Below are 55831 nucleotides of genomic sequence, written 5' to 3'. Positions count from 1 at the left end.
GCATGCTCAGCATCGGCGTCGACCATCAGGACGATCGCGTCTCTAGCACGACGGCGTATCCCGTGACCCAGCGCGACAATCGTGGCGTCTTTGCTTTCTACCAGGGCAAGGCTGGGGCGCACGACTACGAGATTGGCGTGCGTAGTGACGACAACGAGCAGTTCGGCACCCATAACACCGGCAACCTCGCTTGGGGCTATGCACTCTCGGACGGCCTGCGCGCGACCGCCGCATATGGCACCGCCTTCAAGGCACCTTCGTTTAATGAGTTGTACTTCCCGTTCTACGGCAATCCGGCGCTTGAGCCCGAGACTGCGCGTAGCGTGGAGTTCGGCCTTGCAGGTGTGGCCACGTGGGGGCGCTGGTCAGCGAATGTGTTCCGCACCACGGTTGACGATCTCATTGCCTACGATTCGTCGATCTTTGCGGCGAACAATGTTGATAAGGCCCGTATCCACGGCTTCGAGGCGACCCTGGCCACGCGGCTCCAGTCTTGGGACCTATCGGGCAGCCTGACGCTGCTTGACCCCGAGAACCGGTCTTCCGGCCCGAACCAGGGGAATGTGCTGCCTCGCCGTGCAGAGCAGACCTTGCGCCTGGATGCGGATCGCGACCTTGGTGCCTGGCGAGTGGGGACTACGGTGGTGGCAGAGGGGCGGCGATACGACGACCTAGCCAATCGCGATCGCTTGGCGGGGTACGTGACAGTCGATCTGCGTGCCGGGTATGCGCTGGCTCGGGATTGGCGGGTCCAGGGTACGCTGGTGAACCTTTTCGATGCAGACTACGAGACGGCGCGCTTCTACGAGCAGGCGGGTCGAGGTGTCTTCGTTACGCTGACCTATCAGCCGCAGCGCTGATGCGGAGTGTGCCGGGCTCGCTCGTGCCAGGATGCCCGGCGGCTATTCCCTCTCAAGATTGATGCGCTGAAAGACTTTTCCCATGCCCCGACGCAGGCTTGCTCCGCTGATTGCTTTGCTGATGGCTGGCGCGCTGTGCTCAATTGCGCTGGCGCTCAAAGCGGGCGACATCAGTGCGGGTTGGGGGCAGGTGTGGGTAGCGCTGCTGCCTGGCGGGGACTCGGCGCTGTCCGCCATCATCCGCGAACTCCGCCTCCCCCGCGCCCTCGCCGCCTTCGCCTGCGGCGGCCTGCTCGCCACCGCAGGCGCACTCATGCAGGTGCTGCTGCGCAATCCGCTCGCCGACCCCTACATCCTCGGCATCTCGGGCGGTGCGGCGGTGGGCGCGCTGGGGGCGATCACGCTCGGCGCGGCGACCTTCTGGATCGATGCCTCGGCCTTCGCCGGCGCGCTCGCCGCGATGCTGGTGGTGTTCGGACTGGCGCATGGCGACGGCAGCTGGACGCAGACGCGGCTGCTGCTGACCGGCGTCATCGTCGCCGCCGGCTGCGGCGCGGCGGTGTCGCTGATGCTGGCGCTGGCGCCCGACACGCGGGTGATGTCGATGCTGTTCTGGATGATGGGCGACGCCAGCGCGGCGGCGCGGCCGTGGCCGGCGCTGGTGGTGCTGGCGCTGGCGCTGGTCGCGGTGATGCCCTTCGCGCGCGACCTCAACGTGCTCGCGCGCGGCGAGTTGAGCGCACGCGCGCTCGGCGTACGCGTCGGCCATCTGCGCGTCGCGCTCTATGTGCTGGCCTCGTTGCTGACGGCGACGTCGGTGACGCTGGTCGGTTCGGTGGGCTTCGTCGGCCTGGTGGTGCCGCATCTGGTGCGCCTGGTGCTGGGCAACGACCAGCGCGTGCTGATCCCCGCCGCCGCGCTCGCCGGCGGTACGCTGCTGACCCTGGCCGACACCGCGGCGCGCACGGTGATCGCGCCGCAGCAGCTGCCGGTGGGCGTGCTCACCGCGCTGATCGGCGTGCCGGTGTTCCTGTTCCTGCTGTCGCGCGGTTCGCGCATCTCGCGATGAACGCCGCTCGCCGCGTGCCCATCGACGACGCCCCGCTGCTCGAGGCCGAACGCCTCGCGCTGCAGGTCGGCGAGCGCTGGCTGTGCTGCGAGTTCAGCCTCAGCCTGGCGGCGGGCGAATGCCTGGTGCTGCTCGGCCCCAACGGCGCGGGCAAGACCACGCTGCTGCACACGCTCGCCGGCCTGCGCGAGCCGAGCGTGGGCCAGGTGCGCATCGGCGGCCTGCCCTACGCAGCTTGGCCTGCGCTGGAGGCGGCGCGCTTTCGCGGCCTGCTCGCCCAGCAGCAGCCCGACCCCTTCGCCGCCGGTGTGCTCGAGACCGTGCTGGTCGGCCGTCACCCGCACATTGGGCGCTGGGGCTGGGAGGGCGCGGAGGACGTGGCGATCGCGCGTCGGGCGCTGGAGGCGGTGGGCCTCGCCGGCTTCGAGCAGCGCGACGTGCAGACCCTGTCCGGCGGCGAGCGCCAGCGCGTGGCGATCGCGACCCTGCTGACCCAGGCACCGCACCTGTTCCTGCTCGACGAGCCGCTCAACCACCTCGACCTGCACCACCAGATCGCCGCCCTCGAGCTCTTCCAGCGCCTGGTGCGCGAGGACGGCGCCGGCCGCGGCAGCGTGCTGGTGCTGCACGACATCAACCTCGCCGCCCGCTACGCCGACCACATCATCCTGCTCGACGGCCGCGGCGGCGTGATCGCCGGCGACCGCGACACCGTGCTGCGCGCCGACCTGCTCGGCCAGGCCTTCGGCCACCCGCTGCGCCGCTTCGAGCATGACGGGCGGGTGGTGTTCGTGCCGGATTGATGCGGCGGCCGCGGGATCCGGGAGCCGAGATTATCGGCGATTCCGATTTCTTGCATTTATCGGAAAAATCGATATCCTGGGTATATCGGGATCAGCGATACAAGACCATGCCCAGACTTTACTCGCCGGAACAGGCCGCCGTTCTGTTCGTCGGCCGCCGCAAGGCGCTCGGCCTGTCGCAGGCCGAGGTCGCGGCGCGGCTTGGCATCAGCCAGAACCGGCTCTCCGAGCTGGAGACGCGCCCCGAGCGCCTCACCTTGGACCGCCTGCTCGCGCTCGCTGGCGTGCTCGGGCTGGAGCTGACGCTTGGCGACCGAAAACCCGTCGAGGCGGAGCGCGAATGGTAGCCGCGGGGCGCCGCGCGCAGGCACGCGCGCTCGATGTCTGGATCAATGGGCAGCGGGTCGGCCAGTGGCAGGTGACGGCGCAGGGCGAGGACCGCTTCCGCTACGCGCCGAGCTGGATCGAGTCGCCCGAGGCGCGCCCTCTGTCGCTCTCCCTGCCGATGCCGCTCGATGCGGCCGCAGCGCCGCTGCGCGGCGCATGGGTGCGCAATTACTTCGACAACTTGCTGCCCGACAGCGAGCAGATCCGCGCGCGGCTGCAGGCCCGTTTTCGCATTCGCACGTCGGGAAAGGGCGCCTTCGAGCTGCTGGGGGCGATCGGGCGTGATTGCGTGGGCGCGGTCCAGTTGCTGCCCGAGGGCCAGGGGCCGGAAGACGTATTCAGGATCGATGTGGTGCCGCTTGATGAGGCCGATGTCGAGCGCCTGCTGCGCGCCGCCGTCGCGCCGGCACACGCCTTCGGCGAGACGACGACGTTGGACGATTTCCGCATCTCGATCGCCGGCGCGCAGGAGAAGACCGCGCTCACCCTTCACGAAGGGCGCTGGTGTCGACCGCTCGGGGCGACGCCGACCACGCACATCTTCAAGTTGCCGCTCGGCCTGGTGGGCAACCGGCAAGCGGACATGCGCACCTCGGTCGAGAACGAATGGCTGTGTGCCCGGCTGCTGGCCGCGTTCGGGCTGCCGGTGGCGAGCTGCCAGATCGAGCAGTTCTGTGCCCAGAAGGTGCTTGTGGTCGAGCGTTTCGACCGCCGCCTGGCCAGCACTGGCGACTATTGGCTGCGCCTGCCGCAGGAAGATTTCTGCCAGGCCACCGGAACGCCGCCCGCGCTCAAGTACGAGGCCGATGGCGGCCCGGGCTTGCTCGACCTTGCGCGCATCCTGCAGGGCTCCGAGCGCCGCGACGGCGATCTGCGCACGGTGCTGAAAGCACAGTTGCTGTTCTGGATGCTGGCCGCCACCGATGGGCATGCGAAGAATTTCTCGATCTTTCTGCTTGCAGGCGGGCGCTACCGGCTCGCGCCCTTGTATGACGTGCTGTCGGCGTGGCCGATTGCGGGGGTGGGGGAGAACCGGCTCGATCCGGCGCGTTTGCGTATGGCCATGGCGCTGCGCGGACGCAATGCCCATTACCGCCTGCGTGACATCCAGCGCAGGCACTTCAATGCGATGGCGTACAAGTGCGGCCTCGGGAGCGACATGGAGGAGCTCATCGAGGAGGTGCTCGAGCAGACCGAAGGGGTGCTCGAAAGGCTTGGCGGCGAGCTGCCGCGGGGATTTCCCGAAGAGGTTTTCACCACGATTGCCGCGGGCATGCGTGCCAGCGCGACTCGGCTACACAACGAAACCAGAAGCACAGGATCGACATGACCCAGGACACCGACCGCGACACCCGCCACGCTGAGCGCATGGCGCGCAAGAAGGACCTCATCGACGACAGGATCGCCGCGGCGCAGGCCGAGCGCGGCGTGCTGCTGGTCAACACCGGCAATGGCAAGGGCAAGTCGAGCGCCAGCTTCGGCCTGGTGGCGCGCGCGCTGGGCCACGGCATGAAGGTGGGCGTGGTGCAGTTCATCAAGGGCCGCTCCGACACCGGCGAGGAGGCCTTCTTCCGCGCCCAGCCCGGCGTCACCTGGCATGTGATGGGCGAGGGCTTCACCTGGGAGACGCAGGACCGCGCGCGCGACGTCGCCACCGCGCAAGCCGCCTGGGCGCTGGCACGCAGCCTGCTTCAGGATCCGGCCATTGGCCTGGTGGTGCTCGACGAGCTCAACATCGCCCTCAAGTACCGCTATCTTGAAGTCGACACCGTCGTCGCCGACCTGCTCGCGCGGCCGCCGATGCAGCACGTGGTGGTCACCGGCCGCGGCGCGCCGGACGCGCTGGTCGAGGCCGCCGACACCGTCACCGACATGACGCCGGTCAAGCACGCTTTCGCCACGGGGGTGAAGGCGATGCCCGGCATGGAGTGGTAAGCATGAGCGTCCCCGATCTCGCAGTGCATCGCCCCGGTCCGCTGCCGGGCTGGGTCTATCTGGTGGGCGCCGGGCCCGGCGACCCCGAACTGTTCACGCTGCGTGGCGCGCGCCTGGTGGCGGGGGCGGATGTCGTCGTGTACGACAACCTGGTCGCGCCGGCCATCCTCGACCTCGCGCCGCCACAGGCCGAGCGCATCTACGTCGGCAAGAAGGCCGCCGACCATTCGCTGCCGCAGGACGAGATCAATCGGCTGCTGCTTGAGCTGGCGCGGCAGAACAAGCGGGTGGTGCGCCTGAAGGGCGGCGACCCCTTCATCTTCGGCCGCGGCGGCGAGGAGATGGAGGTGCTGGTCGACGCCGGCATCCATGTCGAGGTGATCCCCGGTGTGACGGCGGCCGCGGGCGTGTCCGCCTACGCCGGGATCCCGCTCACCCATCGCGAGCATGCGCAGTCGGTGGTGTTCGCCACCGGCTTCCTGAAGGAGGGCAAGGTCGACCTCGACTGGCCGATGCTGGCGCGCCCGCAGCAGACGGTGGTGATCTACATGGGCATCTCGCGCCTGGCCGACATCTGCGCGCAGTTCATCGCCCACGGCCTGGCGCCGACTACCCCCGCCGGCGTCATCGAGCGCGGTACCACCCACGCCCAGCGCGTGGTGGTGGCCGACCTGGCCACCCTGGCGCAGCGCGTGCTGGAGGAGGGCGTGCGCCCGCCCTCGCTGACCGTCATCGGCAGCGTGGTCGGGCTGTACCCGAAGCTGGCCTGGTTCGAGCCGCAGGATCAGCCCCAGGCCTCGCCGCTGCCGCATGCCGGCTGTGCCGTGGTGCATGGCGCGGGCGAGCGGAGCTAGGCGCCGGGCTCACTGGCGCAGCACCTGCGCGGCAGTGTGCGCGATCGCCTGCGCCAGCCGCGCCATCACTGGCGACTGCACCAGCCAGTGGTGCCAGTACAGCACCACGTCCTCGCGCTCGGGCGCGAGATCGACGAGCTCGCCGCGGGCCAGGTGTTCGCGCGCCTGGATCTCCGGGATGAAGCCGTAACCCAGGCCGGCGGCGGCGAAGGCCATGAAGCCCTCGGACGAGGGCACGACGTGGTGCGGATACTGGCCGGCATCCAGCCCGAAGTGGCGCCGCAGAAAGGCGTCGTGCATGTCGTCGTGGCGCCCGAAGACGATGGCCGGCGCGCGGGCCAGCGCGCTGCGCGTGAGCCCGTGCGGGAACCAGCGCGCGCGAAAGGCGGGCGAGCCCGCGCACAGGTAGGGCATCACGCCGAGACGCTCGACCGCGCAGCCGCGGATCGGATCGGGCCGGGTGGAGACGCAACCCAGCACCTCGCCGTCGGCGAGCAGGGCGTGGGTGTGGTCCTGGTCGTCGACCACGCAGTCGAGCACCAGGCCCTCCTCACGCACGACTTCGGCCACCGCAGCCAGGAACCAGGTGGCGAGGGTGTCGGCATTGACGCCGATCGCCAGGCGCAGCGGGCCGTCCTGCCTGCCCGGCGACAGCGCGCGCCGCGCCTCGGCCTCCATCAGGCGCAGCTGGCTCAGGTAGGGCAGCAGGCGGCGGCCGGCGGGGGTCGGGCGCACGGGCTTGCTGCGCACCAGCAGCACCTGGCCGAGCTCGGCCTCGAGCAGCTTCACGCGCTGCGACACGGCCGACTGGGTCAGTGCCAGACGGCGCGCGGCGCGCTCGAAGCTGCCCTCCTGCAGCACGGCCTCGAAGGCGAGCAGGCGGTGATCGATCATTAGAAGTTTTGAAGAGAATTGAATTAAATCGATTCTACTTAATAAAAGGCGCCCAGGCGCCTACAGTCCGCGCCTCACGGTCAAATCAAACAACAACGGGGCGGGACATGGGCAACGGCATGGGCAACGTCTTCTTCAACGGTTTCGCGCTGACGCTCGGGCTGATCATGGCCATCGGCGCGCAGAACGCGCACGTGCTGCGCCAGGGGCTGCGGGGCGAGCATGTGCTGCTCACGGTGAGCGTGTCGGCGCTGTGCGACATGGCGCTGATCCTGGTCGGCATCGCCGGGCTTGGCGCCTTGTTTGCCGCCAACCCCGACCTGATGGCGGTGGCGCGCTATGGCGGCGCGGCCTTCCTGCTGTGGTACGGCGCCCGCTCCTTGCGCGCGGCCCTGCGCGGCGGCGTGCGCGCCGAGCTCGGCGCACGCACGCAGCTGTCGCGCGGCCAGGCCCTGCTCGCCGCCGCCGGCTTCAGCCTGCTCAATCCGCACGCCTACCTCGACACCGTCGTGCTGCTCGGCTCGATCGGCAGCCAGCAGGCCGAGGATCTGCGCCCGCTGTTCGCCGCCGGCGCGATCACCGCCTCGATCGTGTGGTTCGTGCTGCTCGGCTACGGTGCCCGCCTGCTCGTGCCGCTGTTCTCGCGACCGGCGGCCTGGCGCGTGCTCGATGCGCTGGTGGCCCTGATGCTGTGGGGGATCGCCGCCTCGCTGCTGCTGGCGTGACCAGCCTCGGGGCGCAGCGAGCGGGGCGGTCGGGCGGCGTTGTCAGGCGCGTGTTTCACGCCCGGCCAGCGCCGGGGCGCTCGGTATAATGCTGGCATCGGCGCTGCGCGCGCCCATCTCGCCCAGGATCCCCGCCGTGTCCGACCGTCTCGCCGTCGCCCTCCAGTACGCCCTGCCCAAGCGACTCCTCACCCAGCTTGCCGGCAAGCTCGCCAGTCTCGAAGGTGGCAGGGCGACGACGGCGGTGATCCGCTGGTTCGTGAAGCGTTACGGGGTGAACATGGCCGAGGCGGCCAACGCCGATCCGGCAAGCTACGCGAGCTTCAACGCGTTCTTCACCCGCCCGCTGCGTGACGGCGCGCGGTCGCTCGCCGAGGCCGACTTCCTGTGCCCGGTGGATGGCGCGATCAGCCAGTTCGGCCCGATCGAGGCCGACCAGATCTTCCAGGCCAAGGGCCACTTCTACTCGACGACCGCGCTCGTGGGCGGCGACCGCGCGCTCGCGGCACGCTTCGAGGATGGCGATTTCGCCACGCTCTACCTGAGCCCGCGCGACTACCACCGCATCCACATGCCCTGTGCCGGCCGCCTCACGCAGATGATCTACGTGCCGGGCGACCTGTTTTCGGTGAACCCGGTGACCGCGCGCGGGGTGCCGGGGCTGTTCGCGCGCAACGAGCGCGTGGTGTGCGTGTTCGAAGGCGACTGCGGCCCCTTCGTGATGGTGCTGGTGGGGGCCACCATCGTCGGCAGCATGGCGACGGTGTGGCATGGCGTGGTCAATCCGCCGCGCCGGCCCGACATCGAAAAGCGCAGCTACGGCGAGGGCGAGGTCATGCTCGGCAAGGGCGAGGAGATGGGGCGTTTCCTGCTTGGCTCCACAGTGGTGATGCTGTTCCCGAAGGACGTGCTGCGCTTCAACGGCGACTGGGTGGCGGCGCGTCCGGTGCGCATGGGCGAGGCCATGGCCGCGCGCAGGACGGCGGACGCCTGAGGCGCGCGCGGTGCCGTCAATGCACCGCGGCTGTGCGCACGCACGGCGAGATGCACGTTGGCGATGCATTTCTTGTGAGAAATGCTGCGTCGCAATATCCGCCGATGGTCATCTTTCTGTCAAAAAGATGTGCTAAAACAATAATTTGCGGCTCGTGTGCGGGCTCATTCGCGGGGCTGCAAAGCTGGCACGTTTGAAGCTTGGTAATCCGTGCCTTTCCACAAGAGCATCAGGAGACAGATCATGCCCAGCCGCCCGATCCATCAGATCCTTTCCGATCGTCCCTTCGTCTGCGCCTCGGTATACACCCCGGTACGCGAAGTCACCCGCATGATGCAGGACCTGCACTGCAGCGCTGCGCTCATCACCGAGCATGGCATCCTCACCGGCATCTTCACCGAGCGCGACGCCACCTTCCGTGTCCTTGCGGCCGGCCTCGACCCTGACACCACGCCGGTCGGCGAGGTCATGACCCACAACCCGCAGACGCTGTCCGAGGACAAGCCCTTTGGTCACGCGCTGCACCTGATGTTCGAGAACGGGGTGCGCCACGTGCCGATCATCGACAGCGACCGGCGCCCGCTCGGGGTGGTGACGGCGCGCGATGCGCTCGCGCTGGATGCGCTCGACTTCGGTGCCGAACTGCTGCGTCGCGAAGAAATCACCGTGATCCTGTAACCGGTGCGGCGCCGGCAATGCGCCGGCGCCGCCTGGCTCACGGCCGGCTCAGCGCACAGCCGGTTCATCTCTCACAGCAGGTTCATCGCCCTCGCGGCCGCGCGCAGTTCGCCGCGGAAGTCGGGGTGGGCGATGCCGATCAGTGCCTCGGCGCGCTGCTTGGCGGTCTTGCCGCGCAGTTCGGCCACGCCGTGTTCGGTGACCACGTAGCTGATGTCGTTCTTGCTGGTGGTCACGTGCGTGCCCGGCGACAGCACCGGCGCGATGCGCGACACGCTGTCGTTCTTCGCCGTCGACGGCAGCACGATGAAGGCCTTGCCGCCTTTCGAGCGGTTGGCCGCACGCACGAAGTCGACCTGGCCGCCGGTGCCCGAGTAGGGCAGGTGGCCCAGGCTCTCCGAGCCGCACTGGCCGAGCAGGTCGATCTGCAGCGTGGCGTTGATCGCGCACAGCCTGTCGTTGCGCGCCGCAATGTAGGGGTCGTTGGTGAAATCGACCGGGTGCATCTCCACCGCCGGGTTGCGGTGCAGGTGACGGTACAGGCGCTGCGAGCCGAGGGCGAAGGTGGCGACCGTCTTGCCGGGCATGAAGGTCTTCTTGCGGTTGGTGACCGCGCCCGACTCGATCAGCGACAGGATGCCGTCGCCGATCATCTCGGTGTGGATGCCGAGGTCGCGCTTGTGCTGCAACTGCATCACGACGGCGTCGGGAATGCCGCCGTAGCCGATCTGCAGCGTGGCGCCGTCGTCGATGAGGTCGGCGACGTACTTGCCGATCGCCTCCTGCACCGGGCCGATCTGCGGCAGGCCGACCTCGAACAAGGGCTCGTCGCTTTCCACCAGGCCGCTGACCTGCGAGATGTGCACGTGGCAGTCGCCATTGGCGAAGGGCACGTTCGAGTTCACCTCGAGCAGCACCACACGCGCGCGGCGGATCGCCGCCATCGTGTAGTCGGGCGCCAGGGACAGGCTGAAGTAGCCGTGCTCATCCATCGGTGAGGCCATCGACACCACGACGTCGGCCGGCGACAGGCCGCGCTCGATCAGCATCGGCAGTTCGGAAAAGTAGGCCGGGATGAAATCCACCCAGCCGGCCTGGCCGCCCGCGCGCGTGGCGCCGCCGAAGAAATAGGCATCGTGGCGGATGTTGGCGCGCGTTTCGGGGTCGAGATAGGCGAACTTGCGCAGCGGCAGTATCTGGCTCACCGACACCTTGCGCAGGCTGTGGCGGCGCTCGGACAGCGCATGCAGCAGGGCGGGTGGCTCGCCCACCCCGGTGGGGACGACGACGGCGTCGCCGTCACGGATCAGTTCCGCCGCGTCGGCGGGTGACATGCGTTTCTGTTCGTAAAGTGCCTGCACACTCATGCTTTCCCCTCGATCGGATCGTGATGCTCGTCAAGGCCGGATTATACGTGTTTCCATACTGACGCGTATGGAAGCGGCCTTGCGAAAAAAAACCGCCGCCCGGTATGCCGGGGGGCGGTGTCGCGCTTGCCGTGGCGCTGAGGGTTCAGCGGTTGCCGTTACCGGGCTTGGCGGCAAACAGGGCGGCGCGCTGCGCAGGGCGGACGCCTGGCCGGCGGTCCAGGCCCTGCGGCGCGCGATTGCCATCGGCGTCGGGCCGACGGCCGCCGTTGCCGCGGTTGGCGTCGATGCGGTTGCCGTCGACATCGGCGCGCCGGGGCGCGGTACGGTTGCCGTCTGCCACGCGACCTTCGCCATTGCGTGGTGCGCGGTTGCCATCGACCTCGCCGCGTGCCCGCGGCGCTTGCGACCGGCCTGCCGGCTTGGCCGGGGCCGCAGCGCGATCCGCCAGGGCGCGGCCACCGCCACGCGGCGCATCGGCCGAGCCGGCACTACGCGCGTGACCCTGACCCTGGCCCGGGCGGCCGCCGCCACGGCGCGGCAGCGGATCGCGCCGATGATCGGCGTCGTGTGCGGCCGCGGCGCCTGCGCTGGGAACGAAATCCTCGGCCGTGGCGCGCTCGATGCGGCGCTTGATCAGGCGCTCGATCGCGGTCAGCAGCTTGATCTCCTCGCCGTCGACCAGCGAGATGGCGTTGCCGGCGGCGCCGGCGCGGCCGGTGCGGCCGATGCGGTGGACGTAGTCTTCCGGCACGTTGGGCAGCTCGAAGTTGACCACCTGCGGCAACTGGTCGATGTCCAGACCGCGCGCGGCGATATCGGTCGCGACCAGCACCGGCAGCGAGCCATCCTTGAACTCGGCCAGCGCGCGCGTACGCGCCGCCTGGCTCTTGTTGCCGTGGATGGCAGCGGCCGGGATGTCATGTTTGCTCAGGTATTCGGCGAGCTTGTTGGCGCCGTGCTTGGTGCGGGTGAACACCAGCGCCTGGAACCACTGCTTTTCCTTCATCAGATGGGCGAGCAGTTCGCGCTTGTGCTTCTGGTCGACCTCGTAGACCGCCTGGTCGACGCGCTCGGCGGTGGTGTTGCGCGCAGCGACCTCGACCGTGCCCGGATTGTGCAGCAGACCGCTGGCGAGCTCGCGGATCTCGTCCGAGAAAGTGGCCGAGAACAGCAGGTTCTGGCGCTTCTTCGGCAGCAGGGCGAGGATCTTGCGGATGTCGCGGATGAAGCCCATGTCGAGCATGCGGTCGGCTTCGTCCAGCACCAGGATCTCGACCCCCGACAGGTCGAGCGTGCGCTGGCCGACGTGGTCCAGCAGGCGGCCTGGGGTGGCGACCAGGATATCGACGCGCTTCTTCAGCGCCGCGATCTGCGGGTTGATATTGACGCCGCCGAACATGACCAGCGAGCTGAGCGGAAGATGCTTGCCGTAGGTCTTGACCGACTCCTCGACCTGGGCGGCGAGTTCGCGCGTCGGCGTGAGGATGAGGCAGCGCGGGCGGCCGGGCGGGTGCGGGTGGGCATGGGTGGCCGCCAGCATGTGCAGCAGCGGCAGCGTGAAGCCGGCTGTCTTGCCGGTGCCGGTCTGGGCGGCGGCCAGCAGGTCGCCGCCGTTGAGCACCTGCGGAATCGCCTGGGCCTGGATCGGCGTGGGGGTGGTGTAGCCGGCTTCGCCAATGGCGCGCAGCAAAGGTTCGGCCAGCCCGAGGCTGGCGAAAGTCACTTCGGAATTCATTTGATGGTCCAGCGCACGTCCATCGCATCCATCGATGCGATACCTATCCAGACGGCGGGAAGAGATCCGGGCCGCAACACAGCATGCGCTGCGGTCGCGCGGATCGTTTCAGGAGACACTGCGACGGATTGGTACATTCGCAGCGCGTGCGCACTATAAGCGCTTGGCGCAGGAATGGCGAGGCATTTCGGGCCACGGAGGCATCTGCCACCCCTTGGTCTCGAGGCCTGAGCGCCCTTCATGCTGCAGTGCGCGCAAAACTTCGTTACACTGTTGTCGCGCTTCAATCAAGGGGCCAGGATACGCATGCACGACTTCGAACCCCGTCCCAGCGTCATCCGCCTGCGTGCGCGGCTCGCGCGCAGACTCGGCGGGTGCGCGGCCGCCGGCCTGCTCGCCCTGCTGGCGCTGGCGCTGTTGCTGGCCTCTGCCGTCGCCGCCTGCGCGTGGTCGGCCTGGGAGGCGATCGGTGCCGGGCGCCCGCTGGCCACGCTGATGTGGGTGGGCGCCGGGCTTGGCTGTGCCGCCATCGCCCTTGCCGCCCTGCATGCGCTGCTGCGCCCCGCCCCGCAGACGCAGGGCATTCTCCTGCCGCGGCCCGCGGCAGAGGAATTCTTCCATCTGCTGGACGAGCTTGCCGAGCGCGCCGGCGTGCCTCCCGTCCGCCATGTGCGCATCACCGACGAGGTCAACGCCGCGGTCGTGCAGCGGCCGCGCTTCGGCCTGTTCGGGCCGCTGCGCACTGAGCTGCTGGTCGGCCTGCCGCTGGTGCACAGCCTGTCGGCGCTGCAGTTCGCCGCCGTGCTGGCTCATGAGTTCGGCCACATCGCCGCGCAACGGCGGGGCTGGGGCGGCTGGGGGGGCTATGCGCGGGCGTGGTGGGCGCGTGTGCTCGACACCCTGCTGGGCGATGCGGCGGAGGGGGATTCGCTGCTTGGTCGCCACGCGGCGCGCTTCTTTCACGACATGCTGCGCCTGGCCCGGGTCGAGGAGCTCGAGGCCGATGCACGCGCAGCCATGCTGGTCGGGCCGGTGCTGCTCGGCGAGACCCTGATCGAGCTCAGCCGCAAGGCGCATTTCCTGGAGCACGACTACTGGCCACGGGTGCAGGCCCTGCGCTCGGCCGACGACGGCTCGCGGGTGAGACCGTTCCGCGAGATGGGGCATGGCGTGGCCGCCGGCTATGCGCAGGCGGTGATCGCCCGCTCGCGCGAGCTTGCCGACGCCCGCGGCCGCGGCGACGCTTTTCACCCTTCGCTGCAGCGCCGCCTGTGCGCGCTGCGGGTGACGGTCGACCCGCAGCCGCAGGCCGGCGCGTCGGCCGCCGAGCATTTCTTCCGCGCCCTGCTGCCGAGTCTGGCGTGGATCTTCGATCGTGCCTGGTGGGAAGTGAGCCGCATCGAGCGCCACCCGATGCTGGTCCCTGAAGAGGGCGAGGCCGCGGGCGTCTGAGCGGTGTCGGGCGTCCGGGTGGCTCCTCTCGGCGCGGGGCGGCCCTCTCAAGAAAACGTTCTGCAACCTGTTGTTTTCTTCGAGAACGCCTTCCGCCGCTCGCGGGGGCTTGGGATGCTCAGAAGGCTTCCTTCTCCGCTTCGAGATAGGCCAGGCTGACGTACTTGCCGATGTTGGTATCGAAGCCGGCGGTGTCGGCCGCCTTGCCGGCTACGCGCGGATCCGCCAGCACCCGGGCACGCGCGCTGGCCATGTCCGCGCCGTCCTCCACCGCACGCACGCAGTTCTCGTAGATGCCCTCGAACAGCTCGCGGTTCCAGGCCAGCACCTCGCCGCTCGGGCGGCCGTGACCGGGCACCCAGATGCGCGAGGGCGCGTTCTTTTCGAGTTCGTCGTAGAAGTGGAAGGTACCGACGTAGGAGCCGTCGTCCATGTTGGCGATGCGGCGGTCCATGGCCACGTCACCGACGTGGGTCAGCGCGTCCTCGACGACCTCGATGCAGATGTCGCCCGGCGTATGGGCGAGGCCGTAGTGGTGGATGCGCAGGGTCAGGTCGCCGAAGTCGAATTCGTCGCCGTGAGCGACCTCGTTGTTGGGCGCCACGATGCGCGTGCCCGCCGTGGCCTGGTTGGTCCACCGCGCCATCAGGCTGTGCCACAGGCTGCCCTGCACGCCGAGGATCTCGCGCCGGGTCACCGCATGGGCGTAGATCGGCAGGTCCTTGCCGTAGGCGTCCTCGAAGGCGTGGTTGGCCAGCCAGTGGTCGCCGTGATAGTGGGTGTTGAAGATCGCCACCACCGGCTTGTCGGTGACGCTGCGGATCATGCGCAGCGCCATTTCGCCGATCTGCACCGAGCCGCCCGGATCCAGCATCACCACGCCCTGCTGCGTCACCGCAAAGGTGATGTTGCTCATCATGCCCTTGTTCTCGGGGGTGGGAAAACCGTCCCGCGAATAGATCATCCACACGTGCGGCGACAGCTGCTGCGGCGCAATGTCGGGGACCGCGGGGCCGCGGATGAAGTCGTCCATGTCGGCCGCAAAGGCGGACAGCTGCGGCCAGTTGCCGGCCAGCCCGGCGACCGTGGCAAGGCCGAGGCCGGCCTTCAGGAAATGGCGGCGCGAAGGGCGGTGGGCGGGCGTGGTCATGGCGGTCTCCGGGCGGGGGTCGCGGTCGATGGTCAGCATATTATAGAAAACTGATTGACTGCGCGCCGGTCGTGCTGCTGCGCGGCTCAGCGTGTGCCGGCAGGCGCCGAGTGCGCTGCGCCGGACGCCGTGCGGCGGCTGCGCGCCGTCTCCAGATGCGCACACAGCGCTTCGGCGCCGTCGAGCAGGCGCGGCGTGTGGCGCTGGATCAGATCGGGCGGGACGAAGAACAGGTTGTCCGCCGCCGTCGCCGCCAGCGCGGGCCAGCGCTTCCATTGGTCCAGCCACTCCGGCCGCGCCTCGTCCATGCCGCTGGCGACGATGGCCTCCGGATTGGCCGCGAGCACGCTCTCGACGGCGATCGTCGGTGCCAGTTGCGCCAGGCTGCCGAACACGTTCTGCCCCCCGCACAGGCGGATCACGTCGGCGATCACGTGCTCGTCATTGACCGTCATCAGCGGCCGGTCCCAGATCTGGTAGAAGGTGCGCACCGCTGGCCGCTCGCTGTAGTCGGCCTTGAGGCGGGCATGGCGACGGCGGAAGGCGTCGGCATTCGCCTGCGCCACGGCCGTGCTGCCGGCGAGCGTGCCGAGGGCTTCGATGCTGCGGGCGACATCGTCCAGGTTGCGTGGCTCGTTGATCCACACGGCGATGCCGAGCGCGCGCAGGCGCTCGAGGTGCTGTTCGCGGTTGCCGCTCTTCCATCCCACGATCAGGTCGGGGCGCAGGGCGAGCACGGCCTCGAGGTCCACCTGGTTGTAGCTGCCCACCTGGGGGAGTTGCCTCGCCTCGGGCGGGAAGTCGCTGTAGGCGACGACACCGACCACGCGCTCCCCAGCGCCGGCCGCGAACAGCAGCTCGGTGACGTGGGGGGCGAGGCTGACGATGCGGGTGGCGGCCTTGTCGAGCCGAAGCGTCTGGCCAGCGTCATCGGTGAGCGTGATCTGCGCCTGCACAGGCGGGCTGGCGCCGGCGAGCACTGCCAGGCTGAGCATGAGGGGCGACAGTCGGGTCCGAGGTGGGAGAAGGGAGAAGCTCATCAGGGCGGTTCCGCGGTGGGGGCTGGTAATGGGGGTGTGGGGTGGGGGCTGGAGAGGGAAGGGGCTGGAGCAGTGTCGTGGTGCCGGTCAGCGGCGCACAGGCAGGGCGGGCGACGGGCCGATCTCGGCCAGCGCCGCGTGCAAGGCGTGCTGGAAGCGTTGCCAGTCGGCCTCTTCGCGCGGCAGGCCGAAGCGCAGCGCCGCCGGCGCATCGAACAGGCGGGTGAGGATGGCGCGGCGGGCGAGGGCGGCATGCAGGGCGGCGGCTTGGGCGCTCGGCCACCACTTGAACAGGGCCGGTCCGTGTACCGGCGCCAGGCCGGCCTCGCCGAGCACACGGGCGAGGCGCGCGCCGCCGGCTTGCAGCTTGCGGCAGGCGTGCGCCTGCCAAGCTCGGTCGAGCAAGGCGGCGCGGCTGACATGGCGCGCCGGGCCGCTCACCGTCCACGGGCCGAGCTTCGCCGCCAAGCGCTCGCGTACCGCGGCCGGCGCCAGCACGAAGCCGACGCGTGCGCCGGCCAGGCCGAAGAACTTGCCGAGCGAGCGCAGCACCACCAGGCCGTAGCCGTCGGCCAAGGGCGCCAGGCTGGCCGCGGGCGTGGGGTCGATGAAGGCCTCGTCGATGACCAGCCAGCCGCCGCGTGCGGACAATTGCCGCTGCCATTCGAGCAGGCGGGCGCGCTCGAACTGCACGCCGGTGGGGTTGTTGGGCTGCACCACGACGACGATGTCGCTGCGCGCCACCGCGCGGTCGGCGTCCTCGGCGGCAAACAAGGCGGGCCCATGCGCGCGCCAGGCCTGGGCATGTTCGGCGTAGCTGGGGGCGAGCAGACTTACCCGCAGGGCGGGTTGGCGCGCGCCCACAAGCTCGACGAGCACACCGGGCAGGGCCTGGATGGCGGCCTGCGAGCCGGCCACCGGCAGCAGGGAGGCGCTGCCGTAATAGCCGGCGGCCGCCGCTTCGAGGCCGTCGTCGTCCTCGGGCAGGCGTTGCCAGGCGGCGAGCGGGATCGGTGGCACGGGATAGGGCTCGGGGTTGATGCCGGTCGACAGGTCCAGCCAGTCCCCGAGCGCAATGCCGTAGTGGGCGGCGGCGCGGCGCAGACGACCGCCGTGCTCAAGCATGGCCGGTGGCGCCGGTAAGGAATGGCAGCGCGAGCACGACGAGTGCGACGCCGCCAGCGAGCGCCAGCCACAGCAGCACGCCATGGCGGATGAGGCCGAGCGCGGCGCGGATCGACGCGGCGTCCGCCGGCCGGCCCTCGCCCAGCGGCGGGCGCTGTTCGAGGCGGCCATGGTAGATCGCCGGCCCGCCCAGCGCCACGCCCAGTGCGCCGGCGCCGGCGGCCATCACCGGGCCGGCGTTGGGGCTGTCCCAGGCCGCGGCCTGGCTGCGCCAACAGGCGAGCGCGCGTCGGGTGCGGCCGAGCAGCGCGTAGGTGAGCGCGGTGAGCCGGGCCGGCAGCAGGTTGAGCAGGTCGTCGATGCGCGCCGCCGCCCAGCCGAAGCGCAGGTAGCGCGGCGTGCGGTAGCCCCAGCTCGCGTCGAGGGTGTTGGCGAGGCGAAACAGCAGCGCGCCGGCGCCGCCGCCGACGATGAACCAGAACAGGGCGCCGAACACCGCATCGTTGCCATTCTCGAGCACGGACTCGGTGCCCGCCGCCGCCACGCCGGTGGCATCGAGGGCGGCGGTGTCGCGGCTCACGATCCAGCCCACGCGGGTGCGCGCCCGGGCCAGGTCACCGGCTTCCAGCGGGGCCGCAATCGCCTCGGCGTGCTCGGCGAGGCTGCGCCCGCCGAGGGCGAAGTAAAGCAGCGCGATGTCGACCGGCCAGTGCGCCCAGGGCTGCAGCGTGCGCAGCCACAGCGCAAGGGCCACCCAGGGCAGCACGGCGAGCACCCAGGCGAGGGCGCCGGCGCCGCGCTGCGCACCGACGTGGTGCCGCACCGCCGCCTCGATGGCCGCCGCCCAGCGCCCGAATCCGACCAGGGGATGGAAGCGGCGCGCCTCGCCGAGCAGGCGGTCGGCGAGCACGCCAGCGGCGAGCTTGATGACGAGGATGACGGCAGCGCTGATCGGCATGGGGGGGCGAAGAAGGTCTCGGTGAGAGCGTCGACGGGACGCAAGGGTGGGGGCGCCGCGGGTCTTCGATGCGGCCTCGGCAGCAGGGCCCGGGAGAGTAAGGCCAGCCGGCGGCAGGAATCGGCGATAATCCTGCCCCTCGAAAAAGGAAGGCGATTTTACGCGATGTCTCCTCCGCTGACCCTGATGGTGCAGGGCACGACCTCGGATGCCGGCAAGAGCACGCTGGTGGCGGGCCTGGCGCGCGTGCTGCGCCGGCGCGGCCTGCGCGTGGCGCCGTTCAAGCCGCAGAACATGGCGCTCAACTCGGCGGTGACCGCCGACGGCGGCGAGATCGGTCGCGCCCAGGCCTTGCAGGCGCTGGCCGCCGGCGTCGCCCCGCATACCGACTTCAACCCGGTGCTGCTCAAGCCCTCGAGCGACATCGGCGCCCAGGTCATCATCCACGGCCGCGTCGCGGCGAACCTGTCCGCGCGTGACTACCATGCCTACAAGCCGCGCGCGATGGCGGCGGTGATGCAGAGCTGGGACCGGCTGTGCGCCGGCTTCGATGCGGTGCTGGTCGAAGGCGCGGGCAGCCCGGCCGAGATCAACCTGCGTGACCGCGACATCGCCAACATGGGCTTCGCCGAGGCGGCCGACGTGCCGGTGGTGCTGGTGGCCGACATCGACCGCGGCGGCGTGTTCGCCCATCTGGTCGGCACGCTCGATCTGCTGTCGGCGAGCGAGCAGGCCCGTGTCCGCGGTTTCGTCATCAACCGCTTTCGTGGCGACATCGGCCTGCTGCAGTCCGGCCTCGACTGGCTGGAGGCGCGCACCGGCAAGAAGGTGTTCGGCGTGCTGCCCTACCTGCACGGGCTCTTCCTCGACGCCGAGGACGCGCTCGCCGACGGCGCGGCCGACGTCGCTGCGGGCGCCGGTGCGCTGAAGGTCGTGGCGCCGGTGTATCCGCGCATCTCCAACCACACCGACTTCGACGCGCTGCGCCTGCACCCCCAGGTCGATTTCCGCTGGGTGGGACCGGGCCAGGCCATCCCGCCGGCCGATCTGATCGTGCTGCCGGGTTCGAAGAGCGTGCAGGCCGACCTCGCCTGGCTGCGCGCGCAGGGCTGGGTGGCGGCCATTCGGCGCCACCTGCGCTACGGTGGCCGCGTCGTCGGCATCTGTGGCGGCTTTCAGATGCTGGGCCGGGTGGTGGACGATCCGCTCGGGCTGGAAGGGGCGCCGGGCAGCGTCGCCGGCCTGGGCCTGCTCGACATCGAGACGGTGCTCGCGCGCGACAAGCAACTTGGCAACGTGCGCGGCTGTCTGAGTGCCGAGCTCGATCCCGGGCAGGCCGGGCTCGTGGGCTACGAGATCCACATGGGGGTCTCGAGCGGGCCGGCGCTGCAGCGTCCGGCGCTCTACCTGCAGGATGCGGCGGGACCGCGCGCCGACGGCGCGTTGTCGGCCGATGGTCAGATCCTGGGCAGCTACGTGCATGGGCTCTTCGATGCGCCCGCGGCGCTGGCCGCGCTGCTGGCCTGGGCCGGGCTGGAGCGGGCGCAGACGGTCGATCTGGCGGCGCGGCGCGAGGCCGACCTCGAGCGCCTGGCCGACGCGCTCGAGGTGCATGTCGATCTCGCCGCCCTGTTCGACGCACCGATGAACGAAATGGCGCCGTCTGCGGCGCAGGCGCAGGACCGATGATGACCAAGCCAAGCCATACCCCGCACGGTGCCGAAGCCTCGCCGCTCGGCCGTCCGGTCGCATACCGGGACACCTACGCGCCCGAGCTGCTGTTTCCCATCGAGCGCCAGCTCAAGCGCGACGAGCTGGGCCTGCGCGCCGGCGCCCTGCCTTTCGTCGGCGAGGACTTGTGGAATGCCTACGAGCTGTCGTGGCTGGACCCGCGCGGCAAGCCGGTGGTGGCGCTGGGCGAGTTCCGCGTGCCGGCCGACACGCCGCGCCTGATCGAGTCGAAGTCGCTCAAGCTCTACCTCAATGCCTTCAACCAGCAGCGTTGCGCCAGCGTTGACGAGGTGCGTGCGCTCATCGCCCGCGACCTGTCGGCGGCGGCGGGGGGGGCGGTGGCGGTGCGCATCGTGCCGCTGTCGGCGCGCCCGCAGCGCTGCTCTAGCACGCCGCAGGGCGTGTGCGTGGATGAGCTCGAGCTCGACATCACGCACTACCAGCCCGACCCCGCGTTGCTGTCGGCCGGTGGCGAGACGGTCAGCGAGACGCTGTACTCGCACCTGCTGAAGTCGAACTGCCTGGTCACCGGCCAGCCCGACTGGGGCATGCTGGTGGTGCGCTACCGCGGCCCGGCGATCGCGCGCGAGGGCCTGTTGCGCTACGTGGTGTCCTTTCGCGAGCACAACGAATTCCATGAACAGTGCGTCGAGCGCGTGTTCTGCGACATCATGGCGCGTTGCCGGCCGCTCGAACTCGCCGTGTGGGCGCGCTACACGCGGCGCGGCGGGCTCGACATCAATCCCTTCCGCGCCAGCCATGCCGGGCTGCGGCCGGACGAAGGCATGGAAGTGCGCCAGTGAGCGTCGGAACTTGATGTCGGGCATGGCAAAAATGCGCAACAGCGTATTGCCTATGAGGTGTATCAATAGGCAAGCCCGGTGGGCTGGTTTAACATCGGTGTGCTGATCACCAACACCACAAGAGGTAAGGAAGATGAAGGTTCTCGTTGCTGCTGCCGTTGCTGCAGGTCTCCTCTCCGCCGCCCCGGCCTTCGCCACGGCCGAACTCGCCAAGGCCAAGAACTGCATGGCCTGTCACGCGGTGGACAAGAAGCTCGTCGGCCCCGCTTACAAGGAGGTCGCGGCCAAGTACGCTGGCCAGGGTGACGCGGCCGACGTGCTGGCGGCCAAGATCCAGAAGGGCGGCGTGGGTAACTGGGGCCAGATCCCCATGCCCCCCAACCCGCAGGTGAACGACGCCGACGCCAAGGCGCTGGCCGAGTGGGTGCTGTCGCAGAAGTGATCCCCCGGGTCGCGGATCGCCGTTGCGATCCGCTCCGCAGAAACGACAAGGCCGGCGATTGCCGGCCTTGTCGTTGATGGACGTCCCGCGCCCTTCTAGTGTGGTGCGAACAGCAGCTCGGGGCGGCGCAGCCAGGCTTCGGCGTCGATGGCCGGTGCCGGGCGGGCGAACAGATAGCCCTGCATGACGTCGCAGCCGAGCGTGCGCAGGGCCGAAGCCTGCTCCAGGTTTTCCACGCCCTCGGCGACCAGTTCGAGCTCGAAGCCGCGGGCGATGCCGGTGATCGCCGAGATGATCGGGTTGGTCATCGGCCCCTCGAGATCCCGCACGAAGCTGCGGTCGATCTTCAGCGTGCTGACCGGGAATTTCTGCAGGTAGGCGAGCGCTGAGTAGCCGGTGCCGAAGTCGTCGATGGCGACACTGAGCCCGGCGGCACGCAGGCCGCGCACCTTGCTCGCCACGCTCGCCGTGTCGTTCATCATGATGCTCTCGGTGATCTCGATCTCGAGGTGGTGGGGATCCACCCCGTGGCGACCGAGGCAGCCCGTGATGGCATCGACGATGTCGCTGCGATGGAAGTCGTGCGCCGACAGGTTGATCGACAGGCGGGTCGCCGGCACGCCGTCGCGCTGCCAGGTGGCCAGCTGCAGGCAGGCCTGCTCCATCACCCAGGTGCTGATCTCGCCGATCAGGCCCACTTCCTCGGCGACCTGGATGAAGGTCGCCGGGGGTACTGCGCCGAGCGCCGGATGGTTCCAGCGCAGCAAGGCCTCGAGGCCGACGATGCTGCGGTGGACCATGCTCACCTGGGGCTGGTAGTGCAGCTCGAGCTCGTCGCGGGCGATGGCGCTGCGCAAGTCGTTCTCGAGGGCGATGCGGTCGCGGTGGCGCGAATTGAGGTCGGGGTCGAAGAAGCGGAACGCGTTCTTGCCCGAGCGCTTGACCTGATACATGGCGATGTCGGCATTGCGCGTCAGGTCTTCGGCCGTGCCGCCGTCGCGCGGGAAGAGCGAGATGCCGATGCTGACCGTGGCGCGGAAGTCGCCCTGGCTGAGCGCCACCGGCGTGCTCAGGGTGTCGAGGATCTTGCGCGCGATGACCTCGGCGTCTTCCGGCTGGTTGATGTCGGGCAGCAGCACGGTGAACTCGTCGCCGCCGAGGCGGGCCAGGGTGTCGCCGCGGCGCAGCGTGGCCGACAGCCGGCTGGCGATCGCACGCAGCAGCACGTCGCCCTCGGCGTGGCCGAAGGTGTCGTTCACCAGCTTGAAACGGTCGACGTCGATGAACATCACCGCCAGTGCGCCGGTGCGGCGCTGCGCCTGGGCGATGGCCAGCTCCAGCCGGTCCTTGAACAGCACCCGGTTGGGCAGGTGGGTGAGCTGGTCGTGATAGGCCTGGAAGGAAATGATCTCCTCGGCGCGCTTGCGCTCGGAGATGTCGCGCGCGACGCCGTACAGGCCGACGACACGGCGGTCGTTTTCCTGCGTCAGCATCGGGATGCCGGTCAGCGATACGGTGATGCTGTCGCCTTCGCTGGACGGGTGGTACTTGCGCAGCCGCAGCTCGACGTTGAAGCTCTCGCCCGGCAGTGAGCTGGGCTGGCTGAGCAGGCCGTGGATGCGATCCAGATCCTCGGGCATCACCAGGGTGGTGAAGGGGCGGCGCATCAGCGCGCCGCGTTCGTAGCCGAGCAGGGCCTTGGCGCGCGGATTGAGATAGCTGAAGCGGCCTTCGCCGTCGAGGGTGAAGATCAGGTCGGGGGAGCTTTCGACGAGGTAGCGGTGCAGGCGCTCGGAGGCCTTCAGGCGCTGGCTCATCAGCTTGTTGGCCTTCTCCAGCGTGCTCTTGTGCAGCGCGCCGTCCACCGCGCGCTGCAGTTGCGCGACGTGGTAGGGCTTGCGCACGTAGTCGTCGGCGCCGCGGCGCAGGGCACCGATTGCGGCGTCGATGGCGTCTTCGCCGCTGATGATGATCACCGCCTCGTCACGCTGGTTGTCGGCCAGCCAGTCGAGCAGGGCGAGGCCGTTGGCGTCGGGGAGGCGATAGTCGAGCAGGATCAGCGCGTAGTGCTGCCCGCTCAGCCTGTCGATGGCTTCGCCGATGCTGCCACACTCATCGAATACTCGCCCCGGGCGCGCGAGCACATGAGGAAAGGTGCGGCGCAGGGCCGGGTCGTCATCGACGATCAGGATGCGGAAATCGGCGGTGTCAGCGTCAGCAGCACCTTCGACCTGAGGCCGTAACGCTTGCTCAGCCGGAGTGACCATGGCTCCCAGGGCAATGTAAGCAGATGTGTTCAGTGCCCGCATGATGCAACACTCAGGCCGTTTGTTCCAGCGGCACGAAGATCTGGAAGCTCGTCCCAGCGCCCGCCTGGCTGCGGCACAGCAGGGTGGCGCCCCACTGGCCGAGGATCTCGCGCACCACCGTCAGGCCCACGCCCTGGTGGCTGCCGCCCTTGTCGCTCGGCCGTGGCGACAGCGGGTCGTCCGCGCGCGCCGGAGGCAGGCCCGGGCCGTTGTCGACGAAGCGGATCTCGAGGCAGTTGCGCCCGTCCACATTCACCTGCGGGAAGACGGAGATCACCAGGCGCTGGCCGGGCTGCAGCGCCTCGGACGCGTTGCGCAGCAGATTCAGCAGCACCTGCTTGAGGGCCGAGGCCGGCATCGCCGCCGGCGGCACGTCGCGCGCGGCGCGCAGCTCGAGCTGCAGGTCGCGACTGCCGAACAGGGGTTCGCCGTACAGCGTGCGCATGTCGAGCAGCAGCTCGGGCACGCGGCAGTAGCTGGGCTCGGTGCTCTCGGTGGGCAGCTCGGCGGCGTGGCGCAGCAGCGTGTCGATGCGGTCGAGCTCGGCGTTGAGCAGGCTCATCTCGTCCTGCAGCGGCATGTCCTCGGGACGCTGCAGCACCAGCATGCCGAGGCGGCTCTTGAGCACGGTGAGCGGATTGGTGGCCTCGTGCGCGATCTTGCGCACATGATCGCGGAAGCGCTGCTGCAGGACCGCCTCGCGCGCGGCAAGCTCGCCGCGCTGGCGGGCGAAGCTGCGCAGCGCACGCGCGGCGGCACCGAGCAGGGCCGCATAACGCCAGCGCAGCTCGCCGTCCAGCGCCTGGGCCGAGTGGGCCGCGACCAGCGCCACCACGGCGTCCTGCCCGCTCGCCAGTGGCAGGCAGTAGAAGCCGTGCTGGCCCAGCCAGCGCGCCACCTGCCAGTCGGCGAGGCTGCGCCCCGGTCCGCTGTCGCTGGGGAAGAAGGACGTCGGATGTTCGCTGCGTGCGCACAGTGCGATACAGCTCGCTTCGTCGTCGACGCGCAGGCGCAGTTCGGTGAACAACGCGCCGATGCTGCCGGCGTCGGCCTCCAGCAGCGGACGCAGCAGGCCGGCGCTGTCCGCGCCGAGCAGCACGGGCGGCGTGTGCAGCCCGAACAGCGGGCAGGCCAGGCGCAGGCGCTCCTTGATCGTCGGACCGTCGAGGTCGACGAAGGCGGCGGTGAGCAGGCCCAGCATGCCGGCACTGCGATAGGGGTCGTCGGCGAGCCGCGCGGGGGCGTGCGTCAGGCTGGAAGCGACGACGGGGGGCGGCGGATAGCTGGCGTGACCGGAGACGATGTAGCCGACGTCGGTACGCAGGCTCAGCAAGCTGTCGTAGTGCAGGCCGCACAGCCGGGCCACGCGCGCGACCTCGTCCTGCCAGCTGTCGCGCGCGAGCAGTTCGGCCGCTTCGATCAGGCGCAGCAGCGGGTGGGCGCCGGCGAGCTGTTCGTCGAGCAGGCCTTCGAGCTCGAGCGCGTCGGCCAGGCTGGCAGGCAGGCCGCAGTCGTGGATCAGGCTGGTGAACGCGGGCCGGCGGCCGTCCTTGCAGGCGGCGGCTCCGGCGAGCCCGCGCCACAGTCCGCCCAGATAGGCTTCGTCGGGGCGGGGGTAGGCGGACTCGATGGCCAGGTGGAGGGCGCATTCGGCACGCAACAGGGCGACGTCGGCCGCGGGGGCGCCGTTCTGCGCGCCCAGATGGCCCAGGCCGAGCAGCCAGGCGCGCAGCAGGTCGGTGCCGATGCGCTCCAGGCGGCGACGCAGGGCCGCGTTCAGGCCGGCGTCGAGTTCGCCCTCGGCGAGCGGTTGTGCCACCAGCAGCGCCAGACTGAGCGCCGGATCGCGCGCGGCGACGAGCGCAACTTCCGGCCAGTTGGGCGACTGGGCCGCGAGCAGGCGCAGGATGGTGGACGCCCCATCCGGCACGGGTTGGAGCTCGAAGGCGCTGAAGGTGGCAGGAAGCATGCGGCGCTCAGGGGAGGGCAGGGGGCCCGACGCCCGGATTCTAGCCCCGCCCGCGGTCTGCGGGCGTGACGCAGTCGGCAGCCGCCGGCCGCTTTTCGGCCGGGCGCCGAGCCTCCTCAGGCCTGCAGGCTGTCGGCGAAGCCCAGGCCGACGAGTTGGGCGCGGTTGATGCGTTCGTAAGGCAGATGCAGGGCCTGCGCCGCCTTGGCCAGCCCGCTGCCATCGAAGCTCTCGCAGGCCTGGGCGAGCTGCAGGAAGGGGGCGAATTCGCCCTGGCCGTAGAGCAGGGCCTCACTGACGTTGGCGGGCAGGTTCATCTCGTCGAGCAGACTCTGCATCGAGGTGCCGAGCAGCACGTGCAGCAGCGAGAAGGCGCCGGTGATGAACAGGTTGTCGCGCTCGCCGGCATCGAAGTAGCCGGCCCCCACCTCTTCCATGAAGCGGCCGCGTGCGATCGCGGTCTGCATCATCGCCGGTGCGCTGGGGTCGCGACTGGCGGTCACCAGCAGCAGCGACAGCCATTTGTTGAGGGCGTCGTAGCCGAGGATGCTGACCGCGTGGCGGAAGGACTGGATCTCGCACATCAGCCCGAAACCGGCGGAGTTGATGTAGCGCAGCAGCTTGTAGGACAGCGCCACGTCCTGCTTGAGCACCGCCTCGATGTCGCGGATCTCGCCGTTGCTGCGTACCAGATTGAGGAGCCGCACGATCTGCGCGTGGCCGGGGCTGAGCGCCTTGGCCGGCGCATTGCCGTGCAGGAAGAACCACCCCGAGGCGCCGTCGTAGCCCGCGCCCACCGCCTGGCGGAAGGCGCCGAGGTCGCTCAGGCCCCAGGCCAGGCTGAGCCCGGGCGCGCCGCCCGGCGTCGGGTTGCGGCGACCGTCCATCAGCACGAAACGCCAGTCGACGCCGGCGGGCAGGGCGGTGCCGGGGGCGAACCAGGTCAGGCACATGCCGACGCCGGCTTCCTGCAGGCGCGCCATCAGGGCCTGCGTCTGCGGGTGGGCAAGCGTCTGTGCCGGGATCTCGATGGCAGCATTGTCCGGCACGGCCCAGTTCATCAGCTCAGGGGTGGGGACCAGGCGGCCGACGCTGACGAAGACCGGGTGGTGGCTGGGCCAGACCTCGGCCTGGGCCGACAGCGCCTCGACCACCGAGGCGATGCTGGGGCCATGGGCGATGATGCGGTTGGCGGTGATCGCGCGGTTCTTGTTGACGACCGGCTCGCGGGTCAGCAGGGTGGTCTGGCTCATCGAGCGCTCCGGGGTGGGGGTCAGTTCGCCGGCTGGGCGAAGGTGAAGGCGTCGGCGAAGAAGGCGTCCGCGGCCAGGCCGCGTTCGCTGCAGAAGCTGCCGCGCGCGGCGTCGATCATGGCGGGCGCGCCGCAGGCATAGACCTCGTGGCTCGAGAGGTCGGCAAAATCGTCCAGCACCGCCTGGTGCACCAGGCCGCGGCGACCGCTCCACGCGCTGTCCGGCTTCTCGTCGGACAGCACCGGGATGTAGCGGAAGCCGGGCAGGCTCGCCTCCCAGCTGCGGGCGAGCGCGTCGAGGTACAGCCCGGCGCGCTCGCGCGCGCCCCAGTACAGGGTGATCGGGCGCTGCAGGCCGGCGTGCAGCACATGCTCGATGAGGCCCTTGATCGGTGCGAAGCCGGTACCGCCGGCGACCATGACGATCGGTCGCGACGAGTCCTCGCGCAGCCAGAAGCTGCCGAGCGGGCCTTCGAAGCGCAGGATCTCCTTCTCCTTCATGGTCTCGAACACGTGGCCGGTGAAGCGTCCGCCGTCGATGCGGCGCACGTGGAGCTCGAGGTGGCCGGCGTCGTGCGGCGCATTGGCGATCGAGAAGCTGCGCCGCGCGCCATCGGCGAGCAGGATGTCGATGTACTGGCCGGCGCGGAACTGGAAGTTCTCGCTCGCCGGCAGCTTGAGGTCGATCAGCATCACGTCCGCGGCCAGGCGCTGCAGCTTCTGCACCCGGCTGGGCAGCCTCTTCACCGGGATGTCGTCGGCGCGGCTGACGTTGCGCGCCTGCACGACGAGGTCGGTGAGCGGCCTGGCGCAGCAGAACAGCGCATAGCCTTCGGCCCGCTCGGCCGCGGTGAGCGCGCCATCGGCGTGGCGGCCGTAATCGACCTGGCCTTCCAGCACCTTGCCCTTGCACGCGCCGCAGGCGCCGTCGCGACAGCTGTGGGGCAACAGCAGCCCGGCGGCGAGCGCGGCCTCGAGGAGGGTCTGGTCATCGGCGACGTCGAACTGGTGGTCGCCGGGCTGCAGTGAAATCCGGTGGCTCATGGTGCGTGAGATAATTGCTCGATGAAAAGAATCCTGATCGTCGGCAGCGGTGACGTTGCCCAGCGCGCCCTGCCCTGGCTGACCCGCCGCTTTCGCGTCCTTGCCCTCGTGCGCAGTGCGGAAGGCTGCGCCATGCTGCGGGCAGCCGGCGCGACCCCGCTGCTGGCCGACCTCGACGACGCGCGCAGCCTGAAGCGGCTGGCTGGCATCGCCGATGCGGTGCTGCATTTTGCCCCGCCCCCGGCAATGGGCGATGGCGATCCGCGCATGAAGCGGCTGCTGGCCGCGCTCGAAGCGCGCCGGAGTCTACCACAGGGGGTGGTATACATAAGCACGACAGGGGTTTACGGCGATTGCGGCGGGGCCTGGGTGGATGAGACGCGGCCCTGCCGGGCGCAGACCGCGCGCGCGCGCCGGCGCATCGATGCCGAGCGCCAGTTGCGCGCCTTCGGCCGCCGCCGCCAGCTGCGGGTGGCCATCCTGCGCGCGCCCGGCATCTACGCCGCCGACCGCCTGCCGCTCGAGCGCCTGCGGCGCGGCGATCCGGTGCTGGCAGCCGACGAGGACGTCTACACCAACCACATCCACGCCGAGGATCTCGCCCGCCTCGCCTGTCTGGCCCTGTTCCGTGCGCCGGCCGGGCGCGTGTATAACGCCAGCGATGACTCGGACCTGAAGATGGGCGACTATTTCGACGCGGTCGCCGACGCCTTCGGCCTCGCCCGCCCGCCGCGCCTCGCGCGCGCGCAGATTGCCGAGCAGCTGTCGCCCCTGACGCTGTCCTTCATGAGCGAATCGCGCCGGCTCGACAATCGACGCCTGAAGCGGGAACTGCGCGTACCGCTGCGCTATCCGACGATCGCCGCCGGGCTCGCCGCCGCGCGCGGCGCGGCGCCGGCCGGCGCATGAGGGCCGCGATCGCGGCGCCCTGATCGCCGGCGCGGGCCGGCCTCATCCTTGACGCATCCTGGAAATCCATCGTCGACATGCTGACCCTGAAAGCCCTGCACATCATCTTCGTCGTGAGCTGGTTCGCCGGCCTGTTCTACCTGCCGCGCCTGTTCGTCAATCACGCCATGGTCGAGGACGCGGCCACCCGCGAGCGGCTCGCGCTGATGGAGGCGAAGCTGTACCGCTTCATGACGCCGCTCGCCGTCCTCGCCATCGGCCTGGGGCTGTGGCTGTGGCTCGGCTACGGCTTTGCCGGCGGCTGGCTGCATGTGAAGACGCTGCTGGTGATCGGGCTGGTCGCCTATCACCTGTATTGCGGCCGGCTGATGCGCGACTTCGCCGCGGGGCGCAACACGAAGTCGCACGTGTGGTACCGGGTGTTCAACGAGGTCCCGGTGCTGGTGCTGTTCGTCGTCGTCTTCCTCGTGGTCCTGAAGCCCTTCTGAGCACGGGGCGCGGGTGAGCGGCGGCGTGTGAGACAGGGGCGCAAGCCAAGGGAGAGAAAATGCTGCACGAGACGGCAGTGACGCTGGACAAGCCGGTCGATCTGGCCGAATACAACTGGCAGGCGCATTCGGTGCTGGTGGTCGATGACGAGGAAGGCATGCGCCACTTCCTCGAGCGCACGCTCGCCCGCCGCTGCGGCATGGTGCAGGCTGTGGCCGATGCCGAGCATGCGGCGGCGCTGATGGCGCGGCTGCACTTCGACCTGCTGATCCTGGACATCGCGCTGCCGGGCAAGTCGGGCATCGAGTGGCTGCACGAGCTGCGCGAGCATGGCTACACCGGCGACGTGATCCTGGTCACCGCCTTCGCCGACATGGAGACCGCGATCGATGCGCTGCGCGGCGGCGCCTCCGACTTCATCCTCAAGCCTTTCCGTGTCGACCAGATTCTCAACTCGATCAAGCGCTGCTTCGAGCGTGCGCGGCTGGCGCGCGAGAACTTCGTGCTCAAGCGCGAGCTGGCCGGGCTGGCGGCCGACCCGATCGGCCTGGTCGGCCATTCGCCGGCGATCGAGCAGCTGCGCGGCCTCATCCGCCGCGTCGGGCAGATGCCCAGCACGGTGCTGCTGCTGGGCGAGTCGGGCACCGGCAAGGAGGTCGTCGCGCGTGCGCTGCATCACACCAGCCCGCGCGCGCAGCGACCCTTCGTGCCGGTCAACTGCGCGGCGATCGCCTCCGAGCTGATCGAAAGCGAGCTCTTCGGCCACGTCAAGGGCGCCTTCACCGGCGCCAGCGAGAGCCGCAACGGCCTGTTCTATTACGCCCACGGCGGCACGCTGTTCCTCGACGAGATCAGCGAGCTGCCGCTGGCGATGCAGACGCGGCTGCTGCGCGTGCTCGAAGAGCGCAAGGTGCGCCCGGTGGGCTCCGAGCGCGAGCTGCCGGTCGATGTGCGGATCATTGCCGCATCCAACCGGGACCTCGCCGCCGAGGTGCAGGCCGGACGCTTCCGCCAGGACCTCTACTACCGCCTCGCCGTGGTGGACATCGCGATGCCGCCGCTGCGCGGGCGTGCCGAGGACATCCCCGACCTGATGCGGCACTTCATGCAGCACCTGGCGGTCCAGCTCGGGGTCGCGCCCTTGCCGCTGTCGCACGAGGTGGTGACCCGGCTGCAGGCCTATCCCTGGCCGGGCAACGTGCGCGAGCTGCGCAACTTCGTCGAACGCTCGATGATCCTCGGCAGCTTCGCGACCGAGGCCTTCGCCACCCCGGTCGCGAGCCTGCCCCCGCCCGCCGGCGAACTCGAGCTCACCCTCGCCGAGGTCGAGCGCCGCCATATCGAGCGTGTCACCGACGCCTGTGCGGGCAACAAGAGCGAGGCGGCCCGCCGTCTCGGCGTGTCGCGCAAGACCCTGGAGCGCAAGTTCGCCGAATGGTCCGAGGCGGTCCGCCACGAAGACGGCGAAGGGCGGCGTGCGCGGATGCAGGGCATGGAGCGGCGCGCATGAACGGCCTGCGTGAGCCAGCCGCAGATCGGGCATGAGGCGGCTTGTCGAGCGCCTGCGCGCGTCGGTGCGCGCCAAGCTGCTGGCCCTGGTGCTGGCGCCGCTGATGCTCGGTTTTCCCATCATCATGGGGCTGCTGGGCTGGTGGGGCGAGAGCTACTACCAGCGCTTGATGTCGTCGCGAGTGGGCAGCGACCTGGCGACGGCGCACGGCTATCTGGAGCGGGTGATCGACGGCGTGGGCAGCGGCGTGCGCGGCCTGGCGGGTTCGCAGGCGCTCGCGCTGGCGCGCGAGACCGCACCTGCCGCGGCGGCGGCGACCGAGAGTGAGGCCGTGGCCGCGTTGCTGGCGGCGCGCCAGGCGCAGCTGGGCCTCGATTTCCTGAACCTGCTCGATGTCGAAGGGCGTGTGCTGCAGTCGTCCACCGGCGTCGCCGCGGGCAGCGCACGCGGCGACTGGCCCATGGTCGATCGCGCGCTGCGCGCCGGCGGTGGCAGTGCGATCGAGCGCTTCGGGCCGGCCGAATTGCAGGCGCTGTCGCCGGCGCTGGTCGAACGCGCGCGCCTGCCCCTGGTCGCGACCGAGCGCGCACTGCCCGACCCCCGCCGCGAGGAGGCGCGCGGCCTGGTCATCCACGCCGCGGTGCCGGTGTTCGATGCGCGCGGCAATGTGGTCGGCGTGCTCGAGGGCGGTATGCTGCTCAACGGCAACCTCGACTTCGTCGACACCATCAACGCCATCGTCTATCGCGACGGCGCGTTGCCCGAGGGCAGTGTCGGCACCGCCACGCTCTTTCTCGACGACGCCCGCATCGCCACCAATGTGCGCCTGTTCGAAGGCGCGCGGGCGCTCGGCACGCGGGCCTCGGCCGAGGTGCGCGCGCATGTGCTCGGCGCCGGGCGGACCTGGCTGGAGACCGCCTTCGTCGTCAACGACTGGTACGTGTCGGGCTATGAGCCGGTGCTCGACAGCCGTGGCGAACGCGTCGGCATGCTCTATGTCGGCTTCCTCGAGGCGCCGTTTCGTGCCGCCAAGCGCAACGCCTTCGTCGTCGTCGGCGCCGTGTCGCTGTTGATCAGCATCGCCGGCGCCCTGCTGACCCTGCACTGGGCGCGCGGCATCTTCCGCCCCATCGAGCGCATGCATGCCACCATCGAAGCCCTCGAAGGCGGCGACGCCCAGGCCCGGGTCGGGCGGGTCGGCAGCCGTGACGAACTCGGCCGCCTGGCCGCGGAGTTCGACCACCTGCTCGACGCCCAGGCGGCGCAGCGCGCCGAGCTGCAGGCGCTCAACGCCTCGCTCGACCGCAAGGTGGCCGAGCGCACGGCCGACCTCGCGGCGGCCAACGAGGAGCTGCATGCCGCCCAGCACCGTCTGGTGATGAGCGAGAAGCTGGCCGCCATCGGCGAACTCACCGCCGGCGTGGCGCACGAGATCAGCAACCCGACTGCGGTGATCCAGGGCAACCTCGACCTGCTGCGCGACGAGCTCGGTGCCGCGGCGCAGCCGGTCGCCAACGAGATCCGGCTGATCCACGAGCAGGTCAACCGCATCCGCCTGATCGTGACCAAGCTGCTGCAGTTCGCGCGCCCGGGCGAGTTCGCCGGCTACGTCGAGACAGTGGATGCGAACGCCGCGCTGGCCGACTGCCTGGTGCTGACGCGCCAGCACCTGTCACGGCGCGAGGTGCGCCTGGTGCAGCAGCTGGGCGCGCGCGGCCGGGTGCTGATCAACCCGCAGGAGCTGCAGCAGGTGCTGATCAACCTCATCGTCAATGCGGTGCAGGCCATGCCCGAGGGCGGCACGCTGACGCTGGAGACCCGGGATCGCGACCCGCGCGCCGAGGCGGCGGGCGTCGACATCGTCGTGCGCGACAGCGGCCGCGGCATCGCCGCCGAGGACATGGCGCGCATCTTCGATCCCTTCTTCACCACCAAGAAGCGCCAGGGTACCGGGCTGGGGCTGTCGATCAGCCACACCCTGGTCGAGCGCTATGGAGGGCGAATCAAGGTCGACAGCACGCCCGGGCAGGGCAGTACGTTCACTGTCAGCCTGCTCGCCGAGCCCGAGTATCGTAATGAAGCCTCGCCGGCGCCTGCGGGCGGCCGCGCCGACGACCCTCTCAATCCACTGGAAAGCGCAGCAAGATGAAACTGATCGGGTTCGCCGGCTGGTCCGGCAGCGGCAAGACCACCCTCGTCGAGCAGGTGATCGGCGTGCTGAGCGCGCGCGGGCTGGTGGTGTCGCTGGTCAAGCATGCGCACCACAGTTTCGACATCGACCACGCCGGCAAGGACTCGTGGCGCCATCGCCAGGCCGGCTGCAGCGAGGTCCTGGTCAGCTCGGGCCAGCGCTGGTCGCTGACGCGCGAACTGCGCGGCGCTGCCGAGGCCACGCTGGACGAGTTGCTCGCGCACCTCGGGCCTTGCGACCTGGTGCTGGTCGAGGGCTTCAAGCGTGCGCCGATTCCCAAGATCGAGGTGCACCGCGCGGTAGTCGGCGAGCCGCTGCTGCATCCGGACGACCCGCATATCGTCGCCATTGCCACCGACCGCGCGCTGCCCACCCGACTGCCGCAGCTCGACATCAATGACCCGGTGCAGGTGGCCGACTTCATCGTCGCCCATCTCCATCTGTAGGCGGGGCGCGCCTTCCGGGCACTTTGTTGCATTCATGCGACCGGAAGCGTGGATGAAGCGCAGGCTCTGCTAATATTCTCGATATTTCTTAATAATCTCGCTAAGAGAGCGATCGATGAATACGCCCATGGATGCAAAGCCGCACCGGATCGTCATCGTTGGCGGCGGCGCCGGCGGCCTCGAGCTGGCCACTCGGCTCGGCCGCAAGTTCGGCCGACGCGGCAAGGCCGAAGTCACGCTCATCGACAGCAAGCGCACCCACATCTGGAAGCCCAAGCTGCACGAAATCGCCGCCGGCAGCATGGACATCGGCGATCACGAGGTCGCCTACCTGGCCCAGGCGCACTGGCATGGCTTCCGCTTCCGCATCGGGCAGATGACCGGGCTCGACCGCCGCGCGCGCGAGGTGCACGTCGCGCCCTTCGTCGATGAGGACGGCAAGGAGGTCACGCCGGCGCGCTCCTTCCCTTACGACACGCTGGTGATCGCGGTCGGCAGCCAGAGCAACGACTTCGGCACCCCGGGCGTGCGCGAGCATGCGCTCAAGCTCGAGACGGTGGCCGATGCGCGCCGCTTCCACATGCGCATGGTCAATGCCTGCGTGCGCGCCCATGCCCAGCCCACGCCGCTGCGGCCGGAGCAGCTGCACGTGGCGATCATCGGCGCCGGCGCGACCGGCGTCGAGCTCGCCGCCGAGCTGCACCACACCACGCGCGAAGTGGTGGCCTACGGGCTGGACCGCGTCGATGCCGACAAGGACATCCGGCTCGCCCTCATCGAGGCTGCGCCGCGCGTGCTGCCGGCGCTGCCCGAGCGCTTGTCGAACTCGACCGAGCGCCTGCTGCGCAAGCTCGGCGTGGAAGTGCACACCGGAGCCAAGGTCGCCGAGGTGCTCGCCGACGGCGTGCGCCTGGCCGACGGCCGCATCCTGCCCGCGGAGCTGGTGGTGTGGGCGGCCGGGGTGAAGGGGGCGGAATTCCTGACCCGGCTCGACGGGCTGGAAACCAACCGCATCAACCAGCTCGTGGTGCGGCAGACGCTGCAGACCACGGCCGACGACGACATCTTCGCGCTGGGCGACTGCGCCGCCTGCCCGTGGCCGGAAAAGAACGGCTTCGTGCCGCCGCGGGCGCAGGCCGCGCACCAGCAGGCCTCTCACCTGTACAAGCAGCTGCAGCGCCGCATCGCCGGCAAGCCGGTGCAGGACTACCGCTATCGCGATTTCGGCTCGCTGGTGTCGCTGGGCGAGTTCAGCACGGTCGGCAACATGATGGGCGGGCTCACCAAGGGCGACCTGTTCATCGAGGGCTGGTTCGCACGCATGATGTACACCTCGCTGTACAAGATGCACGAGCTCGCGCTGCACGGCTGGGTCAAGGTGACCCTCGACACCCTGGCGCGCATGATCACGCGCCGTACCGAGCCCCACGTCAAGCTGCACTGATACCGCAAGGGCCGCGCAGGCCGCGATCGCGGCCGCTCAATCCAGGCCCAGCACGCGGCCGAGGGGGGACAGGTCGTAGCCACCGAGGCGACGTGCCAGCGTCTGCGAGCGCGCATCGCCATGGGCGGCGAGCAGGTCCTGGAACAGGCGGCGGAACAGGATCTCGCGCGGCAGCGCGAGGTCGAAGGCCTCCCAGCCCAGGGGCAGGAAGCCGAGGCCGAACTCCGCCGCCGCCGCTCGGGTGCCCGGGGCGCAGTCGGCGTCCTCGCGCGCGACCAGGGCGGCCGCCTCGCGCTCGCTGTACGCCTCGGCGACGACACTGCAGTCGGTGGCGGCAAAGCCGCGGCTGGCGAGGGCCGATTCCAGGAAATGACGCGAGCCCGCCCCCGCCTGGCGCATCGCCCAGCGATAGTCGAAGGCGGCGAGCGTCTCGAGGCCGTCCACCGCCAGGCCGCGACGCAGGATCACGCCCTGTTCGCGCAGGGCCAGGCGCACCAGCGCCCACTGCCGGCTGGCGCCGAAGCGGCGCAGCAGCAAGGCGTGCTGTTGCGCGCTGTGCTCGACGCCACCCCAGTGCAGGGCGCAGGCGTTGGCGCGGCGGCGGGCGAGCAGCTCGAGGCCGGTGAGGGTGCCGGTGGGGCTGTAGGCCACCAGGCCTTCGGCGCCCAGCCCCTGGGCGAGCGCGGCGGTGGTGGCCGCCAGCAAGGGGTCGTCGCTGCCGGTAATCAGCAGGCGGTCGGTGAGGGCACCGCCATGGGCCTGCTCGAGCAGCCAGTCCTCGAGCAGGGCGCGCGGAAACAGCCACTTGCCGCCGATGCGCGCGGCGGGAATGTCGCGGCGCTTGGCGAGCTCGTAGAGCTTTTTCTCATTGAGCTGCAGGAAGGCCGCCGCCTCGCGCGCCGTCAGGCAGGCGGCGGGCGCAGTGTCCGCCGCCTGCCCGCAGGGCGCCGCCGGCGTGCCGGTGCTGCGGGCTTCAGCCATGGCGTGCGGGCAGATCCTTGGCGGCGTCGGCCAGTTCGTCGCGGGTGTTGATGTTGCGGAAGGCCGCCTCCTCGTCGTCGAAGCTCACCTCCACCACCTTCAGGCTGCCGTACCAGCGGTCGATCTTGCGCCCGCCGCCGGCGAGGAAGGCGCCGAGGTGGTCGGCGAGCTCGCGCCGGCACAGGCAGAACACCGGGTGGGGCTGGTCGAAGGTCTTCGCCACCGCGAGCTGGGCGTCGGCCGCGTGCAGCGCGGCGGCGAGGCGCGCGACCAGGTCGGTCGGCAGGAAGGGCGAATCGCAGGGGGCGGTGGCGACCAGCGGGTGCCGGGCGCGCGTCAGTGCGGCATGCAGGCCGGCGAGGGGGCCGGCGAAGCCGCCGATGTCGTCGCCGAACACCGGGTAGCCGAAGCCCTGCCAGGCCGCCAGGTTCTGGTTGGCGTTGATGATCAGCTCATCGACCTGGGGGGCGAGGCGCTCGAGCGCATGCGCGGCCATCGGCCGACCGGCGAGCTCGACCAGGCCCTTGTCGACGCCCCCCATGCGGCTGCCCTGGCCACCGGCGAGCAGCACACCGGTGATGCCTTGCCCGGCAGGGCGGAAGGAGGGGGCGGGGATGTCGTGCATGCGTATCGGCTCGGATCGGTGGCGGCTCGGTTGGGGGGCGATTGGCGGGCGGATGGGGCTCTGGCTCGGTTCAGTCGCGCTCGAAGCGCTCGGCGCCGGAAAACAGCAGGTAGTGCTTGCCCTGGGCGCGCCCGACCATGGTGAGGCCGATCCGCTGCGCGATCTGCCAGCCCATGTGGGTGAGGCCGGAGCGCGACACCAGGAAGGGGATGCCCATCTGCGCGGTCTTGATCACCATCTCCGAGGTCAGGCGGCCGGTGGTGTAGAAGATCTTGTCGGCGCCCTCCAGCCCATCGAGCCACATCTGCCCGGCGATGGCGTCCACCGCATTGTGGCGGCCGACATCCTCGACGAACATCAGGATCTCGCAGCCGCCGGGCGTGGCCTGCGCCAGCGCGCAGCCGTGCACCGCGCCGGCCTGCTTGTAGATCGATTCGTGCTGGCGCACCGCGTCCATCAATGCGTACAGCGTCGATTGCTTGAGCGAGCGCTCATGGGACAGGCGGATCTCGTCGATCTCGTCCATCAGCCCGCCGAACACGGTGCCCTGACCGCAGCCGGTGGTCACGGTGCGGCTGCCGAGCTTCTGGTCGGCGTCGCGCAGGCCGCCGCGGGTGGTGACGGACACCGCATCGACGTCCCAGTCCACCTGCACGGCGGCGATCTCGTCCAGGCTCCTGACCAGCCGCTGGTTGCGCAACCAGCCGATGGTCAGCGCCTCGGGTGCGGCGCCGAGCGTCATCAGGGTGACGATCTCGCGCTTGTCGACGTAGAGGGTGAGCGGATGCTCGCCGGCGATCGAGGTCGGCACGGTGTCGCCATGCTCGTTGAGCGCGGGAATCTCGACCGTGAGCGGACGGCTGGCCTGGCTCAGCAGGGGGCGGCGGGACGGCGGGGCGTTCATGGTGGGCTCGATGTTCGGATGCATGAGGGCGCTCGGAGCGGGGATTGTAGCGGCAAGCCGGCCGTCGGGTGGGTGGCGGCGCGCCATGCCTGTGCCACGCCTTGGCCACGAACTCGCGACACACTCACCGCGCCGGCGTGCGGCGGCACGGTTTTCGCCTTCGCCGCCGCGGGATGGGCGACGTATGCTGTAGACCGCATTCGCTTCACGACAATTCAGGGGCAAGGCAATGAACGAGTTTCCGATCGCGGTGATCATGGAGCGCCGCCGCTTGAACAACCCCTGGGTGGACGTGGCCTGGGAGGCCGTCGGCGTGGTGCCTGCCTTCGATGCCGTCGACCCGGCGCCGGTCGAGATCGTCAGCGAGCCGGACCGCCGCCAGTGGCGGGTGGGGGGCTTCGCGATCGCGCTGTTCCGCGATGAGGCCGACAACTACTTCCTCAACATGAGCTCGCCGATCCCCAAGGTGTTCGTGATGTGGCGCAAGGAAGGCGAGCTGGCGCTGCCGGCGGCGGTGTCGGCGAGCTACGGCGAGGCGGCGCGCTGGCTGGATTCGGGCGAACAGGTCGACGGGGTGCCGATGTCACGCGAGATCGCGGACTGGGTGGGCGATTTCGTCAATACCCACTACAAGCCCGCGCCACGCAAGAAGGTGCGACGCAACGATCCGCTCGCCCAGGACCGGAGGCGGCAATGAGTGGCGGCTTTCTCGCCCGCTGGTCGCGGCGCAAGCTGGCAGCCGGCCTTGCCGCCGCGTCTGCGCCGACCCCGGCGGCGGCCGGGCCCGAGCCGACGGCCGCCGCGGACTCGGCCGGCACTCTGCCCGCGGGCGAGGTCGGCGCGCATCCCGCATCGCCCGCGGCGAAGGCCGCCGCCGAGGCCGCCTTGCCGCCGGTGGAAACGCTGAGCTTGGCGTCGGACTTCAGCGCCTTCCTGAAGGAGGAGGTCAGCGAGGCCTTGCGTCGCCGGGCACTGCAGAAGCTTTTTGCCGATCCGCACTTCAACCGCATGGACGGCCTCGACGTCTACATCGACGACTACAACCTTGCCGACCCGATCCCGCCCGCGCTGATGGAAAAGCTCAAGCACGCGCGCGAGTGGCTCGACGACGCCGGCGCACATACGGATCAGGACAGGCATACGGATCAGGACAGTATTACGGAGCAGGACGCCCCCGAGCTGCGCGAGGCGGCTGCGCCGGTGCCGGCGCGCGAGGCCGGGGAGCCGGCAGCGGCGACCCCGCTGGCAGGCGGGAAGTCTGCCGATACGCCCCCGGCGCGCTCGCCCGCCGACAGGGCGGGTGAGCCGGATAGCGGTACAAAACGGGACGGCCTGGACAATTTGTCTCGATGTGCCCGTTGAGGGGGTGGTTACTCGGTTCTTTTGGTCGGATCGGCGGTGTCTGGCTCTCCATGTTCTGGTCCGATGAATGCTTTTGAACGGCAACTCCATTGGATGCATCGATGCCCGACTCGCAAAAGCAGATCCGCCTGTGCGATTGCAATCGCAGTTTCACGCTCGACGCCGAACAGCTTGCCGCTGCCGGCGCCGTCGTCGCTTGTCATCACGCCCTGTGTGCCGGCGAGTTGCCGCTGATCGGTGACGACCTCGCCGCCGGACGCGAAGTCTTCGTCGCCTGCACGCAGGAGACGGCGCTGTTCGCCGAGCTTGCCGACGCCACCGATACGCCTGCCGGTGCCCGTCCGGCGGCCGAGCGCATTCACTTCTTCAACCTGCGCGAGAACGCCGGCTGGTCGGCGGATGCCGTGCCGGCCACGGCAAACGCGCCCACGGGCAAGCGGCCAGCGGGGGTCACGCCCAAGCTCGCCGCGCTGATCGCGGCCGCGACCACGCTGCCGGAGCCCGACCCGGTGCCCGCCGTGCCGATGAAGGCCGGCCGCAGCCTGCTGATCATCGGCGAGGCGGGCGTCGCGCTGGGCTGGGCCGAGCGCCTCGCCGGCAGCTTCGACCCGGCAGTGCTGATTACCCGGCGCAGCGCGGAGGTGGAGCTGCCCGCGCGCAACGCCTACCCGGTGTGGTCCGGCCGGCCGCTGCAGCTCAGTGGCCACCTGGGTGCCTTCGAGCTGGCCTGGGCGCAGCACAACCCGATCGACCTCGAGCTGTGCGTGCGCTGCAATGCCTGCGTCAAGGCCTGTCCCGAGGGGGCGATCGGCGTCGATCTGCAGGTCGATCTCGACGCCTGTCGCAGCCACCGCGCCTGCGTCACTGCGTGTGGCGAAATTGGCGCGATCGAATTCGCGCGCCAGGAGACCACCCGCAGCGAGCGCTTTGACCTCGTGCTGGACCTGTCGGCCGACCCGCTGATGAAGCGCGTCGAGCTACCCGACGGCTATGCCGCCCCGGGGCGCGACCCCTTCGAGCAGGCGCTGGCGGTGCAGGCGCTCGGTGAGTTCGTCGGCGAATTCGAGAAGCCGCGCTATGTCGCTTTCGATGCCGGCCTGTGCGCGCACAGCCGCGCGCAAAAGACCGGCTGCAGCAACTGCATCGAGGTCTGCGCGACCGAAGCGATCCGCTCCAGCGGCGACGTGATCGCGGTCGATCCTTACCTGTGCAAGGGCTGTGGCACCTGCAGCACGGTGTGTCCGTCCGGCGCGCTCGGCTTCCAGTATCCGCGCGTGACCGACCTCGGCCAGCGCGTTAAGACCCTGCTTGCCCGCTACGCAGAGGCTGGCGGCAGGGACGCCTGCGTGCTATTCCACTCTGCCGAGGCCGGCACGGCGGCGATCGGCCGCCTCGCCCGCCGCGGCCGCGGGCTGCCGGCGCGGGTGATCCCGGTCGAGCTGTGGAGCGCGGACGCGGTCGGGCTCGAGCTGATGCTCGGCAGCCTGGCGCTGGGCGCCTGTCAGGTGGCGGTGCTTGCCGCCGGCAGCCATGATGCCGCGCCGCTCAAGGCCCAGGCCCGCCATGGCCAGACCGTCCTGTCCGCCCTCGGCTATGCCGGCGAGCATCTGCGCATCATCGAGGCCGATGCCGACGACTGGCAGGCGCTGGAGACGGCGCTGTGGTCGTGGGCACCTGGCACCGGCGTCGCGGCGCCGGCGCGCTTCCGCCTGTTGCCGAACAAGCGCGAGACGCTCGACTTCGCCCTGCGTCACCTGCTCGAGCAGGCACCGGCGGCCGCGACGGCGGCCGGCCTGCCGGCGGCGATCGCGCTCGGAGCCGGCGCGCCTTTCGGCCAGGTCAGGGCATCCGACGCCTGCACACTGTGCATGGCCTGTACCGGCGCCTGTCCTGCGGGGGCCTTGCGCGCCGCGACCGACAGCTACCGGCTCGACTTCATCGAGCGCAACTGCCTGCAGTGCGGCCTGTGCGTCGCCTCCTGTCCCGAATCCGCGCTGGCCCTCGAGCCCCGCCTGCTGCTGGGTGAGGAGGCGCGTCGCGCCCGCGCGCTGCGCGAGGCCGACCTGTTCCACTGCACAGCCTGCGGCAAGGCGATGGGCGCCGCGCCGCTGATCGAATCGATGATCGCCCGCCTGTCCGGCCATTCCATGTTCGCCACCGAGGCCGCGCGCGCGCGCCTGCGGATGTGCGCCGACTGCCGTGTGATCGACATGATGAAGGCCGAGTCGAGCTCGCATTCGGCCGTGAAAGCCTGGGACCTGTCCGAATGACTGCCGCCATCCCCATTCAGTCCCAACCCAGCTGGTCCGACGAGGATCGCGCCCGCGCCGAGCACTACGCCTTGCTCGCGCGGCTGCTGCATGCCGCGCCCGATGCCGCCCTGCTGGGGGCCCTCGCTCAGTCGGGACGCCTGCTCGGCGGCGAGGACGGTGCGCTCCCGCAGGCCTGGGCGGCGCTCGGCGCGGCGGCGGCCGGGATATCGCTGCAGGCCGCGTGCGACGAGTTCGATGCGCTCTTCATCAGCGTCGGCAAGCCGGCGGTGATCAGCAACGGCTCCTGGTACCTGACCGGCTTCCTGCAGGAGGAGCCGCTCGCCGAGCTGCGCGCCGACCTCGCCGAGCTGGGGCTGGGACGCCGCACAGGGGTGACGGAAACCGAGGACCACATCGCCGCGCTCGCCGAAGTCATGCGGCACCTGGTGCTGACCGCGCCGGATGCGGCCGGATTGCAGCGCCAGCGTGCCTTCTTCGAGCGCCACATCGCGCCCTGGTACGCGCATCTGGCGCAGGCCCTGGCGCAGGCGCCGGGGGCCGATTTCTACGCGAAGGTCGGCGCCTTGCTGCGGGCCTTCATGGACATCGAGCGCGAGGCGTTCGACATGCTCGAGGCGTCCGCCTGAGGGGCGGCGCCGATTCTTTGTTGCGGGGGAGATCGATGATGAAAGACGAGACGCAGAAACTGTCGCGGCGGAACTTCCTGCTGGCCGTTGGCGCCGGCGGCGCGGCCAGCGCCGCTGCGGTAGCGACCGCAGCCACCCAGGCCGTGCCGCAGGCCGCGCCGGTGGTCGAGGCCGCGCGCCGCGAGGCCGCGGAGCAGGGCGTGAGTGCGCACATGCGCAGCTACTACCGCACGGCGCGGGTCTGAGGAGGGCACGACGATGCTGACCAGGAAATCCGACTCTGCCGCCGGCAGTGCGCGTCGCCTGCACGGTGCGGCGGCGCGGCCGCTGGGCCAGACCATGGACCGCCGCGCCTTCCTCAAGCGCTCCGGCCTGGGCCTTGGCGCCGGCGCCATCGCCACCCAGTTGCCCTACAACCTGATCGGTGCCGCCGATGCGGCGGCACCCGGCGTGTCCCGCGGCGACGGTCCAGCCGAGGTACGCCGCACGGTGTGCACCCACTGCTCGGTGGGCTGTGCTGCCGATGCCATCGTGCGCAACGGGGTGTGGGTGCACCAGGAGCCGGTGTTCGACTCGCCGATCAACCTCGGCGCACACTGCGCCAAGGGCGCCGCGCTGCGCGAGCACGGCCACGGCGAGCACCGTCTGAAATACCCGATGAAGCTGGTCGACGGCAAGTACCAGAAGATCTCGTGGGAGCAGGCCATCCAGGAGGTCGGCGATCGCCTGCTGAAGATCCGCGAGGATTCCGGTCCCGACGCGGTGTACTGGATCGGCTCCTCCAAGCACAACAACGAGCAGGCCTACCTGCTGCGCAAGTTCGTGTCCTTCTGGGGCACGAACAACTGCGACCACCAGGCGCGCATCTGCCACTCCACCACGGTGGCGGGGGTGGCGAACACCTGGGGTTACGGTGCGATGACCAACTCCTACAACGACATGCAGTTCTCCAAGGCGGCGATGTACATCGGTTCGAACGCCGCCGAGGCGCATCCGGTGTCGATGCTGCACATGCTTCACGCCAAGGAGAACGGCTGCAAGATGATCGTCGTCGACCCGCGCTTCACGCGCACGGCGGCGAAGGCGCACCAGTTCGTGCGCATCCGCTCGGGCACCGACATTCCCTTCATCTGGGGCCTGCTCTACCACATCTTCCAGAACGGCTGGGAAGACCGGAAGTACATCGCCGATCGCGTCTTCGGCCTGGAGAAGGTCAAGGAAGAGATCATGACCTGGACGCCCGAGCGCGTGCAGGAGGTGACCGGCATCCCCGAGGGGCAGGTGTTCAAGGTCGCCGAGACGCTGGCCAAGAACCGGCCCTCGACGGTGGTCTGGTGCATGGGCCAGACCCAGCACACGGTGGGCAACGCCAACGTGCGCGCGATGTGCATCCTGCAACTGGTGCTGGGCAACGTCGGCGTGTCGGGTGGCGGCACCAACATCTTCCGCGGCCACGACAACGTGCAGGGCGCGACCGACGTCGGTCCCAACCCCGACTCGCTGCCCGGCTACTACGGCCTGGCGGCCGGGTCGTGGAAGCACTGGTGCGCGGTGTGGGGCGTCGATTACGAGTGGGTCAAGAGCCGCTACGCCTCGGAAGAGCTGATGACCAAGTCGGGCATCACGGTGTCGCGCTGGATCGACGGCGTCACCGAGAACAAGGAGCTGATCGACCAGCCCAGCAACCTGCGTGCCGTCGTCTACTGGGGCCACGCGCCCAACTCGCAGACGCGCGGCGCCGAGATGGTCGAGGCGATGAAGCAGCTCGACACCCTGGTGGTGATCGACCCCTATCCCTCGGCCACTGCGTCGATGGCGGCGATGGTGCGCAAGGACGGCGTGTATCTGCTGCCGGCCTGCACCCAGTTCGAGACCGTCGGCACGTGCACCGCGTCCAACCGCTCGATCCAGTGGCGCGAGAAGGTCATCGAGCCGCTGTTCGAGTCCAAACCCGACCACACCATCATGTACGCCTTCGCCAGGAAGTTCGGCTGGGCGGACGAGCTGGTGAAGAACATCAAGCTCGACAAGGACGCCCAGGGCTGGGACGAGCCGAGCATCGAGGACATCCTGCGCGAGATCAACCGCGGCACCTGGACCATCGGCTACAGCGGCCAGTCGCCCGAGCGCCTGAAGCTGCACATGAAGAACATGCACACCTTCGACGTGCGCACGCTGAGGGCGGCCGGCGGCCCCTGCGACGGCGAGTACTTCGGCCTGCCGTGGCCATGCTACGGCAATCCCGAGATGAAGCACCCGGGCACGCCCAACCTGTACGACACCTCCAAGCACGTCATGGACGGCGGCGGCAACTTCCGCGCCAACTTCGGCGTCGAGCGCGACGGCGTGTCGCTGCTGGCGGCCGAGGGCTCGGCCTCCAAGGGCGCCGACCTGCAGATGGGCTACCCCGAGTTCGATGACGTGCTGCTGAAGAAGCTGGGCTGGTGGGACGAGCTCACCGACGCCGAGAAGCAGGCGGCCGAGGGCAAGAACTGGAAGACCGACCTGTCGGGCGGCATCATCCGCGTGGCGATGAAGAACCACGGCTGCCACCCCTTCGGCAACGCCAGGGCGCGCGCGCTGGTGTGGAACTTCCCCGATCCGGTGCCGCTGCACCGCGAGCCGATCTACTCGCCGCGCCCCGACCTGGTCGAGAAGTACCCGACCCATGACGACAAGATGAAGTTCTGGCGCCTGCCGACGCTGTACAAGTCGATGCAGGACAAGGTCAAGAACATCTCCAGCGAGTACCCCCTGATCATGACCTCGGGCCGCCTCGTGGAGTACGAGGGCGGTGGCGAGGAAACGCGCTCCAACCCCTGGCTGGCCGAGCTGCAGCAGGAGATGTTCGCCGAGGTGAACCCCAAGGACGCCAACGACGCGGGCTTCCGCAACGGCGAGTACATCTGGGTCGAATCGCCGACCAAGGCGCGCCTCAAGGTGCGTGCCCAGGTCACCCAGCGCGTCGCGCCGGGCACCGTGTTCCTGCCCTTCCATTTCTCCGGCTGGTGGCAGGGCGAGGACATGCTCAGGTACTACCCCGAGGGCGCGGCGCCGATCGTGCGCGGCGAGGCGGTCAATACCGCCACCACGTATGGCTATGACCCGGTGACGATGATGCAGGAATCCAAGACCACCCTGTGCCGCGTGAGCAAGGCTTAAGGGCGAGGAGAGAACACGATGGGACGCATGAAATTCCTGTGTGACGCCGAGCGCTGCATCGAATGCAATGGCTGCGTCACCGCATGCAAGAACGAGCACGAGGTGCCCTGGGGCGTGAACCGCCGCCGCGTGGTGACGATGAACGACGGCGTGCCGGGCGAGCGCTCGATCTCGGTCGCCTGCATGCACTGCTCGGATGCGCCGTGCATGGCGGTGTGCCCGACCGACTGCTTCTACAAGACCGAAGACGGCGTGGTGCTCCACGACAAGGACAAGTGCATCGGCTGCGGCTACTGCTTCTTCGCCTGTCCGTTCGGGGCGCCGCAGTTCCCCAACGGCCCGGCGGCCTTCGGCGCGCGCGGCAAGATGGACAAGTGCACCTTCTGCGCCGGCGGTCCCGAGGAGACCGGCTCGCAGGCGGAATACGACAAGTACGGCTCCAACCGCCTGGCCCAGGGCAAGCTGCCGCTGTGCGCCGAGATGTGCTCGACCAAGGCGCTGCTCGCCGGCGACGCCAACGTGGTGGCCGACATCTTCCGCGAGCGGGTGCTGCGCCGCGGCACGGGGGCCGAGGTGTGGGGCTGGGATGCCGCCTACGGCGGCGGCGAGCGCAAGCAGGAACGCAAGCGGGAGGGTCGGTCATGAGCATGCCAATACTGAAGCGGCTGACGCTGCTTGCCGTGGCGAGCGGGCTGCTCGGCGGTCTGGCGGCCTGCAGCGAGGTGCCTCAGGTCACGGTGTACGAGCAGGGCCAGTACAGTGGCAAGACCGACACCCGGCCCTGGGAGGGTGGCGCGTTCAACGGCGACCGCGAGGCCTGGGAGAAGGCGCTCAGGGAGCGCGCGCGCGGCCAGTCCGAGTACAACCGCATCCAGTGAGGAGAGCGCCATGAGAATACGCATGATGCGGGCGCAGGGCGGCGGCTGGCTCGTCGCGCTGTTGCTCATGGTCCTGCTGTGGGCATTCGCCCTGCCGCTGCAGGCGGCCGAGCGGCCGCCCGGCAGCGCCGCGGCGGATCAGGCCGAGCGCCAGCTCGAGCGTCCGCTCAACAACGCACCGGTGTGGCGCGCGGTGCGTTCGGGCGAGGAGCACACCACCAATGTGCGCGGCCCGGAAGCCGGCGTGCTGATCCAGAGCGAGGGCAACACCTGGCGCCAGTTGCGCAACGGCCCGATCACCGAGTACGGCGGCTGGCTGCTGATCGTGGTCCCCGCCGCCATCCTGCTGTTCTGGCTGGTGAAGGGCACGATGAAGCTGCAGGAGCCGCGCACCGGCCGCCTGATGAAGCGCTTCTCCGGCTTCGAGCGCTTCGTGCATTGGGGCACGGCCATCACCTTCCTGCTGCTGGCGCTGACCGGGCTGGCGATCCTGTTCGGCAAGCACGTGCTGCTGCCGATCTTCGGCCATGGCGCGCTGGCGGCCCTGCTCGACGTCGGCAAGACGGTGCACAACTACGTCGGCCCGGCTTTCGGCGTGTTCGTGCTGCTGATGATCCTGACCTTCGTGCGCGACAACGTATGGCAGGCGATCGACGCGGTGTGGATCCGCCGCGCCGGCGGCATGCTCGACGGTGGCCACGTGCCCTCGGGGCGCTTCAACTTCGGCGAGAAGACCTGGTTCTGGATCGGCGTGACCTTCCTCGGGCTGACGGTGGCGATCTCCGGCCTGATCCTGGACTTTCCCAACCTCGGCGACTGGACGCGGGCCGACATGCAGACGGCGAACGTCGTCCATACGATCGGGGCGATCCTACTGCTGGCCTTGTCCTTCGGCCATATCTACATGGGCACCCTGGGCGTCGAGGGGGCCTACCAGTCGATGAAGACCGGCTACGTGGACGAGACCTGGGCGAAGGAGCACCACGAGGTCTGGTATCACGAGGCCAAGGCCGGCAAGTCGGGGCGGCCATAGGGCGACACGCGCTTCTCTCCCTGTCCGGGCCTGCTCCATACCTCCCTCGGGCCCGGCACATTCGACCTCGCACGGGCCGTGCCCGCGCGGGGTCGCGTTTTCTCGGGCGCCGGTTTCGTGCTCAGTGCGTGCTGTGCGCGCTGCGGATGGCGCGCATCGCATGCGGAGGCGACATCCGCAGCCAAGGGCAGATCTCTCCGGCGGGCAGCGGCTGCGCGAACAGGAAGCCCTGGGCGACATTGCACCGGTAGCGCGCGAGAAAGCGCAACTGCTGCTCGGTCTCGACGCCCTCGGCCACCACCTTCATGCCCAGGCCGTGGGCCAGCGCGATGGTGCCACGCACGATGGCGGCATCGTCGCTGTCGTCGGTGATGTCGCCGACGAAGCTCTTGTCGATCTTCAGCTCCGAGATCGGGAAGCGCTTGAGCAGCGACAGCGAGGAGTAACCGGTGCCGAAGTCGTCCACCGCCACGCCGACGCCCAGGCCGTGGATGCTGCGCAGCAACTCGGCGACGCGCTCGCCCTCACCCATCGCGGTCGATTCGGTGAGTTCGACCTTGAGCATCTTCGGGTCCAGGCCGCTGTCGCCGAGGGCGCTGCGAATGGTGTCGACGATGCCCATGTCCGAGCACTGGCGCGCCGACACGTTGACGGCGAGCGGCACGGCGTCCAGACCCTCGGCACTCCAGCGTGCGACCTGGCGGGTGGCCTCGTGGATCGCCCATTCGCCGAGGTTGCGGATGATGCCGCTTTCCTCGGCGGCCGGGATGAACACATCCGGGCGGACCAGGCCATTGCCCGGCCGGTGCCAGCGCAGCAGCGACTCCAGGCCGACCAGGCGACCGCTCTTGATGTCGATCTGCGGCTGGTAGAAGAGCTCGAATTCGTTGTTGACGAGGCCATGGCGGAGCGCAGCCTCCATGCTCAGCCGGTCGCGCGACCAGGTGTTCATCTCGGGCGAGTAGAAGGTGTAGCGGCTGCCGCCCTCGAGCTTGCCGCGATACATCGCCTTGTCTGCCATCGACAGCAGGGACTCGGCGTCGGCGCTGTCGGCCGGTCCGACGCTGATGCCGATGCTGCAGGACAGCACCAGACCGGTGTCGCCCTCGGTTTCGACTTCGCGCTCCAGCAGCTCGAGCAGCTTCTCCGCGACCGCCACCACGTCGCCGCGGTCGTGCAGGTTGTCCATCAGGATGATGAATTCGTCGCCGCCCCAGCGCGCCACGGTGTCGCCGCCGCGCACCGAGGCCGTCAGCCGCGCTGCCACGACCTGCAGCACCTGATCGCCGACCGCGTGGCCGAGGCTGTCATTGATGCGCTTGAAGCGATCGAGATCCACGAACAGCAGCGCCACCAGGCTGCCGCGGCGCTGGGCATGGGCCTGCGCCTGGCGCAGGCGGTCGAGCAGCAGGGCGCGGTTCGGCAAGCCCGTCAGCAGATCGTGGGTGGCCTCATGCTGCAGGCGTGCGGTGATGGCCAGGGTCTCGGTGATGTCGTTGAGCACGAGCACGGCGCCGCCGCCCGCTGCGCCCACCGGGGTGACGGTCAGGCGCAGCGCGTAGTGCCGGCCCTGCGGGCCCTGCCAGGGGATCGGTTCGGGCAGGCGGATGGTCTGGCGATGCTGGAGGCAGCCGAGCACGGTGTCCACGACCAGCGGGGTCTGGTCGGTGAAGTCGCGCAGCAGCTCGCCCACCGGACGGCCTTTGGCCGCGCGCAGGTCCAGTCCCGTGAAGGTCTCGGCGACCGGGTTGAGCAGCACGACGCGGGTGTCCTCGTCGATCGTGAGCACGGCGTCGGCGATCGAGCGCAGCGTGGCGTCGGCATCGTGGCGGGCGCGAGCGAGCGAGCCGCGCGTGCGCTCGAGGAAGTGCAGCAGCCACAGCAGTGCGCCCAGCAGCAGGGCGCCCAGCGCCCCTGCCGGGGGGATCCACAGGCGCAGCCCATGGAGGGCCGCACCGCTGGCGAGCGGCGGCAACAGGCACAGGCCGCCGAGCACGAGTGCGCCGCGCAGGCCGAAGCGGGGCTGGATCAGGCCCGTGAGCGCGACGAAGAACAGACTGAAACCGAGCACGAGGCCAGTGTCGGCGCTGCGGTACACGAGACCGCTGCGCAGCGCCTCGTAGGCGCGGGCGTGGAACTCGACCGCGGCCATCAGCTGGCCCTGAGGCGAGCTCGGCGTGGCGAGTCCGGCGTCGATGCCGCCGGCGGTGGCGCCGACGAAGACGGCGCGCCCCGCGAGTTCGTGGACGCGCTCGGGCTGGCTCAGAAGCGTGAAGTACGACCGCTGTTCGGGCTTGCTGGCGGCGTCGGGGAAGGGCAGCAGCAGCTCGTCCGCGCGTACCCAGCCAGGGTGGTACGCCACCCGGCGCAGCCATGCCGGCTGTTGCGCATTGAGGCTCGCGCCGTTGCGCAGCTCGTTTCCGGTTGCGCGCTTCAGCGTGGCGAGGGCGAGTGAATCCCAGCTCGGGCTGGGGCTGCCGGCGCGGGCGAAGGTGCGGCGGACGAGGCCGTCGGCGTCGAGTTCGACGTCGACGTGGCCGAGGCCGGCGGCGCTGGCCAGTAGCAGGGGGTTGGGCAACAGCTCTGCGATTGCTTCGGTCTTGGCCCCGCCATCGGCGGCGCGCGGCGCCAGCGCCAGGATCACCCGGCCCGAGGCCTTCATGGCCGCGGCGAGTTCGGCGTCACCGGGTGCGGGCTCGGGGAACAGGATCGACATCCCGATCGCCGACACGCCGACCGCAGTCAGACCGTCGATGAGCTCGGCATGCACGTTGCGGTTCCACGGCCAGCGCCCGAGCGCGTCGACGCTCGCCTCGTCGATCGCGACCACGGTCGACGCCGGAGCCAGCGCGGCGGCGCGGAAAACGGGCTCGATCGTGTCGTACAGCAGCAGGTCGAGGCGCTTCAGGCCGTTCCAGCCCGGCAGCACGAGCAGGCTGGCGAACAGGCCCGCGAGCAACCAGGCGCCGCGGTCACCGAGCACGCCCTGGCGCCTGCCCGGTTTCATAGCGCCAGCAGCAGGGGCAGCAGGATCAGCAACGCGCGCCAGTGCGTGTGCGGCACCTCGATCTGTTGCGCCTTGCCCCAGGGGCCGGGCGGGCTGCCCGCTTCCTGGCTGCGGATGCGCACATGCCACACGCCCGCGGGTGGCGTGGCGATGCTCAACTCGGCGGCCTGGGTGTCCAGTTCGTACTCGGGGGCAGCGAAGTCGGCCGCGCTGCTCAGTTGCACCTGATAGCGCTGCGCGCCGTCGCTCGCGCGCCAGCGCAGGTGCAGGGTGTAGCCGTCGACATCCGGTGCCTCGGGCACTGGGCCGGGCGGTGGGCGGTGGAAACGCTGCACGTCGGAGAACGGCCCGCGCCCCTCGGCGGCGGTGCTGACCGCGATGCGCCAGAAGTAGTCGCCGGCGGCCAGCGCCTCGTCCAGCACCAGCCCTGGCGCAGTGAGATCGTCGCGCTGCAGCACCCGGTCCTGGAAGTGGGCGTCGCGCGCAAGCTCGAAGTGGTAGCGCTCGGCGTCGGCGTTGGCCGCCCAGGCAAAGGCGACGCCTTCGTCGGTGGCAAAGCCGTCGGGCGCCGGCAGGCTGGGGAAGGGGGGCTCGGGACGGGCGTCGATGACGATGCTGCGCTCGGCGTCGACGCCTTCGAGGCCGCGGCCGTCGATGGCGCGCACGCGCAGGCGATAGCTGCCGTCGGCGAGCCCGGCATGGCCGAGCACGGCCGCTTCCGCCCCGCTGCGGTCGGATTCGATTGCACTGAAGCCCGTCAGCGGCGCGATCTGGGTGCGGTAGCCGCGCGCCCCTTCGACGGCCGCAATCGGCACCCGGAAGGGGACGCGCTCGAGGCGCTCGGGCAGGGTGTCGAGCTCGGGCGCCGGCAGCAGCGCCGACGCCTTCTCGGGCGCGCGTCCGCGCGCGCTGAAGGTGCCGGTGCCGGCCGGCAGGCGGGTCACGCCGCGGCTGTTGCGCAACGCCACCTCGCCTTCGAGGGTCTCGGCGCGCACGCCATCGGCCTCGGCGCTGACGCGGAAGTCGGTCCCGCGCACCGCCGCCAACGCCGCCGGAGTCTGGATCATGAACCGCCCCCCGCTGCGATTGCCAGGGGTGACGGCACTCTCGACATGGCCCTGCTGCAGCTCGATGTGCACCTGTTGCGCGCCCGAGGCCCTCAACCGGCGTATCTCATCGAGGCGCAGCTCGGTGTTGTTGCCGACCAGGCTGCGGCTGCCGTCGGCAAATTCGAGGGTGAGGCTGCCATCGGCGCCGCTGCGGAGGTGCGTGCCCGGCGCCAGCGTCATGCCCGCCGCGAGCGGCGCCATCGTCCCGTCGACCCAGCGCTCGACCGTGCCGCGCATGTCGAGCACGCGTGCCGTGTCCCTGTCGCCACGCATCCAGGCGACGGGAATGCGCAGCCGCGTTCCGGGTTGAATCGCCAGCGGGTCGAGGATGCGGTTGTAGTCCTGGATGCGCGGCCAGTAGTCGATGCTCTTCAGGTAGCGCTGGGTGATGTTCCAGGGGTTGTCGCCGGGGCGCACGACATAGATGACGTCCTGCGCCAGCGCCGCATTGCAGCACGCTGCGAGCGCAAGACCGAGCAGGGTGGCGCGGGCTCGCGCCGGTCGCGCTGATTCGGGAGGGCAGGCCTGCATGGCGGTTCCTGGATATGCAGATCGATCAGCGGTGTTCTTCTTGGGGGTCATCGCGAATTGCCCCGGAATAATACATTGCGCTTGCTTCGAACAATATGTTTGGGCGATGCCGGCGGGCGCGGCGGACGGCTTGTCGTGCGCCTGGCACGCGGCGCGGCGGTGCGCAGCGGAGCGGGCGCTACAATGCTGGCCTTACCTGCAAACGGAGCCGCTCATGGCCGAAGTGTTCTTCTCCCCCTGCCCGCGCGGACTCGAGGCCCTGCTCGCTGCCGAACTCGAGCGCCTGGGCGGGCGCGAGCTGCGCGCGCTGCACGGCGGGGTGAGCTGGCAGGGCGACTGGACGGCCTGCCAGCGCGCGAACCTCGAGAGCCGGCTTGCCACGCGCGTGATGTGGCGCGTCGCCCAGGGTCGCTACCGGGCCGAGATCGACATCTACAAGCTGGCCTACAGCGTGACCTGGGCGAAATGGTTCACCGCCGATGACAGCATCCGCATCTACGTCACCGCGCAGAAATCACCGCTGAAGAGCCTCGAGTTCATCACCCTGCGCGTGAAGGACGCGGTGTGCGATCACTTCCGCACCGTGAGCGGCAAGCGGCCGAGCGTGGACACCGCGAACCCGGCGGTGCGCATCCACGTCTTCCTGACCGCGGACACCGTCACCCTGTACCTCGACACCTCGGGCGAGCCGCTCTACAAGCGCGGCTACAAGCCGGCCGCGGTGGAGGCGCCGGTCAAGGAGAACCTCGCCGCCGGCATCCTGTGCCTGAGCGGCTGGCAGCCCGGCGAGGCGCTGCTCGACCCGATGTGCGGTAGCGGCACCTTCCTCATCGAGGCGGCGCAGATGGCGCTCGACATCGCGCCGGGGCTGGGGCGCGGCTTCGCGTTCGAGCGTTTCCGCCACCACGACCGCGCGGGCTGGGCGGCGGTGCGGGCGGCAGCCGAGCGCCGGCGCCAGCAGCCCCGGGCGCTGGCGGTGTTCGGCTCGGACGTGGTCGGCGAATGGGTGCGGCGCAGCCGCGTCAACCTCGAGGCGGCCGGGCTCGCCGACTGCGTGCAGCTCGAGCGCGCCGACCTGCTCGAGCGCCGGCCGCCGGCGGCCGAGGGGGTGATGGTCGCCAATCCGCCCTATGGCGTGCGCCTGGGCGAGACGGAAGAGCTCGCCGCCTTCTACCCGCGCCTGGGCGATGCGCTCAAGCGCAGCTGGGGCGGCTGGCGTTGCTATTTCTTCAGCGCGGACCCGCAGTTGCCCAAGCTCATCGGTCTCAAGGCGAGCCGGCGCACGCCGCTGTTCAACGGCGCGCTCGAGTGCCGGCTGTACGAATACCGCATGGTGAGCGGCAGCAACCGCAGCCGCGTGGCACCGGACAGGGCGGCAGGCTGAGCGCCGGGCGCGGGCTCAGAGCATGCCGAGATTCTGCAGGCCAGAGCCCGGGTCCTGGTCGCCGTGGCGGCTATTGAGCTTGATCTGCAGGCGCAGGTCGTTGATCGAGTCGGCATTGCGCAGCGCGTCCTCGTAGGTGATGAGCTCGTCCTCGTAGAGCTGGAACAGCGACTGGTCGAAGGTCTGCATGCCCAGCTCGCGCGAGCGCTTCATGATCTCCTTGATCGCCGGGATGTCGCCCTTGTAGATCAGGTCCGAGATGAGCGGCGAGTTGAGCAGCACCTCGACCGCCGGCACGCGGCCCTTGCGGTCCTTCATCGGCAGCAGGCGCTGCGACACCATGGCGCGCAGGTTCAGCGACAGGTCCATCAGCAGTTGCTGGCGCCGGTCCTCGGGGAAGAAGTTGATGACGCGGTCGATGGCCTGGTTGGCGCTGTTGGCGTGCAGCGTGGCGAGGCAGAGATGGCCGGTTTCGGCAAAGGCGATCGCGTAGTCCATGGTCTCGCGGTCGCGGATCTCGCCCATCAGGATCACGTCGGGCGCCTGGCGCAGGGTGTTCTTCAGCGCCGCCTCCCAGGACTCGGTATCCACGCCGATCTCGCGCTGCGAAATGATGCAGTTCTTGTGGGCGTGCACGAACTCGATCGGATCCTCGATCGTGATGATGTGGCCGTAGGTGTTCTCGTTGCGGTAATCGACCATCGAGGCCAGCGAGGTCGTCTTGCCGGTGCCGGTGCCGCCGACGAAGATCACCAGGCCGCGCTTGGTGAGGGCGATGTCGGTCAGTACCGGCGGCAGCCCGAGTTCCTCGAACTTGGGGATGCGCTGGGGGATGGTGCGCAGCACCAGGCCGACACGCCCCTGCTGCACGAAGGCGTTGGCGCGGAAGCGGCCGATGCCCGAGGGCGAGATGCCGAAGTTGCATTCCTTGTGCGCCTCGAACTCGGAGGCCTGGCGATCGTTCATGATTGCGCGCGCCAGTTCGGCCGTGTGCTGCGGCTGCAGCACCTGGTTGGACTGCGGCACGATGCGGCCGTCGATCTTGATCGCCGGCGGAAAACCGGTGGTGATGAAGAGGTCGGAGCCATTCTTCTGCAGCATCAGCCGCAGCAGATCGTTCATGAACTTGAGGGCCTGGTCGCGTTCCATCTTTCCAACTCCTGGCGCCGGCGGTCGCCCGCGGCGTGCTGCGCTGTGCGGTCGACGGGCCGGCTTGGGGCGGGCACCGTCGGGTCCTGGGGCTGTGGTCCGGGCCGGTCGCGACCGGCCGCGTGCCTTATGCGAAATTGTCCTTGTTCTGGGCCCGGATGCGGGCCTCGGCGGCCGACACCACATTGCGGCGGACGAGGTCGGCGAGGCACTGGTCGAGCGTCTGCATGCCGACGTTCTGGCCGGTCTGGATCGACGAGTACATCTGCGCGATCTTGTTCTCGCGGATCAGGTTGCGGATCGCGGGGGTGCCGATCATGATCTCGTGCGCCGCCACGCGGCCGGCGCCGTCCTTGGTCTTGAGCAGGGTCTGCGAGATCACCGCGCGCAGCGACTCGGACAGCATCGAGCGCACCATGTCCTTCTCGGCCGCGGGGAAGACGTCGACGATACGGTCGATCGTCTTGGCCGCCGACGAGGTGTGCAGGGTGCCGAACACGAGGTGGCCGGTCTCGGCCGCGGTGAGCGCGAGGCGGATCGTCTCGAGGTCGCGCAACTCGCCTACCAGGATCACGTCGGGGTCTTCGCGCAGCGCGGCGCGCAGCGCGTTGTTGAAGGACATCGTGTCGCGATGCACCTCGCGCTGGTTGATCAGGCAGCGCTTGGATTCGTGCACGAATTCGATCGGGTCCTCGACGGTGAGGATGTGGCCGTATTCGTTCTCGTTGACGTAGTCGAGCATCGCCGCGAGCGTGGTCGACTTGCCCGAGCCGGTGGGGCCGGTGACCAGTACGATGCCGCGCGGCTGGTTGGCGATGTCCTTGAAGATCTTCGGGCAGTTGAGCTCTTCGAGGGTGAGCACCTTGGTCGGAATGGTCCGGAACACCGCGCCCGCGCCGCGATTCTGGTTGAAGGCGTTGACCCGGAAACGCGCCAGATTGGGCACGGCGAAGGAGAAGTCGCACTCCCAGGACTCCTCGTACTGCTTGCGCTGCGCGTCGTTCATGATGTCGTACACCATGGCATGCACTTCCTTGTGCTCGAGCGGCGGCAGGTTGATCCTGCGCACGTCGCCGTGCACCCGGATCATCGGCGGCAGGCCGGCAGACAGGTGCAGGTCGGACGCCTTGTTCTTGACGGCAAAGGCGAGCAGTTCGGTGATGTCCATGGTGTCGGCGGCGCGCGGCGGCGCAAAAAGGAGGCAACGCGGCAATGCTATACTTTTTGCGCTTTGCCCTTGAGGAAATAGGCCACGGAATATGACGACAATTGCCGAGCGACTGCACGCGGTGCAGGCCCGCATCGCTGCCGCCGCGCGGGCCTCGGGTCGTGAGCCGGCGTCGGTCGATCTGCTGGCCGTGAGCAAGACCTGGCCGGCCGAGGCGGTGCGCGAAGCAGCCCTTGCCGGTCAGCGCCGTTTTGGCGAGAACTACGTGCAGGAAGGCGTCGACAAGATCGATGCCCTGCGCACGCTCGGTCTCGAGTGGCATTTCATCGGTCCGCTGCAGAGCAACAAGACACGGCCGGTGGCCAATGCCTTCGACTGGGTGCACAGCATCGACCGCCTCCGGATCGCCGAGCGCCTGTCGGCGCAGCGCGACGTGCATCTGCCGCCGCTCAATGTGTGCATCCAGGTCAACGTCAGCGGCGAGGACAGCAAGAGCGGCATCGCGCCGGGCGAGACGCTCGCGCTGGCCAGGGCGGTGGCCGCCTTGCCCCGGCTGCGCCTGCGCGGCCTGATGTGCATCCCCGAGCCGAGCGAGGATGCGGCGCTGCTGCAGGCGCGCTTTGCCCTGCTGCGTGGCCTGCGGGATGAACTCGTGGCCGCGGGCCTGGCCGTCGACACCTTGTCGATGGGCATGTCGCACGACCTCGAGGCGGCGGTCGCCGCGGGGGCGACCGTGGTGCGTGTGGGCACGGCCATTTTCGGCGAGCGCCGCGCGCCGGCTTCAACCCGGGCTTCAAGCCTTTCCGCCTGACGCCGGCATGCGGCGTCGGCTCATCCATCCAGGTCAGCTCATGAAGATCACTTTTCTTGGCGGCGGCAACATGGCCACCGCTCTCATCGGCGGCATGATCGAACGCGGCTTCGAGGCCGCCGCCATCCAGGTCGTCGAACTGGGTGCCGCGGCGCGCGAAGCCCTGGTGCAGCGCTTCGGCGTGCGCGCGATCGAGGCGGCAGATGACGCGGCGATCGCCTGCGAGGTGCTGGTGCTCGCGGTCAAGCCGCAGCAGATGA

Annotated in this window: 50 protein-coding genes (1 of these 50 only partly in view); 32 read left to right on the top strand and 18 right to left on the bottom strand. The window is 69.8% G+C overall.

From position 1 onward, the window contains the following. From btuB to cobA, 7 genes are all read left to right on the top strand, one after another. Positions 1-860, top strand: the 3' end of a protein-coding gene (gene btuB, locus PLC66_RS07530; protein ID WP_324538967.1) for a TonB-dependent vitamin B12 receptor. The gene continues 982 nt to the left of window position 1, outside the view; the window shows 860 of its 1842 coding nt (coding positions 983-1842); its start codon lies off the left edge, out of view; it ends in the stop codon at positions 858-860. An 82-nt stretch (positions 861-942) separates the two neighbouring features. Beyond that, a complete protein-coding gene (locus PLC66_RS07525; RefSeq protein WP_324538965.1) occupies positions 943-1929 on the top strand; it encodes a FecCD family ABC transporter permease in 987 nt (328 codons plus the stop codon). After that, positions 1926-2732: an ABC transporter ATP-binding protein gene (locus tag PLC66_RS07520; protein WP_324538963.1), complete on the top strand. Its 807-nt coding sequence runs from the start codon at positions 1926-1928 to the stop codon at positions 2730-2732. The genes PLC66_RS07525 and PLC66_RS07520 overlap by 4 nt, the downstream gene beginning before the upstream one ends. 107 nt (positions 2733-2839) lie before the next feature. Further along, the gene (locus PLC66_RS07515; protein ID WP_324538961.1) at positions 2840-3079 is read left to right on the top strand and encodes a helix-turn-helix domain-containing protein; all 240 of its coding nucleotides are present in this window, start codon (positions 2840-2842) and stop codon (positions 3077-3079) included. After that, the gene (locus tag PLC66_RS07510) at positions 3073-4449 is read left to right on the top strand and encodes a type II toxin-antitoxin system HipA family toxin (RefSeq protein ID WP_324538959.1); all 1377 of its coding nucleotides are present in this window, start codon (positions 3073-3075) and stop codon (positions 4447-4449) included. The genes PLC66_RS07515 and PLC66_RS07510 overlap by 7 nt, the downstream gene beginning before the upstream one ends. Then, positions 4446-5054, top strand: coding sequence for a cob(I)yrinic acid a,c-diamide adenosyltransferase (gene cobO / locus PLC66_RS07505; RefSeq protein ID WP_324538957.1), 609 nt, complete (start codon positions 4446-4448; stop codon positions 5052-5054). The genes PLC66_RS07510 and cobO overlap by 4 nt, the downstream gene beginning before the upstream one ends. A gap of 2 nt (positions 5055-5056) precedes the next feature. After that, entirely contained in the window at positions 5057-5908 is an 852-nt protein-coding gene (gene cobA, locus PLC66_RS07500; protein WP_324538955.1) for a uroporphyrinogen-III C-methyltransferase, read from the top strand. Between the two features lie 9 nt (positions 5909-5917). Here the strand turns inward: cobA and PLC66_RS07495 are convergent, their stop codons facing one another. After that, positions 5918-6802, bottom strand: a complete 885-nt coding sequence (locus tag PLC66_RS07495) for a LysR family transcriptional regulator ArgP (RefSeq protein WP_324538953.1) — start codon at positions 6800-6802, stop codon at positions 5918-5920. 119 nt (positions 6803-6921) lie between these two features. Between PLC66_RS07495 and PLC66_RS07490 the strand changes: the two genes are divergently transcribed. From PLC66_RS07490 to PLC66_RS07480, 3 genes are all read left to right on the top strand, one after another. Beyond that, positions 6922-7527 (top strand): LysE/ArgO family amino acid transporter, encoded by a 606-nt coding sequence (locus PLC66_RS07490; protein ID WP_324538991.1) that lies wholly within the window; start codon positions 6922-6924, stop codon positions 7525-7527. Positions 7528-7663: 136 nt separating this feature from the next. Further along, positions 7664-8521 (top strand): archaetidylserine decarboxylase, encoded by an 858-nt coding sequence (gene asd, locus PLC66_RS07485; protein ID WP_324538951.1) that lies wholly within the window; start codon positions 7664-7666, stop codon positions 8519-8521. Between the two features lie 243 nt (positions 8522-8764). Then, complete coding sequence (locus PLC66_RS07480; protein WP_324538949.1) at positions 8765-9199, top strand: CBS domain-containing protein; 435 nt, start codon at positions 8765-8767, stop codon at positions 9197-9199. Positions 9200-9270: 71 nt separating this feature from the next. On the opposite strand, the gene PLC66_RS07475 is transcribed toward PLC66_RS07480, so the two are convergent. Together PLC66_RS07475 and PLC66_RS07470 are read right to left on the bottom strand one after the other, a co-directional pair. Continuing rightward, positions 9271-10566, bottom strand: coding sequence for an acetyl-CoA hydrolase/transferase family protein (locus PLC66_RS07475; protein WP_324538947.1), 1296 nt, complete (start codon positions 10564-10566; stop codon positions 9271-9273). Positions 10567-10711: 145 nt separating this feature from the next. Further along, on the bottom strand, positions 10712-12304 hold the full coding sequence (locus PLC66_RS07470) for a DEAD/DEAH box helicase (protein WP_324538945.1): 1593 nt from the start codon (positions 12302-12304) through the stop codon (positions 10712-10714). A 306-nt stretch (positions 12305-12610) separates the two neighbouring features. Between PLC66_RS07470 and PLC66_RS07465 the strand changes: the two genes are divergently transcribed. Next, positions 12611-13756 (top strand): M48 family metallopeptidase, encoded by a 1146-nt coding sequence (locus PLC66_RS07465; protein ID WP_324538943.1) that lies wholly within the window; start codon positions 12611-12613, stop codon positions 13754-13756. 118 nt (positions 13757-13874) lie between these two features. Here PLC66_RS07465 and PLC66_RS07460 read toward each other — a convergent pair whose 3' ends face one another. The 4 genes from PLC66_RS07460 to cbiB all read right to left on the bottom strand — a co-directional run bounded on the left by PLC66_RS07460 (position 13875) and on the right by cbiB (position 18029). Continuing rightward, positions 13875-14906, bottom strand: coding sequence for an MBL fold metallo-hydrolase (locus PLC66_RS07460; RefSeq protein WP_324538941.1), 1032 nt, complete (start codon positions 14904-14906; stop codon positions 13875-13877). Positions 14907-14992: 86 nt separating this feature from the next. Continuing rightward, on the bottom strand, positions 14993-15901 hold the full coding sequence (locus PLC66_RS07455; RefSeq protein ID WP_324538939.1) for a cobalamin-binding protein: 909 nt from the start codon (positions 15899-15901) through the stop codon (positions 14993-14995). 132 nt (positions 15902-16033) lie between these two features. Beyond that, positions 16034-17071: a threonine-phosphate decarboxylase CobD gene (gene cobD, locus PLC66_RS07450; RefSeq protein WP_324538937.1), complete on the bottom strand. Its 1038-nt coding sequence runs from the start codon at positions 17069-17071 to the stop codon at positions 16034-16036. Continuing rightward, a complete protein-coding gene (cbiB, locus tag PLC66_RS07445; protein WP_324538935.1) occupies positions 17064-18029 on the bottom strand; it encodes an adenosylcobinamide-phosphate synthase CbiB in 966 nt (321 codons plus the stop codon). The genes cobD and cbiB overlap by 8 nt, the downstream gene beginning before the upstream one ends. Positions 18030-18194: 165 nt before the next feature. On the opposite strand from cbiB, the gene PLC66_RS07440 reads away from it, so the two are divergent. The 3 genes from PLC66_RS07440 to PLC66_RS07430 all read left to right on the top strand — a co-directional run bounded on the left by PLC66_RS07440 (position 18195) and on the right by PLC66_RS07430 (position 21005). After that, a complete protein-coding gene (locus tag PLC66_RS07440; RefSeq protein ID WP_324538933.1) occupies positions 18195-19718 on the top strand; it encodes a cobyric acid synthase in 1524 nt (507 codons plus the stop codon). After that, positions 19718-20563 carry an NADPH-dependent 7-cyano-7-deazaguanine reductase QueF gene (queF, locus tag PLC66_RS07435; protein ID WP_324538989.1) on the top strand — a complete coding sequence of 282 codons (846 nt, stop codon included), beginning with the start codon at positions 19718-19720 and terminating at the stop codon, positions 20561-20563. The genes PLC66_RS07440 and queF overlap by 1 nt, the downstream gene beginning before the upstream one ends. A gap of 133 nt (positions 20564-20696) precedes the next feature. After that, positions 20697-21005, top strand: coding sequence for a c-type cytochrome (locus PLC66_RS07430; RefSeq protein WP_324538931.1), 309 nt, complete (start codon positions 20697-20699; stop codon positions 21003-21005). Positions 21006-21100: 95 nt separating this feature from the next. On the opposite strand, the gene PLC66_RS07425 is transcribed toward PLC66_RS07430, so the two are convergent. The 4 genes from PLC66_RS07425 to PLC66_RS07410 all read right to left on the bottom strand — a co-directional run bounded on the left by PLC66_RS07425 (position 21101) and on the right by PLC66_RS07410 (position 27579). Continuing rightward, positions 21101-23272 carry an EAL domain-containing response regulator gene (locus PLC66_RS07425; RefSeq protein ID WP_324538929.1) on the bottom strand — a complete coding sequence of 724 codons (2172 nt, stop codon included), beginning with the start codon at positions 23270-23272 and terminating at the stop codon, positions 21101-21103. A 52-nt stretch (positions 23273-23324) separates the two neighbouring features. Then, positions 23325-25283, bottom strand: coding sequence for an ATP-binding protein (locus PLC66_RS07420; RefSeq protein WP_324538927.1), 1959 nt, complete (start codon positions 25281-25283; stop codon positions 23325-23327). Positions 25284-25399: 116 nt separating this feature from the next. Further along, on the bottom strand, positions 25400-26536 hold the full coding sequence (locus tag PLC66_RS07415; RefSeq protein WP_324538925.1) for an EAL and HDOD domain-containing protein: 1137 nt from the start codon (positions 26534-26536) through the stop codon (positions 25400-25402). A 20-nt stretch (positions 26537-26556) separates the two neighbouring features. After that, positions 26557-27579, bottom strand: a complete 1023-nt coding sequence (locus PLC66_RS07410) for a CDP-6-deoxy-delta-3,4-glucoseen reductase (protein ID WP_324538923.1) — start codon at positions 27577-27579, stop codon at positions 26557-26559. Positions 27580-27600: 21 nt separating this feature from the next. On the opposite strand from PLC66_RS07410, the gene PLC66_RS07405 reads away from it, so the two are divergent. From PLC66_RS07405 to PLC66_RS07380, 6 genes are all read left to right on the top strand, one after another. Then, positions 27601-28488, top strand: coding sequence for an SDR family oxidoreductase (locus PLC66_RS07405; protein ID WP_324538921.1), 888 nt, complete (start codon positions 27601-27603; stop codon positions 28486-28488). Positions 28489-28565: 77 nt separating this feature from the next. Beyond that, positions 28566-28976, top strand: a complete 411-nt coding sequence (locus tag PLC66_RS07400) for a CopD family protein (RefSeq protein ID WP_324538919.1) — start codon at positions 28566-28568, stop codon at positions 28974-28976. Positions 28977-29035: 59 nt separating this feature from the next. Continuing rightward, positions 29036-30487: a sigma-54-dependent transcriptional regulator gene (locus PLC66_RS07395; RefSeq protein WP_324538917.1), complete on the top strand. Its 1452-nt coding sequence runs from the start codon at positions 29036-29038 to the stop codon at positions 30485-30487. A 31-nt stretch (positions 30488-30518) separates the two neighbouring features. Further along, positions 30519-32636 (top strand): sensor histidine kinase, encoded by a 2118-nt coding sequence (locus PLC66_RS07390; protein ID WP_324538915.1) that lies wholly within the window; start codon positions 30519-30521, stop codon positions 32634-32636. Further along, positions 32633-33124 (top strand): molybdopterin-guanine dinucleotide biosynthesis protein B, encoded by a 492-nt coding sequence (gene mobB / locus PLC66_RS07385; RefSeq protein WP_324538913.1) that lies wholly within the window; start codon positions 32633-32635, stop codon positions 33122-33124. Before PLC66_RS07390 ends, mobB begins: the two co-directional genes overlap by 4 nt. A 115-nt stretch (positions 33125-33239) precedes the next feature. Next, positions 33240-34568, top strand: coding sequence for an NAD(P)/FAD-dependent oxidoreductase (locus PLC66_RS07380; protein ID WP_324538911.1), 1329 nt, complete (start codon positions 33240-33242; stop codon positions 34566-34568). Positions 34569-34604: 36 nt separating this feature from the next. Here PLC66_RS07380 and PLC66_RS07375 read toward each other — a convergent pair whose 3' ends face one another. The 3 genes from PLC66_RS07375 to PLC66_RS07365 all read right to left on the bottom strand — a co-directional run bounded on the left by PLC66_RS07375 (position 34605) and on the right by PLC66_RS07365 (position 37078). Then, on the bottom strand, positions 34605-35549 hold the full coding sequence (locus PLC66_RS07375) for a substrate-binding domain-containing protein (RefSeq protein ID WP_324538909.1): 945 nt from the start codon (positions 35547-35549) through the stop codon (positions 34605-34607). After that, positions 35542-36174: a molybdenum cofactor guanylyltransferase MobA gene (gene mobA / locus PLC66_RS07370; protein WP_324538907.1), complete on the bottom strand. Its 633-nt coding sequence runs from the start codon at positions 36172-36174 to the stop codon at positions 35542-35544. Before mobA ends, PLC66_RS07375 begins: the two co-directional genes overlap by 8 nt. 70 nt (positions 36175-36244) lie before the next feature. Continuing rightward, a complete protein-coding gene (locus PLC66_RS07365; protein WP_324538987.1) occupies positions 36245-37078 on the bottom strand; it encodes a formate dehydrogenase accessory sulfurtransferase FdhD in 834 nt (277 codons plus the stop codon). Between the two features lie 229 nt (positions 37079-37307). Between PLC66_RS07365 and PLC66_RS07360 the strand changes: the two genes are divergently transcribed. From PLC66_RS07360 to PLC66_RS07320, 9 genes are all read left to right on the top strand, one after another. Further along, on the top strand, positions 37308-37775 hold the full coding sequence (locus PLC66_RS07360; protein WP_324538905.1) for a DUF3305 domain-containing protein: 468 nt from the start codon (positions 37308-37310) through the stop codon (positions 37773-37775). Next, on the top strand, positions 37772-38440 hold the full coding sequence (locus PLC66_RS07355) for a DUF3306 domain-containing protein (protein WP_324538904.1): 669 nt from the start codon (positions 37772-37774) through the stop codon (positions 38438-38440). The genes PLC66_RS07360 and PLC66_RS07355 overlap by 4 nt, the downstream gene beginning before the upstream one ends. 101 nt (positions 38441-38541) lie before the next feature. Beyond that, positions 38542-40710: a 4Fe-4S binding protein gene (locus tag PLC66_RS07350; protein ID WP_324538902.1), complete on the top strand. Its 2169-nt coding sequence runs from the start codon at positions 38542-38544 to the stop codon at positions 40708-40710. Then, positions 40707-41339 (top strand): TorD/DmsD family molecular chaperone, encoded by a 633-nt coding sequence (locus PLC66_RS07345; RefSeq protein ID WP_324538900.1) that lies wholly within the window; start codon positions 40707-40709, stop codon positions 41337-41339. Before PLC66_RS07350 ends, PLC66_RS07345 begins: the two co-directional genes overlap by 4 nt. Positions 41340-41377: 38 nt before the next feature. Next, positions 41378-41584 (top strand): hypothetical protein, encoded by a 207-nt coding sequence (locus tag PLC66_RS07340; protein ID WP_324538898.1) that lies wholly within the window; start codon positions 41378-41380, stop codon positions 41582-41584. Positions 41585-41597: 13 nt separating this feature from the next. Then, positions 41598-44501 carry a formate dehydrogenase subunit alpha gene (locus PLC66_RS07335; RefSeq protein ID WP_324538896.1) on the top strand — a complete coding sequence of 968 codons (2904 nt, stop codon included), beginning with the start codon at positions 41598-41600 and terminating at the stop codon, positions 44499-44501. 18 nt (positions 44502-44519) lie between these two features. Further along, entirely contained in the window at positions 44520-45146 is a 627-nt protein-coding gene (gene fdh3B, locus PLC66_RS07330) for a formate dehydrogenase FDH3 subunit beta (RefSeq protein ID WP_324538894.1), read from the top strand. Next, entirely contained in the window at positions 45143-45379 is a 237-nt protein-coding gene (locus PLC66_RS07325; RefSeq protein WP_324538892.1) for a hypothetical protein, read from the top strand. The genes fdh3B and PLC66_RS07325 overlap by 4 nt, the downstream gene beginning before the upstream one ends. 10 nt (positions 45380-45389) lie before the next feature. Further along, positions 45390-46412: a formate dehydrogenase subunit gamma gene (locus PLC66_RS07320; protein ID WP_324538890.1), complete on the top strand. Its 1023-nt coding sequence runs from the start codon at positions 45390-45392 to the stop codon at positions 46410-46412. 121 nt (positions 46413-46533) lie between these two features. Here PLC66_RS07320 and PLC66_RS07315 read toward each other — a convergent pair whose 3' ends face one another. Next, a complete protein-coding gene (locus PLC66_RS07315) occupies positions 46534-49395 on the bottom strand; it encodes an EAL domain-containing protein (protein ID WP_324538887.1) in 2862 nt (953 codons plus the stop codon). 20 nt (positions 49396-49415) lie between these two features. Further along, the gene (locus PLC66_RS07310) at positions 49416-51059 is read right to left on the bottom strand and encodes a FecR family protein (protein ID WP_324538885.1); all 1644 of its coding nucleotides are present in this window, start codon (positions 51057-51059) and stop codon (positions 49416-49418) included. A 214-nt stretch (positions 51060-51273) separates the two neighbouring features. Here PLC66_RS07310 and PLC66_RS07305 point away from each other — a divergent pair, with 214 nt between their 5' ends. After that, positions 51274-52443, top strand: coding sequence for a THUMP domain-containing class I SAM-dependent RNA methyltransferase (locus PLC66_RS07305; protein WP_324538883.1), 1170 nt, complete (start codon positions 51274-51276; stop codon positions 52441-52443). A gap of 15 nt (positions 52444-52458) precedes the next feature. On the opposite strand, the gene PLC66_RS07300 is transcribed toward PLC66_RS07305, so the two are convergent. Together PLC66_RS07300 and PLC66_RS07295 are read right to left on the bottom strand one after the other, a co-directional pair. Then, the gene (locus PLC66_RS07300; RefSeq protein ID WP_324538881.1) at positions 52459-53592 is read right to left on the bottom strand and encodes a PilT/PilU family type 4a pilus ATPase; all 1134 of its coding nucleotides are present in this window, start codon (positions 53590-53592) and stop codon (positions 52459-52461) included. A 127-nt stretch (positions 53593-53719) separates the two neighbouring features. Continuing rightward, complete coding sequence (locus PLC66_RS07295) at positions 53720-54760, bottom strand: type IV pilus twitching motility protein PilT (protein WP_324538879.1); 1041 nt, start codon at positions 54758-54760, stop codon at positions 53720-53722. Positions 54761-54851: 91 nt separating this feature from the next. On the opposite strand from PLC66_RS07295, the gene PLC66_RS07290 reads away from it, so the two are divergent. After that, positions 54852-55571, top strand: coding sequence for a YggS family pyridoxal phosphate-dependent enzyme (locus tag PLC66_RS07290; protein WP_324538877.1), 720 nt, complete (start codon positions 54852-54854; stop codon positions 55569-55571). Between the two features lie 40 nt (positions 55572-55611). Beyond that, a partial coding sequence (locus tag PLC66_RS07285) for a pyrroline-5-carboxylate reductase family protein (protein WP_324538875.1) occupies positions 55612-55831 on the top strand: 220 nt, incomplete at its 3' end.

This window comes from Thauera sp., from assembly GCF_035444905.1.
GTDB lineage: Bacteria > Pseudomonadota > Gammaproteobacteria > Burkholderiales > Rhodocyclaceae > Thauera.
Note: the sequence above shows the minus strand (reverse complement) of the source record. Positions and strands in the feature narration are given on the sequence as shown.

Bases quoted from the DNA above. Each gene is read 5' to 3' on its own strand.
- PLC66_RS07525 (WP_324538965.1), top strand. From the start codon at position 943: ATGCCCCGACGCAGGCTTGCTCCGCTGATTGCTTTGCTGATGGCTGGC.
- PLC66_RS07520 (WP_324538963.1), top strand. From the start codon at position 1,926: ATGAACGCCGCTCGCCGCGTGCCCATCGACGACGCCCCGCTGCTCGAG.
- PLC66_RS07515 (WP_324538961.1), top strand. From the start codon at position 2,840: ATGCCCAGACTTTACTCGCCGGAACAGGCCGCCGTTCTGTTCGTCGGC.
- PLC66_RS07510 (WP_324538959.1), top strand. From the start codon at position 3,073: ATGGTAGCCGCGGGGCGCCGCGCGCAGGCACGCGCGCTCGATGTCTGG.
- cobO (WP_324538957.1), top strand. From the start codon at position 4,446: ATGACCCAGGACACCGACCGCGACACCCGCCACGCTGAGCGCATGGCG.
- cobA (WP_324538955.1), top strand. From the start codon at position 5,057: ATGAGCGTCCCCGATCTCGCAGTGCATCGCCCCGGTCCGCTGCCGGGC.
- PLC66_RS07495 (WP_324538953.1), bottom strand. From the start codon at position 6,802: ATGATCGATCACCGCCTGCTCGCCTTCGAGGCCGTGCTGCAGGAGGGC.
- PLC66_RS07490 (WP_324538991.1), top strand. From the start codon at position 6,922: ATGGGCAACGTCTTCTTCAACGGTTTCGCGCTGACGCTCGGGCTGATC.
- PLC66_RS07480 (WP_324538949.1), top strand. From the start codon at position 8,765: ATGCCCAGCCGCCCGATCCATCAGATCCTTTCCGATCGTCCCTTCGTC.
- PLC66_RS07475 (WP_324538947.1), bottom strand. From the start codon at position 10,566: ATGAGTGTGCAGGCACTTTACGAACAGAAACGCATGTCACCCGCCGAC.
- PLC66_RS07470 (WP_324538945.1), bottom strand. From the start codon at position 12,304: ATGAATTCCGAAGTGACTTTCGCCAGCCTCGGGCTGGCCGAACCTTTG.
- PLC66_RS07465 (WP_324538943.1), top strand. From the start codon at position 12,611: ATGCACGACTTCGAACCCCGTCCCAGCGTCATCCGCCTGCGTGCGCGG.
- PLC66_RS07460 (WP_324538941.1), bottom strand. From the start codon at position 14,906: ATGACCACGCCCGCCCACCGCCCTTCGCGCCGCCATTTCCTGAAGGCC.
- PLC66_RS07455 (WP_324538939.1), bottom strand. From the start codon at position 15,901: ATGCTCAGCCTGGCAGTGCTCGCCGGCGCCAGCCCGCCTGTGCAGGCG.
- cobD (WP_324538937.1), bottom strand. From the start codon at position 17,071: ATGCTTGAGCACGGCGGTCGTCTGCGCCGCGCCGCCGCCCACTACGGC.
- cbiB (WP_324538935.1), bottom strand. From the start codon at position 18,029: ATGCCGATCAGCGCTGCCGTCATCCTCGTCATCAAGCTCGCCGCTGGC.
- PLC66_RS07440 (WP_324538933.1), top strand. From the start codon at position 18,195: ATGTCTCCTCCGCTGACCCTGATGGTGCAGGGCACGACCTCGGATGCC.
- queF (WP_324538989.1), top strand. From the start codon at position 19,718: ATGACCAAGCCAAGCCATACCCCGCACGGTGCCGAAGCCTCGCCGCTC.
- PLC66_RS07430 (WP_324538931.1), top strand. From the start codon at position 20,697: ATGAAGGTTCTCGTTGCTGCTGCCGTTGCTGCAGGTCTCCTCTCCGCC.
- PLC66_RS07425 (WP_324538929.1), bottom strand. From the start codon at position 23,272: ATGGTCACTCCGGCTGAGCAAGCGTTACGGCCTCAGGTCGAAGGTGCT.
- PLC66_RS07420 (WP_324538927.1), bottom strand. From the start codon at position 25,283: ATGCTTCCTGCCACCTTCAGCGCCTTCGAGCTCCAACCCGTGCCGGAT.
- PLC66_RS07415 (WP_324538925.1), bottom strand. From the start codon at position 26,536: ATGAGCCAGACCACCCTGCTGACCCGCGAGCCGGTCGTCAACAAGAAC.
- PLC66_RS07410 (WP_324538923.1), bottom strand. From the start codon at position 27,579: ATGAGCCACCGGATTTCACTGCAGCCCGGCGACCACCAGTTCGACGTC.
- PLC66_RS07405 (WP_324538921.1), top strand. From the start codon at position 27,601: ATGAAAAGAATCCTGATCGTCGGCAGCGGTGACGTTGCCCAGCGCGCC.
- PLC66_RS07400 (WP_324538919.1), top strand. From the start codon at position 28,566: ATGCTGACCCTGAAAGCCCTGCACATCATCTTCGTCGTGAGCTGGTTC.
- PLC66_RS07395 (WP_324538917.1), top strand. From the start codon at position 29,036: ATGCTGCACGAGACGGCAGTGACGCTGGACAAGCCGGTCGATCTGGCC.
- PLC66_RS07390 (WP_324538915.1), top strand. From the start codon at position 30,519: ATGAGGCGGCTTGTCGAGCGCCTGCGCGCGTCGGTGCGCGCCAAGCTG.
- mobB (WP_324538913.1), top strand. From the start codon at position 32,633: ATGAAACTGATCGGGTTCGCCGGCTGGTCCGGCAGCGGCAAGACCACC.
- PLC66_RS07380 (WP_324538911.1), top strand. From the start codon at position 33,240: ATGAATACGCCCATGGATGCAAAGCCGCACCGGATCGTCATCGTTGGC.
- PLC66_RS07375 (WP_324538909.1), bottom strand. From the start codon at position 35,549: ATGGCTGAAGCCCGCAGCACCGGCACGCCGGCGGCGCCCTGCGGGCAG.
- mobA (WP_324538907.1), bottom strand. From the start codon at position 36,174: ATGCACGACATCCCCGCCCCCTCCTTCCGCCCTGCCGGGCAAGGCATC.
- PLC66_RS07365 (WP_324538987.1), bottom strand. From the start codon at position 37,078: ATGAACGCCCCGCCGTCCCGCCGCCCCCTGCTGAGCCAGGCCAGCCGT.
- PLC66_RS07360 (WP_324538905.1), top strand. From the start codon at position 37,308: ATGAACGAGTTTCCGATCGCGGTGATCATGGAGCGCCGCCGCTTGAAC.
- PLC66_RS07355 (WP_324538904.1), top strand. From the start codon at position 37,772: ATGAGTGGCGGCTTTCTCGCCCGCTGGTCGCGGCGCAAGCTGGCAGCC.
- PLC66_RS07350 (WP_324538902.1), top strand. From the start codon at position 38,542: ATGCCCGACTCGCAAAAGCAGATCCGCCTGTGCGATTGCAATCGCAGT.
- PLC66_RS07345 (WP_324538900.1), top strand. From the start codon at position 40,707: ATGACTGCCGCCATCCCCATTCAGTCCCAACCCAGCTGGTCCGACGAG.
- PLC66_RS07340 (WP_324538898.1), top strand. From the start codon at position 41,378: ATGAAAGACGAGACGCAGAAACTGTCGCGGCGGAACTTCCTGCTGGCC.
- PLC66_RS07335 (WP_324538896.1), top strand. From the start codon at position 41,598: ATGCTGACCAGGAAATCCGACTCTGCCGCCGGCAGTGCGCGTCGCCTG.
- fdh3B (WP_324538894.1), top strand. From the start codon at position 44,520: ATGGGACGCATGAAATTCCTGTGTGACGCCGAGCGCTGCATCGAATGC.
- PLC66_RS07325 (WP_324538892.1), top strand. From the start codon at position 45,143: ATGAGCATGCCAATACTGAAGCGGCTGACGCTGCTTGCCGTGGCGAGC.
- PLC66_RS07320 (WP_324538890.1), top strand. From the start codon at position 45,390: ATGAGAATACGCATGATGCGGGCGCAGGGCGGCGGCTGGCTCGTCGCG.
- PLC66_RS07310 (WP_324538885.1), bottom strand. From the start codon at position 51,059: ATGCAGGCCTGCCCTCCCGAATCAGCGCGACCGGCGCGAGCCCGCGCC.
- PLC66_RS07305 (WP_324538883.1), top strand. From the start codon at position 51,274: ATGGCCGAAGTGTTCTTCTCCCCCTGCCCGCGCGGACTCGAGGCCCTG.
- PLC66_RS07300 (WP_324538881.1), bottom strand. From the start codon at position 53,592: ATGGAACGCGACCAGGCCCTCAAGTTCATGAACGATCTGCTGCGGCTG.
- PLC66_RS07295 (WP_324538879.1), bottom strand. From the start codon at position 54,760: ATGGACATCACCGAACTGCTCGCCTTTGCCGTCAAGAACAAGGCGTCC.
- PLC66_RS07290 (WP_324538877.1), top strand. From the start codon at position 54,852: ATGACGACAATTGCCGAGCGACTGCACGCGGTGCAGGCCCGCATCGCT.